The organism is Diplocloster hominis, from assembly GCF_032380655.1.
In the GTDB taxonomy this organism is placed as follows: Bacteria; Bacillota; Clostridia; order Lachnospirales; family Lachnospiraceae; genus Diplocloster; species Diplocloster hominis.
On sequence record NZ_JAWDIY010000006.1, the window covers coordinates 57672 to 115342 of the forward strand.

General features: G+C 48.6%; 44 protein-coding genes, 2 tRNA genes and 1 pseudogene (2 of these 47 cut by a window edge). 32 read left to right on the forward strand and 15 right to left on the reverse strand.

Annotation, left to right across the window (positions count from 1 at the left end; all coding sequences use genetic code 11):
* The 3 genes from ABC831_RS07390 to ABC831_RS07400 form a co-directional block, all read right to left on the reverse strand.
* Positions 1-704: the 5' portion of a sugar ABC transporter substrate-binding protein gene (locus ABC831_RS07390; RefSeq protein WP_343247581.1), read on the reverse strand. The gene continues 385 nt to the left of window position 1, outside the view; 704 of the gene's 1089 nt are visible here — the first part of the coding sequence; its start codon is at positions 702-704; its stop codon lies off the left edge, out of view.
* A gap of 80 nt (positions 705-784) precedes the next feature.
* Positions 785-1744, reverse strand: a complete 960-nt coding sequence (locus ABC831_RS07395; protein WP_158351289.1) for an ABC transporter permease — start codon at positions 1742-1744, stop codon at positions 785-787.
* A gap of 4 nt (positions 1745-1748) precedes the next feature.
* Positions 1749-3278 carry a sugar ABC transporter ATP-binding protein gene (locus ABC831_RS07400; RefSeq protein WP_343247582.1) on the reverse strand — a complete coding sequence of 510 codons (1530 nt, stop codon included), beginning with the start codon at positions 3276-3278 and terminating at the stop codon, positions 1749-1751.
* A gap of 255 nt (positions 3279-3533) precedes the next feature.
* On the opposite strand from ABC831_RS07400, the gene ABC831_RS07405 reads away from it, so the two are divergent.
* The 4 genes from ABC831_RS07405 to ABC831_RS07420 all read left to right on the forward strand — a co-directional run bounded on the left by ABC831_RS07405 (position 3534) and on the right by ABC831_RS07420 (position 7523).
* Positions 3534-4250 (forward strand): ATP-binding cassette domain-containing protein, encoded by a 717-nt coding sequence (locus tag ABC831_RS07405; RefSeq protein WP_158351287.1) that lies wholly within the window; start codon positions 3534-3536, stop codon positions 4248-4250.
* A 15-nt stretch (positions 4251-4265) separates the two neighbouring features.
* Positions 4266-5849 (forward strand): response regulator transcription factor, encoded by a 1584-nt coding sequence (locus ABC831_RS07410; protein ID WP_343247583.1) that lies wholly within the window; start codon positions 4266-4268, stop codon positions 5847-5849.
* A gap of 4 nt (positions 5850-5853) precedes the next feature.
* Positions 5854-6942, forward strand: coding sequence for a sensor histidine kinase (locus ABC831_RS07415; protein ID WP_343247584.1), 1089 nt, complete (start codon positions 5854-5856; stop codon positions 6940-6942).
* A gap of 146 nt (positions 6943-7088) precedes the next feature.
* Positions 7089-7523 (forward strand): MarR family winged helix-turn-helix transcriptional regulator, encoded by a 435-nt coding sequence (locus ABC831_RS07420; protein WP_425524574.1) that lies wholly within the window; start codon positions 7089-7091, stop codon positions 7521-7523.
* On the opposite strand, the gene ABC831_RS07425 is transcribed toward ABC831_RS07420, so the two are convergent.
* Positions 7497-9266 carry a DUF885 domain-containing protein gene (locus ABC831_RS07425; protein WP_343247586.1) on the reverse strand — a complete coding sequence of 590 codons (1770 nt, stop codon included), beginning with the start codon at positions 9264-9266 and terminating at the stop codon, positions 7497-7499. The two genes, ABC831_RS07420 and ABC831_RS07425, sit on opposite strands and share 27 nt — an antisense overlap.
* Positions 9267-10401: 1135 nt before the next feature.
* On the opposite strand from ABC831_RS07425, the gene metG reads away from it, so the two are divergent.
* The 4 genes from metG to rsmA all read left to right on the forward strand — a co-directional run bounded on the left by metG (position 10402) and on the right by rsmA (position 14765).
* Positions 10402-12366 (forward strand): methionine--tRNA ligase, encoded by a 1965-nt coding sequence (metG, locus tag ABC831_RS07430; protein ID WP_343247587.1) that lies wholly within the window; start codon positions 10402-10404, stop codon positions 12364-12366.
* A gap of 46 nt (positions 12367-12412) precedes the next feature.
* Entirely contained in the window at positions 12413-12970 is a 558-nt protein-coding gene (gene hxlB, locus ABC831_RS07435; RefSeq protein WP_343247588.1) for a 6-phospho-3-hexuloisomerase, read from the forward strand.
* Between the two features lie 9 nt (positions 12971-12979).
* Positions 12980-13753 carry a TatD family hydrolase gene (locus ABC831_RS07440; RefSeq protein WP_343247589.1) on the forward strand — a complete coding sequence of 258 codons (774 nt, stop codon included), beginning with the start codon at positions 12980-12982 and terminating at the stop codon, positions 13751-13753.
* A 139-nt stretch (positions 13754-13892) separates the two neighbouring features.
* Positions 13893-14765, forward strand: coding sequence for a 16S rRNA (adenine(1518)-N(6)/adenine(1519)-N(6))-dimethyltransferase RsmA (rsmA, locus tag ABC831_RS07445; protein WP_343247590.1), 873 nt, complete (start codon positions 13893-13895; stop codon positions 14763-14765).
* Here rsmA and ABC831_RS07450 read toward each other — a convergent pair.
* Together ABC831_RS07450 and ABC831_RS07455 are read right to left on the reverse strand one after the other, a co-directional pair.
* Entirely contained in the window at positions 14762-16174 is a 1413-nt protein-coding gene (locus ABC831_RS07450) for an FtsW/RodA/SpoVE family cell cycle protein (RefSeq protein ID WP_343247591.1), read from the reverse strand. The genes rsmA and ABC831_RS07450 overlap by 4 nt on opposite strands.
* Positions 16161-16502: a PadR family transcriptional regulator gene (locus tag ABC831_RS07455; protein ID WP_158347355.1), complete on the reverse strand. Its 342-nt coding sequence runs from the start codon at positions 16500-16502 to the stop codon at positions 16161-16163. The genes ABC831_RS07450 and ABC831_RS07455 overlap by 14 nt, the downstream gene beginning before the upstream one ends.
* A gap of 224 nt (positions 16503-16726) precedes the next feature.
* Here ABC831_RS07455 and ABC831_RS07460 point away from each other — a divergent pair, with 224 nt between their 5' ends.
* Positions 16727-18772 (forward strand): DUF6128 domain-containing protein, encoded by a 2046-nt coding sequence (locus tag ABC831_RS07460; RefSeq protein WP_343247592.1) that lies wholly within the window; start codon positions 16727-16729, stop codon positions 18770-18772.
* On the opposite strand, the gene ABC831_RS07465 is transcribed toward ABC831_RS07460, so the two are convergent.
* Positions 18769-19464: an anaerobic ribonucleoside-triphosphate reductase activating protein gene (locus tag ABC831_RS07465; RefSeq protein WP_343247593.1), complete on the reverse strand. Its 696-nt coding sequence runs from the start codon at positions 19462-19464 to the stop codon at positions 18769-18771. The two genes, ABC831_RS07460 and ABC831_RS07465, sit on opposite strands and share 4 nt — an antisense overlap.
* Before the next feature lie 120 nt (positions 19465-19584).
* Between ABC831_RS07465 and tadA the strand changes: the two genes are divergently transcribed.
* Both tadA and ABC831_RS07475 read left to right on the forward strand, forming a co-directional pair.
* Positions 19585-20100 (forward strand): tRNA adenosine(34) deaminase TadA, encoded by a 516-nt coding sequence (gene tadA / locus ABC831_RS07470; protein ID WP_343247594.1) that lies wholly within the window; start codon positions 19585-19587, stop codon positions 20098-20100.
* Positions 20101-20450: 350 nt separating this feature from the next.
* Positions 20451-22046, forward strand: coding sequence for an exosporium protein (locus tag ABC831_RS07475; RefSeq protein ID WP_343247595.1), 1596 nt, complete (start codon positions 20451-20453; stop codon positions 22044-22046).
* Positions 22047-22479: 433 nt separating this feature from the next.
* Here ABC831_RS07475 and ABC831_RS26500 read toward each other — a convergent pair.
* Positions 22480-23300: pseudogene (locus tag ABC831_RS26500) on the reverse strand (transposase); the annotation flags it as partial.
* 382 nt (positions 23301-23682) lie between these two features.
* Between ABC831_RS26500 and ABC831_RS07485 the strand changes: the two are divergent.
* Together ABC831_RS07485 and ABC831_RS07490 are read left to right on the forward strand one after the other, a co-directional pair.
* Entirely contained in the window at positions 23683-23853 is a 171-nt protein-coding gene (locus tag ABC831_RS07485; RefSeq protein WP_238726760.1) for a type II toxin-antitoxin system HicA family toxin, read from the forward strand.
* Between the two features lie 37 nt (positions 23854-23890).
* Positions 23891-24277, forward strand: a complete 387-nt coding sequence (locus tag ABC831_RS07490) for a type II toxin-antitoxin system HicB family antitoxin (RefSeq protein WP_343247597.1) — start codon at positions 23891-23893, stop codon at positions 24275-24277.
* Between the two features lie 639 nt (positions 24278-24916).
* Here ABC831_RS07490 and ABC831_RS07495 read toward each other — a convergent pair.
* The 3 genes from ABC831_RS07495 to ABC831_RS07505 form a co-directional block, all read right to left on the reverse strand.
* Positions 24917-24990, reverse strand: a tRNA-Pro gene (locus ABC831_RS07495).
* A 36-nt stretch (positions 24991-25026) separates the two neighbouring features.
* Positions 25027-25100: transfer RNA gene (locus ABC831_RS07500), tRNA-Pro, on the reverse strand.
* Positions 25101-25266: 166 nt separating this feature from the next.
* On the reverse strand, positions 25267-26109 hold the full coding sequence (locus ABC831_RS07505) for a helix-turn-helix domain-containing protein (protein WP_343247598.1): 843 nt from the start codon (positions 26107-26109) through the stop codon (positions 25267-25269).
* A gap of 388 nt (positions 26110-26497) precedes the next feature.
* Here ABC831_RS07505 and ABC831_RS07510 point away from each other — a divergent pair, with 388 nt between their 5' ends.
* The 5 genes from ABC831_RS07510 to gnpA all read left to right on the forward strand — a co-directional run bounded on the left by ABC831_RS07510 (position 26498) and on the right by gnpA (position 32283).
* Complete coding sequence (locus ABC831_RS07510; protein ID WP_343247599.1) at positions 26498-27901, forward strand: carbohydrate ABC transporter substrate-binding protein; 1404 nt, start codon at positions 26498-26500, stop codon at positions 27899-27901.
* A gap of 182 nt (positions 27902-28083) precedes the next feature.
* Positions 28084-28983, forward strand: a complete 900-nt coding sequence (locus tag ABC831_RS07515; RefSeq protein ID WP_343247600.1) for a carbohydrate ABC transporter permease — start codon at positions 28084-28086, stop codon at positions 28981-28983.
* Positions 28984-28998: 15 nt separating this feature from the next.
* The gene (locus tag ABC831_RS07520) at positions 28999-29892 is read left to right on the forward strand and encodes a carbohydrate ABC transporter permease (RefSeq protein ID WP_343247601.1); all 894 of its coding nucleotides are present in this window, start codon (positions 28999-29001) and stop codon (positions 29890-29892) included.
* A gap of 13 nt (positions 29893-29905) precedes the next feature.
* Positions 29906-30085, forward strand: coding sequence for a DUF6903 family protein (locus ABC831_RS07525; protein WP_158351269.1), 180 nt, complete (start codon positions 29906-29908; stop codon positions 30083-30085).
* A 41-nt stretch (positions 30086-30126) separates the two neighbouring features.
* On the forward strand, positions 30127-32283 hold the full coding sequence (gene gnpA, locus ABC831_RS07530; RefSeq protein WP_343247602.1) for a 1,3-beta-galactosyl-N-acetylhexosamine phosphorylase: 2157 nt from the start codon (positions 30127-30129) through the stop codon (positions 32281-32283).
* 382 nt (positions 32284-32665) lie between these two features.
* Here gnpA and ABC831_RS07535 read toward each other — a convergent pair whose 3' ends face one another.
* The gene (locus tag ABC831_RS07535; RefSeq protein ID WP_343247603.1) at positions 32666-33727 is read right to left on the reverse strand and encodes an AI-2E family transporter; all 1062 of its coding nucleotides are present in this window, start codon (positions 33725-33727) and stop codon (positions 32666-32668) included.
* Positions 33728-33994: 267 nt separating this feature from the next.
* Between ABC831_RS07535 and arfA the strand changes: the two genes are divergently transcribed.
* Positions 33995-35506, forward strand: a complete 1512-nt coding sequence (arfA, locus tag ABC831_RS07540; RefSeq protein ID WP_343247604.1) for an arabinosylfuranosidase ArfA — start codon at positions 33995-33997, stop codon at positions 35504-35506.
* Here arfA and ABC831_RS07545 read toward each other — a convergent pair.
* Positions 35503-36291: a helix-turn-helix domain-containing protein gene (locus ABC831_RS07545; protein ID WP_343247605.1), complete on the reverse strand. Its 789-nt coding sequence runs from the start codon at positions 36289-36291 to the stop codon at positions 35503-35505. The genes arfA and ABC831_RS07545 overlap by 4 nt on opposite strands.
* 73 nt (positions 36292-36364) lie before the next feature.
* Positions 36365-37081: an RluA family pseudouridine synthase gene (locus ABC831_RS07550; protein ID WP_343247606.1), complete on the reverse strand. Its 717-nt coding sequence runs from the start codon at positions 37079-37081 to the stop codon at positions 36365-36367.
* 924 nt (positions 37082-38005) lie between these two features.
* Here ABC831_RS07550 and ABC831_RS07555 point away from each other — a divergent pair.
* The 10 genes from ABC831_RS07555 (at position 38006) to ABC831_RS07600 (ending at position 51580) form a co-directional block, all read left to right on the forward strand.
* Positions 38006-38965 (forward strand): calcium/sodium antiporter, encoded by a 960-nt coding sequence (locus tag ABC831_RS07555; RefSeq protein ID WP_343247607.1) that lies wholly within the window; start codon positions 38006-38008, stop codon positions 38963-38965.
* 207 nt (positions 38966-39172) lie between these two features.
* Complete coding sequence (locus ABC831_RS07560) at positions 39173-40330, forward strand: DUF1002 domain-containing protein (protein WP_343247608.1); 1158 nt, start codon at positions 39173-39175, stop codon at positions 40328-40330.
* 387 nt (positions 40331-40717) lie between these two features.
* Entirely contained in the window at positions 40718-41917 is a 1200-nt protein-coding gene (locus ABC831_RS07565; protein ID WP_343247609.1) for a starch-binding protein, read from the forward strand.
* 35 nt (positions 41918-41952) lie between these two features.
* Positions 41953-43176 (forward strand): extracellular solute-binding protein, encoded by a 1224-nt coding sequence (locus ABC831_RS07570; protein ID WP_343247610.1) that lies wholly within the window; start codon positions 41953-41955, stop codon positions 43174-43176.
* Between the two features lie 25 nt (positions 43177-43201).
* Positions 43202-44101, forward strand: coding sequence for a carbohydrate ABC transporter permease (locus ABC831_RS07575; RefSeq protein WP_343247611.1), 900 nt, complete (start codon positions 43202-43204; stop codon positions 44099-44101).
* Complete coding sequence (locus tag ABC831_RS07580; protein ID WP_343247612.1) at positions 44102-44956, forward strand: sugar ABC transporter permease; 855 nt, start codon at positions 44102-44104, stop codon at positions 44954-44956.
* A 6-nt stretch (positions 44957-44962) separates the two neighbouring features.
* Positions 44963-46687 carry a glycoside hydrolase family 13 protein gene (locus ABC831_RS07585; RefSeq protein WP_343247613.1) on the forward strand — a complete coding sequence of 575 codons (1725 nt, stop codon included), beginning with the start codon at positions 44963-44965 and terminating at the stop codon, positions 46685-46687.
* A gap of 10 nt (positions 46688-46697) precedes the next feature.
* Positions 46698-47714 carry a LacI family DNA-binding transcriptional regulator gene (locus ABC831_RS07590; protein WP_343247614.1) on the forward strand — a complete coding sequence of 339 codons (1017 nt, stop codon included), beginning with the start codon at positions 46698-46700 and terminating at the stop codon, positions 47712-47714.
* Positions 47715-48181: 467 nt separating this feature from the next.
* The gene (locus ABC831_RS07595; protein WP_343247615.1) at positions 48182-48877 is read left to right on the forward strand and encodes a response regulator transcription factor; all 696 of its coding nucleotides are present in this window, start codon (positions 48182-48184) and stop codon (positions 48875-48877) included.
* A gap of 135 nt (positions 48878-49012) precedes the next feature.
* Entirely contained in the window at positions 49013-51580 is a 2568-nt protein-coding gene (locus tag ABC831_RS07600) for a sensor histidine kinase (RefSeq protein ID WP_343247616.1), read from the forward strand.
* A gap of 1780 nt (positions 51581-53360) precedes the next feature.
* Here the strand turns inward: ABC831_RS07600 and ABC831_RS07605 are convergent.
* Positions 53361-54056, reverse strand: coding sequence for a YesL family protein (locus tag ABC831_RS07605; RefSeq protein WP_343247617.1), 696 nt, complete (start codon positions 54054-54056; stop codon positions 53361-53363).
* A 351-nt stretch (positions 54057-54407) separates the two neighbouring features.
* On the opposite strand from ABC831_RS07605, the gene ABC831_RS07610 reads away from it, so the two are divergent.
* The 3 genes from ABC831_RS07610 to ABC831_RS07620 form a co-directional block, all read left to right on the forward strand.
* Positions 54408-55520, forward strand: coding sequence for an ABC transporter ATP-binding protein (locus ABC831_RS07610; RefSeq protein ID WP_343247618.1), 1113 nt, complete (start codon positions 54408-54410; stop codon positions 55518-55520).
* A gap of 552 nt (positions 55521-56072) precedes the next feature.
* Positions 56073-57161: a PucR family transcriptional regulator gene (locus ABC831_RS07615; RefSeq protein WP_343247619.1), complete on the forward strand. Its 1089-nt coding sequence runs from the start codon at positions 56073-56075 to the stop codon at positions 57159-57161.
* A 370-nt stretch (positions 57162-57531) separates the two neighbouring features.
* On the forward strand, positions 57532-57671 hold the 5' portion of the coding sequence (locus ABC831_RS07620) for a VOC family protein (RefSeq protein WP_343247620.1). The gene runs 748 nt beyond the window's last position; 140 of the gene's 888 nt are visible here — the first part of the coding sequence; its start codon is at positions 57532-57534; its stop codon lies off the right edge, out of view.

Sequence of the window (57671 nt, forward strand, 5' to 3'; positions counted from 1 at the left end):
ATCATGTTCACCGCGCTGAAATCGGTGGGGAACTGCTCGTCAACAATCTCAATGCCTGGATACTCTGCTATGACTTCCTTGAAGCCCTCGGCACGGTCTATCATGCTGGTCGTCGTCTTGGAGGACAGGATCGCGATGGTTCCCTTGGCCTCCCCGTATTTTTCCGTCAGGTATGCCACCGCATTTTCCCCGGAGGTTCTGCCGATCTGTTTATTGTCGGAGGCGATCCAATAGTCCACCCCTTCTTTGGTTCGGATGTCACAGCTGACAATGATGATCCCCTTCTCCTTTAGTTCCTGGAAGGTTTTTACCATACTGGTATCGTCTGTTTCCTCCGTAATCAGGATCTTACAGCCCATGGCGATCAGATCCTCCACCTGTTCCACCATGACGGAGGCGTCCCCGCCGTGATAAAGTTCATGGAATTCACAGCCTGCCTCATCTGCCGTCTTATGCGCGGCAGCTCCCATATCCATAAAATAAGAAATAGTGGAATAATTGGCAAAGCCAATGATCGGGTTGTCGTCAGCTGCAGCCGCAGCCGGCGCTGGTGTCGCCTCCGGTTCTTCCGGTTCGACAGAGGCCTGCGCAGGTTCTGCCCCGGCAGGTTCCGCCTGCGGCGTCTTTTCCTTTGAGCCGCAGCCGGCCAGCATGGTGAGCACCAGGATCAGCGCCAACAGGGAACATAAGGTTTTCTTCTTCATAATACAGATTCCTCCTTTCATGGTTGCGAGCATGCTCTCATTGCTGTGAACATTAGCTTCTGTTTTTCGCGAGCATAGGCTCATACTTTTTTCTTTGTATAGATCAGAGCTGCGACGATCAGCGCCACCGCTTTGACTACTAACTGCCAGAATGAACTGACTCCGTTCAGATTCAGGGCGTTGCCAAGTACGGTTATGAACATGGCTCCGATCACCGCTCCCAGGATACTCCCCTGCCCTCCGTAGAGATTGATTCCGCCCAGGATAACCGAAGCGATGGCGTCCATCTCCAGCCCCTCGCCCATGGCCGGGTCTCCCATATTCATCCGGGCCGCGTAGATCACCCCCGCAAGGGCGGCGAACATACTGCAGAGGGCATAGGCCGTTATCTTGGTTTTCAGCACACCGATGCCGGCCAGACGGGCAACCTCCTCGTTTCCGCCGATGGCATACAGATATTTCCCCAGAACCGTCTTGTTCATCAGCAAAACTATAATGATAACGAGAACGATCATGAGAATGGCAGGAATGGGGATGGGACCCAGATACCCCCGTCCAATGTCTGTAAAGCTGTCGGGAAGTCCGATGATCTGTGCCCCGTCGTTGTACAGATAGGCGGCTCCTCTGGCCGCATTCATGGTAGCCAGGGTCACGATCATGGCGGAGATATTAAACTTCGCGATGATAATCCCGTTCAGCAGCCCGAATACGATTCCGAAAAGGACGGCCAGCAGCACCGCGGCAAAGGTGGGCAGGTTCCAAAAGGAAACGCCTCCGGCCGCCACCATGCCGGACAGGGCCACCAGAGCGCCCACGGACAAATCGATTCCCGCGGTAATGATCACGATGCCTTCTCCCAGAGCCAGAATAATGACAGGACTTACCTGACGAAGAACATTCAGGGCATTCTGGGTCGTCAGAAACTGTTTGCTCATCGCGGACGCTGCGGCGATCAGCAGGACCAGCAGATATAAAACACCGAATTTCAATAAATGATTGCTTATGGAAAAATGCCTTTTCATTCCGGTTCCATTTCTCATACTCTCACACTCCTAACGTCGCCAGTTTCATAACCGCTTCCTCTGAGACGGTCTCTCCCACCTGCCTTACGATTTCCCCGGTAATGCTGCCGTTTCGCATGACCAGAATCCGGTCCGCCAGGGAAAAGAGCTCCGGCATCTCCGAGGATATGGCCAGGACCGCCATGCCTTCATCCCTCAGTTCCCGGATCAACCGATGGATCTCCGACTTCGATCCCACATCAATGCCCCGGGTGGGCTCATCCAGAATCAGCAGCTGCGGCCCCAGAGCGAGCCACTTAGCCAACACTACCTTTTGCTGATTTCCGCCCGATAGTGTCTCGGCCCATGCATTTTCACCGGAAGTCTTGATCGCCAGATGCTCCATATACCGCGCTACCGTCTCGTTCAGCTGTTTTCCGTTTATGACTCCCAGTCTGCTTACCTGCCCGTATATAGGCATTCCGATATTGTTTTTCACCGACATGGACAGACAGACCCCCTCATGCCTCCGGTCCTCCGTCACCCAGGCGACTCCCTCTAAGATCATGCGTTTGGGCGTCAGCTTTCCCATCCGCTTTCCGCCCACCAGTACTGTTCCCTGCTGCATGGCGCGCAGGCCGTGAAGAGTACGGATCATCTCTGTGCGTCCGGAGCCTATGAGTCCAAAGATACCTACGATCTCTCCGGCATAGACCTTCAGATTCAGGCCTTTGAGCTCCACCTCACCGTACTGCCTGCTGCAAAGGTCCCGGACTTCCAGTACCAGCCTCCTGTCTCCCTCAAACTGCGGGCTGCTGTATTCGTCATGAATATCGCGGCCGACCATGAACTGAACCATATGTTCAATGGTCACGTCCTCAGTCTGTTCCCGGCGGACCAGCTGGCCGTCCCGCAGAACCGCAATGCTGTCGCAAAGCTCCTTGATCTCATCCAGTTTATGGGAAATGAAAATAATCCCGGCGCCCTGTTCCCGCAGCATGGGAAGAATCCGTTTGAGACAGAGCATCTCCCGCTCCGTGAGGGATGAGGTGGGCTCATCCAGTATCAGCACTTCGATGGTTCCCGCCAGGCTTTTGCAGATCTCCACCAGCTGCTTTTGCGCGGAGGAGAGCTCCGCCACTTTTTGGTTCACGTCAATATCAATCTCAAACTGCGTGAGAATCTTCCGGGCTTCTTCCCGGCACTCCTGCTTTCGGATAATCCCCGGCCCTTTCCGCAGCTCCTTTCCGAGAAAAATATTTTCCGCCACCGTCATTTCCGGTAAAAGAGACAGCTCCTGATGTACGATCTGGACGCCGTACTGGGATGCCTGGGCCGGCGTCAGATGGGAATAGGCTTTTCCGTTTAAAAGGATAGTACCCGTATCGGGTTTGAGCGCTCCGGACATAATGTTCATCAGAGTGGATTTCCCGGCGCCGTTTTCACCGATCAGGCCCAGAATCTCCCCTTTTTTCAACGTCAGACTCACCTGATGGAGCGCTGCGGTCCCGCCGAAGCGTTTGCTGATATCCTGCAGCTCGACCACGATCTGCCCTCTGTTTGTTTGTTTCACCTTCACACCACCTTCCCTTTTTCGTTTACTTAGGTGTTACTTAAATTTTATCGGTTTCCACCCATGCAAACAACTGCGCCAATTCTCAATTATGTGTGAAAATTCAAAGACTTTCTGACATTTACTTTTGTTTGTCTGAAATTGTCGAAAAATTATGCTATTTTTCTGATATCAGGACCGTTTGCTAAAAAATTGACACACTTTTGCATCTATGTTACGATGCATTTAGAAAGGGAGGAATGAGGGGGAGTTAGTGTGAACGAGATACTTCGTCTGGACCACGTCCAGTTCAGCGACGCTTATGGCAATCTGCTAAGTAATTTCAATTTCAGCGTACAGGAGGGCGAGATTCACGGCATCATCGGTGATTACGGTGTCACTCATTCCACACTGTGCAGTCTGTGTACTGGAACTCTGCAGCCGGAGCGGGGTCAGATCTACTACTGTGATCAGCCCGTGGGTCGGCTGTCCTTTGCGGAATCCAGGCAAAAAGGGCTGTATGCCATCGCCAGCGGAAAGAATCTGCAGGGGAATATGAACGTGCTGGAGAACATCTATCTCATCGCCCGCCGGCAGTTTGGATGGCAGTTCCGGCGCCGGCAGATTGCCAGGCAGGCGCTGCAGTACCTGGAATTTTTTGATATTCCCATACCTCTGCAGGAGTGTGCGGACAATCTCACGGATCTGCAAAGCTGCATGGTCTCCATGACAGGCGCCATCATCGCCGGGGCTAAGCTGTTCATTCTGGATGAGATTACCTCATCCTTAAATGAACAGGACGCCATTGCTTTCCAGAAGGTCTTATCCTGCCTGAAATACAAGGGCCTTTCCGTCGTCTGTATGGTGCACCGCATCGAAGAACTGGTACGCTACACGGACAGGGCCACGCTGGTCAAAAATGGGACCACGGTCCGATGTATGGAGAAAAATGATTATTCCTATGACAAGATGCTTGCCATGCTTTTGATCTGACAGGAGGTGCATACGATGTATAAGATACTGATTGCAGACGATGAATTCTGGGTAACTGCCCTGGTACGCAACAGCATCGACTGGACCGGTATGAACCTGGAGCTGGCGGGAGAGGCGGAAGACGGCGGCGAAGCCTATGAGAAGATTCTGCGCCTGCGGCCGGATATCGTCATCACCGACATCCGGATGCCGGGGCTTAGCGGAATCGAGCTGATGGAGAAGGTCCGGCTGACCGATCTGAAGGTGGAATTCATTATCTTGAGCGGATATGACAGTTTTGCCTACGCCCAGGCCGCTATGAAGTACAATGCTGTCAGCTTCGTACTGAAGCCTCTTGAGGAAGAAGAACTCCGCCAGGCGCTGCAAAGCGCAGTGGAGCGGCTCAGCAGCCAGCAGATCATCCGGCAGACGGCGTCACAGGCACGGAGCCGGCAGGAAGAACTGCGCATGGAATTCCTTCTCAGGACGGTCCGGTCCGGGGACGAGGATAATTATGCGCTCTCGCTGGAGGGAATCAATCAAAAATATGACTGCCATTTCCGGGACGGCCACTTTTTCGTCATGATTACCCATATGGAGCGGATTCCAGAACCAGTTCTTCTGCAGCAGATCACTGACGCTTCCCTCCGCCTGCTGAGGGACTGTGCTTATGACAGCTATGCCTTGCGGGACGGCCGACGCCTGATTCTGATGATCAATACTGCGTTCACACCTTCTGAGGACTATACCCGTCTGGCAAAGGAGCTCTTCCGGTGCCAGGATAGTCTGTGCAGACCTGCCGGCATCCAGCTCACGGCTGCCCTGGGACCTGTCTCCAATAGCTGGCCCCTGCTTCACCAATCCTATGAGGCTGCTTTTTGCCTGTTGCGCAATCGTTTGAATGACGGATGGGGCCGCCTATATCTCTGGAGCAAACCGAAATCCGGCCGCGACAACCCGCACAACCGTCTTTCTGTCCGCAGGGAGCTGCAGCTTACGACACTTATGGAAACTTTTGAAACTGAGGAACTGGAACAGAATCTGAACGATATCACAGACCAGATGCTGCAGATCTCCGGGAAGAGCAGTGATCTTTTTTCCATGCTGGAACAAATCAGCAAGCTGTACTGCCAGACGGCAGCCCAGATGTGTATTGGCTCCCAGATCGGACTGCTGACGGTCCGGGAATATCTGGAGCGCATGGAGGAGTGTGACACGATCCAGCAGATGAAACGCGCGATGCGGGAACTGTTTGTTCTTCCTCTTCGCGCTTATTACCAGGAGCATGCCCGTGATGAGACGAATATTTCAGCTCAAATGAAGCGGTATGTGTCCCGGCATTATCAGGAAAATATTCGTCTGATAGACGTGGCAAACCAGCTTTACCGGACGCCCTCCTATATTGGTTACATATTCAAGCGGGACACGGGTACCAGTTTTTCAGAGTACCTGGCCGCCTATCGGATCAACATTGCCAAGACCTACCTGACGGATACCCAGCAGACCATTGCGGGTGTGGCTGAGGCTGTGGGATTTGGCGATATGCGCCATTTCAGTAAGACCTTTCAGAAGCTGGTGGGCATGACTCCCTCTGCCTACCGTAAGAAATCCGGCAGGTGATTCTATGAAAAAGAAAACCAGAGCACAGACCTATTCCGGACAAAGACCTGTTCGCCTTCATATCAACAGTGTCCTGTTGCTGGCCCTCATGCTTTTTCTGGTGGGGGGAAGTGCGGCTGTTGTGCTGTACGCTGTATTTTGGCCGGATTCCCTGTCCGTACTGCCCCTGAAGCTGCTTGCGGCATTGTTCTGCGGACTCTGCTTGCTGGTGCTGGGGTTTTATATTTTTGCCGTCTATCTGCCCACACGCCGCCTGAATGCGGCCCTCCATCAGATCGCGGACGGAGATTTTGATCATCTTCTATCGGAAGAAGGGATCACGGAGCTAAGCGGCATGGCGGGTGAATTTAATTCCGTTCTCTTATCCGTCCGGCAGATCATCAACAACGAGTACAACAGTAAGCTTCTGAAGAAGAGGGCGGAACTCAATGCGCTGCAGAGCCAGATTAACCCGCATTTTCTCTATAATACCATTGACTCCATCCGCGGGCAGGCTCTCGTGGACGGTTCCAAACCCATTGCCGACATTGCGAAAGCTCTGGCCTCCATCTTCCGCTACTGTATAGACGCGCCTGATAATCTGGTTACGGTGCAGGAAGAGCTGCAGCATGTGGTCAACTATTTTTCTATCCAGCAGTTCCGGTTCCACAACCGGTTCCGCTTGGCTACGGATTTTGAAGAGCAGAATTCAGATCTGCGCTCCTGCTATCTCCCCAGGCTTACCCTGCAGCCTCTGGTGGAGAATGCCATCGCTCACGGGCTGGAGCCGAAAACCGGTCCTGGACTGGTACGGATAAAACTCCGCGCCTCCCGAAGCCGCCTGATCATTACTGTAGAAGACGATGGAATAGGGATAGAAGCTGCCCAGCTGGAACGGATTAACAACGCTTTGCTCGTCTCGGATAAAAAACTGCTGGATGGCTCCCCAAAGAAAACGTCAGGAAACCGGTGTGCCCTCCTGAATGTGAATGAGCGTATCCGTATCACATTCGGAGAAGCATACGGCGTCCGGCTGTACAGTACTTACGGTGTGGGGACCCAATGCGAAATCGTAATTCCGATGATCAGTGTAAACCCGGAATATAATTTATAAAATGGATATGTCCCAGGTTGGAATGGACATGTCCCAAACTGGAATTGACATGTCCCAAACCGAAATGGACATGTCCCAAACCGATCTGGACATGTCCCAAATTACGATGTATAATGTGGATAAGTTCCGGGAAGGGAGACCGCGCTGTGGATACGTACCAGACACTGAACGATGTCCTTGTGAATCTGTTTCGAGATATAATGGATCTGGAGCAGAAAGCGATCATAACGGATGAGTTCAAAAATATCAGCAATAATGACATGCACATTATCGATGCCATCGGGGAAGATGGCTGTAAAAGCATGTCCACAGTGGCCAAATCACTGTCTGTTACGGTGGGCACGCTGACCATCGCGATCAACAGCCTCGTGAAGAAGGGATACGTGAGCCGGGTGCGCAGCGAAGAGGACCGCAGGGTCGTGCTGCTCTCACTTTCTGAAAAAGGAAAGAGAGCCTTCCTCCACCATAAGAGATTCCATGATGCCATGATACAAAAGGTATTGGAAGGCCTCAATGAACAAGAGACGGAAGTGCTGGTAAGGGCGCTTCAGAATTTAAGAGGATTTTTTTACGGACTCTAGCCAGGGGATCATATATTTCTCCACGATATCAAACGGCGCGGGTCCGCATTTTAACAAAAATTCATGAAAATCTTTCAGCTTAAACTGATCTCCCAGATAATCCTGGGCCTGTTTCCTCAGATCCATAAATTCCAGACATCCCACATAATATTTCAAATAGTTGCCGGGAGCCTCCACGATGGCGTGATAAATCTCACTTACCACATCGGGGTTTGAGATGCCGTAGTCATTCAGATAGGCCGCTGCGTCATCCGGTGTCCAGCCGTCATAGTGGATGCCGATATCCAGATGTGCGTAGAGATTCAGGGTCACCGACTGATTCGACTGCAGCAGCTTCGCCAGCGCCCGGTCGATGTCCGCGAACCCATAGGAAATCATTTCCACATAAGTGGCCCAGCCTTCCACATATCCGGGGAAATTCAGCAGGCTGCGGACACAGTCCGGCGAGATGGAATTCGAATAAACTGTCTGATATAAATGTCCCGGATAACCCTCGTGGGCCAAAGTCGTATACAGATCCAGTTTATCCGGCTTGCTGCCCTGGTTGATATAGATCACATTGGAGCTCATATCATCAATGGCCGGTGTCAGATAAAACGCCGGGCTTAAATGTTTCTCCAGAGAGGGATGCACATATTTCACCGTACAGGATACCGATGGCGGCGTCGGGAAAAACGGCGTCATTTTATTCTGAAGATCCACCAGGATTTCGTTGGGGTCCGTCTGAATCCCGTCATAACTGTCCAGCTGATCCAGAATATCCGGATGCTGTCCGATCACAGCCGCCATAGATTGAAAATCGGCTTTCATCTGTTCATCCAGCATTTCCTGGATCTGCGGAATCGTCCGGGCCGAGCCGGTATCCGAGCGGACGATATATTCATAATATTTCTTGCCATTTTTAAAATAGCAGAGTCCGTATTCGTTTTTACATTTTTTCTCCAGCGTTTCCAGTCCCCCGATAATGGCCTGATAAGCGGGGATCACATCCTGTTCTACGATGGCGGCGTTCTGTTCTATGTAAGACTGCTTCATGTCATTATCCAGATCCGGAACAGTCTCCAGTTTTTCCGGGAATATAGTCAGTAAGAAATTGCCATCTTCCCCGGAAATATATTCCCTGCACTGGGAAATCACATCTTCTGCAGCATAAGAGGGCATAAAAAGCCCCGCCTTAGCCTTTTCTTTTTCAAAATCCATCAGGCTTGCGTAATACTCATCCAGCTGGGAAAGCAGCATCAGATAGTTATCCACATCCTGCCTGTTCCGGAACTCATACTCTGCAAACAACACAGGCAGCTGGGCCTGGGTGCCTATCGTAGGGCTTAAAGGCTCCCCATACAGATACAGATCCGCGCAGGAAAGCTCCGTAGTAAAGTAGCTGTCCAGTATATCGTACGTCAACTGGTCCTCCAAAGACAGATCCTCATACGGAAAACTATGCAGTACAGCCTGATAATTCTCCATACTCATGACTGCGGCCTGCATAGATTCCTTACTAAAATCGCCAAGTGTAATTTTTGGGTCCGTAATCCCATACGCAGCCGGATCAGCCAGCGTATAGTGCAGATTCAGCGTATTACTGGAAATCTCATTTACAAACACATCATGCGTATATTCCTGAAAAGACGTATAATTATTTTTAAGGGTATTTTTCGGAGAGGTAGAATTGCAGCCGCCGGCTGGAAGCAGAAGTGCTGCAGTTAGTAGGAGGGCCAGAACCCGTGTTAGATATTTTTTCATACTGTCTGCCGTTCACATATGATTTCATAATATTCTATGAAAAAAATAGGAAAGTATGCCGGTTACCGGGGATTGCTATGGGCCGGGAAGAACCCAGGGAGGCGGGAGGCGGACACCTGAGTTGAGCTGCGGAGCGGGCACCAGTCCTTTGGCGGGCTGCGGGCTGGAAGCTGGCTGCTGCTAAGTGAAATCCAGGCCGCAGATTCAGGAACCGGGCCCATTCACCAGAAACACATGATGTGTTTCCGGTTCAGAGGCCCTTGCCCGTCGGACGTGAAGTCCGCCGTGCATCCTGAATCTGCGGCCTGGATTTCACTAAGCAGCAGCACAGCCGCCCGATGCCCGCCAAAGGACTGGTGCCCGCCCCGCAGCTCAACTCAGGTGTCCGCCTCCCGCCTCCCTGGGTTCTTCCCTTTTTTGGTGAACGGTAAGCAGTTAAGACATATTAACGATTACTGGATCTCAGTCTATCAGACCATGGAAAACGGCTTATTTTAAAGCCGGGGTGAGCGGGCAGCGGCCCTTATCCAATTCCCCTATTTACCATAAAGTCTGCAAATAGCATTCGAAGAAAATGCAGAAGGAAGGAGGATTGACTCCTTGACAACCTGGTAGCGGTGTGCTAGGCTGGACTATATTGAACATGTACGGAAACGCAGAGAGGAAGAGAGTAAGCCTGTGCGCCTGAATTACAGAGAATTCCCATGAGCTGAGAGGGATGTTCGGGACCTGGTCGAAGATGGCTTCTGAGCAGCGCACCGAGCAGGATAATCTGTAAGGCTGCGACAGGTCCGCCTGTTATAGCGGGAAGTATAGGAATGGATACATTTTTATACTCACAGAGGCCTTGTTTCGTGAGAAGCAGGTGAATGGAAGTGGTAACACGGGCAGAATGCCTGTCTTCTTGAAAGAGAAGGCAGGTTTTTTTATTTCATAGGACAGTGCTCCTATGAAATAAAAAACGCTCCGTAGGGATCGCACTACGGCGGAAAGGAAAATGCCGCTTGCGCGGCCCGCCGAAGGCGGAAAGTTTCACAGGCGAAACTCTTTGTGATTCATAGGATAGAGTTTTCTATGCCGCGTTTTCTTAGAAGGAAAGCAAAAAAGATAGCAAAAACGATAGGAGGAAGTTACATTGGGTAATTCAAGAGAGAAATATTATATTACCACAGCAATCACGTACACATCAGGGAAGCCGCATATCGGTAATACGTACGAGATTATTCTGGCGGACAGCATCGCCCGCTTCAAAAGACAGCAGGGATACGATGTGTTTTTCCAGACAGGGACCGATGAGCACGGTCAGAAGATAGAGCTGAAAGCAGAGGAGGCGGGCATAACGCCGAAGGAATTCGTGGACGGCGTGGCCGGGGAAATCCGTCAGATCTGGGACCTGATGGATACTTCTTATGATAAATTTATCCGTACCACGGATGCGGAGCACGAAAAACAGGTGCAGAAGATTTTTAAAAAATTATATGATCAGGGAGACATTTATAAGGGCCATTATGAAGGACTTTACTGCACTCCCTGCGAGGCATTTTTCACCGAGTCCCAGCTGGTAGACGGCAAATGCCCCGACTGCGGCAGGCCTGTACAGCCGGCCAAAGAAGAGGCCTATTTCTTCCGTATGAGCAAATACGCTGACCGGCTGATCCAGCACATTAATGAGCATCCCGAATTCATCCAGCCGGTATCCAGAAAAAATGAAATGATGAATAACTTCCTGCTCCCCGGACTGCAGGACCTGTGCGTATCACGGACTTCCTTTAAATGGGGAATCCCCGTGGATTTTGATCCGAAGCATGTGATCTATGTATGGCTGGACGCGCTGACCAACTATATCACCGGAATCGGCTATGACTGCGACGGCAGCTGCACGGAGCAGTTCAAAAAGGACTGGCCCGCAGACCTGCATCTGATCGGCAAAGACATTATCCGTTTCCACACCATCTACTGGCCCATTTTCCTGATGGCGCTGGATCTGCCGCTGCCGAAGCAGATATTCGGTCATCCCTGGCTGCTGCAGGGCGACGGCAAGATGAGCAAATCCAAAGGAAACGTCCTGTACGCGGACGACCTGTCGGATTTCTTTGGAGTAGACGCAGTCCGCTACTTCGTCCTCCACGAGATGCCTTTTGAAAATGACGGTGTTATCTCCTGGGAACTGATGGTAGAGCGGCTGAATTCCGATCTGGCCAATACGCTGGGCAATCTGGTCAACCGGACGATTTCCATGTCCAATAAATATTTCGAAGGAATCGTAACCAATACCGGAGCTTCTGAGCCGGTCGATGAAGAATTAAAAGCCGTCATTCTGGAAGCTCCCAAAAAAGTGGCTGGGAAAATGGATGGTCTGCGTGTGGCAGACGCCATTACCGAGATCTTCTCCATATTTAAACGCTGCAATAAATACATCGATGAAACCGAGCCCTGGATACTGGCAAAAGAGGAAGCCAAAAAAGACCGGCTTGCCACCGTGCTGTATAATCTGGTGGAAGGTATCTGCATCGGGGCAGCCCTGTTAGAACCCTTCATGCCCGCCACCTCAGGCAAGATCCTGACCCAGCTGAATGCGCCGGCCAGAGGCTTCGACGCGCTGGACACATTCGGAACCTATCCTTCCGGAACCAAAGTCATCGAAAAACCGGAGATCCTCTTTGCCCGCCTGGATCTAAAAGAGGTTTTGGAAAAAGTAGAGGCCATGCAGGCGGCTAACGCGGCTCCTCAGGAAGAAAAGCCCGAAGAACCCGGGATCGACATAGAACCGAAAGCGGAGATCACCTATGACGATTTCATGAAAATGCAGTTCCAGGTAGGGGAGATTATAGCCTGCGAGGAAGTGCCTAAGTCCAAAAAATTACTATGTTCCCAGGTGCGAATCGGCAGCCAGGTTAAACAGATCGTATCCGGAATTAAAGCTCACTATAAACCGGAGGAAATGATAGGCAAAAAGGTCATGGTTCTCGTAAACCTTAAGCCGGCCAAGCTGGCAGGAGTACTCTCAGAAGGAATGATCCTGTGTGCGGAAGATGCAGACGGGAACCTGGCTTTGATAAGCCCTGAGAAATCCATGCCCTCCGGTGCACAGATCTGCTGATCTCATACGTGAATCACTAATTTTAAAAGCAGAAAGGATTGGATTCATGATAAGACCGAAGTTTGAACGCATATTAGAAGAACTGAAGATGACACTGAGTGAAGTCAGCGAGGAACAGGTTGCCAGGATGGTAGAGTGCATTGTGAAGGCACCCCATATTTATTTTGCCGGGGTTGGACGTTCCGGCAATCTGATCCGTACCTTTGCCATGAGGATGATGCATGCAGGGCTGAATGCCTACGTGGTAGGCGATACCGCAACGCCGGGGGCCCAGCCGGGAGATCTTCTGATCGTCGGCAGCGGTTCCGGTGAGACGGAGAGTCTGATGGCCTATGTGGCCAAAGCGAAACGGCTGGGGCTTCATGTCATTACGATTACCAGCTTTGCGGACTCCAGTCTGGCCCGGGCGGCAGACCATGTGCTGCAGATACCGGCTCCCACACCGAAGTCGGATAAAGCCAGTAAATTTACATCCTTCCAACCCATGGCTAACCTGTATGAACAGTCATTTTTGATTTGCCTGGACGCTGTCAGCATGGAGGTAATGGAAGCACTGGGGCTTGACTCGGACACCATGTTTAAACGGCATGCCAATTTGGAGTGACACATGAATATGACGAAGATATTTGAGAGCCACGCTCATTATGATGACGAGGCGTTTGACCAAGACCGGGAGGAACTGCTGGGGAAAATGCAGCAGCAGGGAATCGAATACATTATCAATATTGGGGCGAACATAGATTCTTCCAAAACAACGGTGGATCTGACGGAAAAATACCCGTTTCTGTACGGCGCAGTCGGAGTTCATCCCAGTGATACTGCGGAACTGGACGAACAGAAGATCGGCTGGCTGAAACTGCAGTGTGAAAGGCCGAAAATCGTAGCCGTAGGAGAGATCGGCCTGGACTACTACTGGGACGAGCCTGAGCGCCCGGTGCAGCGGAAGTGGTTCTGCCGCCAGCTGGAACTGGCCCGGGAGGTGAAGCTTCCTGTAGTCATTCACAGCAGGGATGCGGCAAAGGACACGCTGACGATCATGAAGGAAATGCATGCGGAAGAGATCGGCGGGGTGATTCACTGCTTTTCCTACTCCAAAGAGATGGCGGAAGAATACCTGAAGTTGGGATTCTATATCGGGGTTGGCGGAGTGGTTACGTTTAACAATGCGAAAAAATTAAAAGAAGCTGTGGAGTTCCTGCCGATGGACAAGATCCTGCTGGAGACTGACAGTCCGTACCTTTCTCCGGTCCCCAACCGGGGAAAGAGGAACTCCTCCCTGAATCTGCCGTACATAGCCCGGCAGATCGCGGAGCTGAAAGGCATCTCTTACGAACAGGTAGTGGAGATCACAAACCGGAATGCCCGAAAATTATTCTTCCGGAACTAAAAGTACAAAAGGGGACATGTCCAAATCGGTTTGGGACATGTCCAAGTTGAAATGGACATGTCCCAAACTGAAATGGACATGTCCCAAACCGATTTGGACATGTCCCCTTTTTACTTTTTATAGAAGTGAAGGAGGCTTTATGGCCACATTAGGAAATCCCAGGAATACCATTGAGATTCTGAATAAGTATAAGTTTGTGTTCCAAAAGAAATTCGGTCAGAACTTTCTGATCGATACCCATGTACTGGAGAAGATCATCCGGGCTGCGGATATCACGAAGGAGGATTATGTGCTGGAGATCGGTCCGGGTATCGGAACCATGACCCAGTATCTGGCGGAGAACGCCCGGGAGGTTATGGCTGTGGAGATCGACCGGAATCTGATTCCGATTCTGGAGGATACGCTGGCCGGTTATGATAATGTGACGGTGGTTAATGAAGACGTCCTGAAACTGGATCTGCCGGAGGTGGTTCAAAAGAAGAATGCGGGGAAGCCCATCAAGGTGGTGGCGAATCTGCCTTATTATATTACGACCCCAATTATCATGGGTATCTTCGAGAGCCACGTTCCGCTGTACAGCCTGACGATTATGGTACAAAAAGAGGTGGCAGACCGGATGCAGGCGGGGCCGGGATCAAAGGACTACGGGGCCCTGTCATTGGCCGTACAGTATTATGCGAAGCCCTATATCGCGGCCAATGTTCCTCCGAACTGCTTTATGCCCAGACCCAATGTGGGGTCCGCGGTGATCCGGCTGACGAAGCATGAGAAGGCTCCGGTGGAAGCGAAGGATGAGAGGTTATTGTTCCGCATGATCCGGGCCTCGTTTAATCAGAGACGAAAAACTCTGGCGAATGGGTTGAAGAATTCCCAGGAGCTCAGTTACTCTAAGGAGCAGATCGAATCGGCAATCGAAAAAGCGGGCTTCCCGCCCGCGGTACGGGGAGAAGCCCTGACGCTGCAGCAATTCGCGCAGTTATCGAATATTCTGGCAGAAATGACCATCGGTTAAAATCGATGGTCATTTTTTTCTTCATGCGTGTGTTTTTCCGCATATAAAGTTATGGGTAAACATCTTATGTTCAACCGTCCGTTTTCAAAGGTAAAGAACCGATGGCTTATGGAGGTCTGGTGCAGCCGGCCTGCGGGCAGTATCGTGCGGGTCCGGTGAACCGACAGCAGCAGCCCTACGATACACAGGTTTAATACCATCCATCGTCCGCCATAGGAGAAAAACGGCAGCGCAAGCGGGGCCATATGGAAAATGCCCAGGTTCACGATCAGATACAGCAGGATTTCAAGGGTTAAAGTACAGCTGCAGGCCATTGACACCAGATAGCCCAATGCATTCGTCTGACGTGCGCTTAAACGGAACAGATGGATCAGGAAAGCAGCCAGCAAGGCGATGAGTACCGCTGCAGGGATCCACCCAAAGTGTATGATGACATAGGAAAGCAGATAGTCGGTACTGATTTCCGGGAGGTTTTTCACGATTTCGCTGTTGCTCAGGCCGCCGATCATGCTTGCCTGGCCGATCAGACCGCGGAGCTTCATAATCATGTAGCCCTCATTGTCGGCGTATGCCGACGGGTGAAGCAATACCTGAAGACGTCGGAACCGATAGCCTCCGTTGTTATACAGCAGCAGAATCAAAGGAATCACGCAGATGCTCCAACTACACAGAAGGGCCCAGCCACGCTTTACGCGAAACCAGTTTTTACAGATAGCGATGCTCATAAGTATCAGGCAGCCGCCAATGACCAGCGCAGAAGCAGAGGCACTTGGTATGATGAGGCAGAGGATACCTGGCAGCAGTAAAAACAGTAAATTCTTCAGCAGACCTCCATAACCGCTGCCCCTGGTACTGTACACAAGTCCTGCGAACAAAGGGATGAACAGCAGCATATATGGCAAAAGTGTGATAGTTCGGCCGTTATACTTAGGCGCAAAATCCGAATAGATAAATAAGCCTATCCAATATGCGGTCCAGATAATATAGGGGTGTTTGGACAGCAGTGTAAAATCCAGGCGGCAGATCAGTGTCATGGCCGCTATACCGATCAGTATTCCGGTGAGATGGCGGTATAGGGGGGTAAACTGTGAGCCGGTGCCATCTGAGCGGATGAGGAACTGGATCAGGAAACCGACCAGGCAGAGCGCGACCACGCCAAAATATAAAAACCAGTCCATACGCGGGCGGTGGATACGGTCTAATTTTACTCCGATGTCTACCGGATCTCCCATCTCTTTGATGGCTGTATCCGTGGCTTCCGGATCAGTAATGCCTGCTTCCAGCAGAAAACTGCGCTCTTCCTCCAGATGAACCCGGATTTCTTCGGTCACATAGGAACGGATCTTGCGGCAGCGGATCTGATCCTGGACCGTGGCTACATACGCATCGATTTTATTAAAGGATTCCATAGCTGACACCTCCCAGGACCTGATTAACCGCCGAAGTATATAGTTTCCACTCCGCTTTCTTGTCTGAAAGATAGCGGAGCCCTTTCTTGGTAATCGTATAATATTTCCGTTTTTTGGGAGCCTGGGTATTTTCGTAGGAGGACAGCAGACATTTGTCTTCCAGGGAATGTAACAATGGATAAAGAGTTCCAGCCTTGAAGTCAAACGTATGGTCCGAGCGCCTGCGTAGTTCCTCAATCATTTCATAGCCGTACATGTCTTTTTCTTCCAGAAGTTTCAGAATCAGCATGCCGGTACTGCCAGCCAGCAAAGATTTGTCGATGTTCATCAGAGGCACCTCCAATTTAAGTATTATAGATGAATTATGTATCGATGATCTATATAAAATATATATCGATGATCTACATATGTCAAGTAAATTTATCCATCGATTCCAAAATTTTGCATATTACGTTTGCATTTTATGAGCTGCAAAAGGAATTTATTGTCATGGATTTCCACATTCCTGAATAGAATAGTTATAGAAACTAAGTACAAAAAGGAGAGACCGATTTGTCTGATTATAAGCGGCTGGTTGCATACATATATGCCTATGAGAAAGAGCAGAAGGGAAATAATGTGGGTTTTGCCAAGATAGAGGCCCGGAACGGAGAATGCAGAATCGGAATACATCTGAGAGGAATCTATACCGGTACACAATCGCCGTTAAAAGCCTTTGCGTTTGTCAGAAGAAGCAGCGGAATCTACGGAATTTTATTAGGAGAATTCAGAATTGTAAACGGTGTCGGAGACTTTAAGTCAGTGACGGATGCAGAAAATCTGATGGATACCGGGATCAGCCTGGATGATATCGGAGGTCTGTACATTTGGTCGGACGGCGCGAAAAATTACGCCACAGAGTGGGATGATCAGGCGGTCCAGCCGGCGCAGTTCTATTTATACAGTGAGTTGAAAAGCAGGGAAGCGACAAATCAGAGGGAAGATTCCAATATCTTGTTAAAGGCCGCTCAGGCGGACCTGCCCCCGGATAATGAGATGGACATATTGGCAACGGCGGAGTTTGAGCACAACGGCGAATTATTCTCTGAGGAAGCCCTGCTGATGGAAGAACAAATCCAGGGCCTGGCTGGTGCTGAGCATTCTCCGGAAGCAATACAAAGCGATGCAAAAACAGATTACCCGGACGCTTATGAGATGGAAGAATATGAAGAAAACATCTATGCGGAAGAGGAGCAAAAATATGAAACAGATCTGGCGGGGAATTTGGCAGAGTACGGCGTGGATTTTGATCTAAGTTCCGCCGCCGGCCAGGAAGCCGCTTCTGCCAATATAGAAATAGATGTAGCGGGACAATGGTATCCGCCCTCGGATGACCGTGATGAAGAGATGGGCCCGACAGTGCCCTGGGATCAGGAGGATGAACAGCAACCGTGGAAAGCCCCGGATCACCGCGTAAATGGGGGCCAGATGCGGAACAATCCGATCCCTACACTGCCTATAGAGATTATACCGGAGGAACCGATGGTAAATAGGGCAATGCCCGAAGAGCCAATGTCTGAAGGACCAATGCCGGGAGGGCTAATGCCGGAAGAGCCAATGCCTGAAAGGCTAATGCCGGAAGAGCCAATGCCTGAAAGGCTTATGCCAGAAGAGCCAATGCCTGACCATGCAGAACAGAATGAAATAATACCGGACCATACTCGGAACAATGTCCCTATGCCCGGGACGGACATACCGAACTGGATCACAGATGATACGATCTCAGGCAGGGAAGAACCCTATATTCCGGTGGAACAAAGGGAAGCGCACAGGGAATTGCCAAATGAGGCGGCTGCCACATATCCTACTGGAGGCCCAACTGCAACGATCGACGAGAGCATGCCTGAAGTAAATATGGGCGCACCCCAATTTAATATAGAGAGGCCAAGTCCTGGAGCAGGTATGCCAAGTCCCGGAGCAGGTATGCCAAGTCCCGGAGCAGGTATGCCAAGTCCTGGAGCGGGTATGCCAAGTCCCGGAGCAGGTATGCCAAGTCTCGGAGCAGATATGCCAAGTCCCGGAGCAGACAATCCAAAGGCCGATCCGAATATGCCCGCAGCGCCCCTGCCCGCATCTCCATCAGCTTCCAAGTCCTCCGCATTCAGAGCAGCCTCCCCATCGGCCAACGCAACACCCTCTGCTGAAACAGAAACTTCCGCCCCCGGCTGTGACATATCCGGCCGTTATGTTCCGCCCTCACAGAAATGGGAGAATATGAAAAATACCTTCCCTGGCATTGTACCTTTTGAAGACAAAGAAACAATAGAGTGCATTCGAATAGAACCAAAAGATCTCGTACAGCTTCCCAAAGAGGAGTGGATTCTGGGCAACAACAGTTTTCTGCTGCATGGATATTATTATTACCGCTACCTTCTCCTGGGTAAAATGAAGAAAGGCGGGGAAACTTTCTATGTGCTGGGAATTCCGGGAATCTATGATAATAGAGAGAAGATGATGGCGGTAATGTTCGGCTTCCCGAACTTCAAGCCTGCTAAAAAAATAGAATCCAAAATAGGGCAATTTGGATTCTGGTACAAACGGGTGAGGCTGACTGATTAGTCCAGCCCCCGGATTTGAACAGTACCGATCTTTTCCGCGCAGATATCACGCCATCTTTCCAGTGTTTCCCGGGAGGGTGCGTGAAATCCTTCCTGAATCACATATTCAGAGTCTTTATACGGCTGCAGATAATAAGCGCGGGAACCATTTAACCAGTCGCGGATAGAATAAAAATCCTGGTCGGTATGCAGTTCATCCGCCACCGTGGTTCGAAATTCATAAGAAATCGGAGAGTCTTTCAATAACTGAATAGATTCTTCGATTTTTTTTATGTCGAGCCCGGATATCCCGGCAACCAGTGCGTAATTTTCCGGGGATGACTTAATATCCATAGCGACACAATCCAGCAGATGTTCATCCAGCAGATTTCGCAGGACCTCCGGCCTTGAACCGTTTGTATCCAGCTTAATCTTATAGCCCAGATCCCTGATGGTATGTATCAGATCCGGAAGCTCTTCCTGGAGAGTCGGCTCCCCGCCAGAGATACAGACCCCGTCCAGAATACCCCGCCGTTTCTTAAGAAAACCAAAGACGTCGATCAGCGGAATAACCGGTTCTGAAGCCGGATCCAGTACCAGACCGGCATTATGGCAGAAGGGGCATCTGAAATTACAGCTTCCCAGGAAAAGAGTAGCGGCCACGTGGCCGGGATAATCCAGTAAAGTAGTCTTATTGAGTCCATGTATTTGCATATCAGCACCTGCCTGTGTTAAAATTAATAGATATCATATCTATTATACAATGAAATATTGAGATAAAACTTTTCACTATCATAACACAGAACAAAGAAAATAGGAAATGGGAACCAGAAGATGTTAACGACGGATGAAAAATATATGAAAGAGGCTCTCCGCCAGGCAAAAAAAGCATATGCTCTGGGGGAAGTCCCCATTGGCTGCGTGATCGTCTGTGACGGGAAAATAATCGGGAGGGGCTATAACCGGAGAAATACCGATAAAAATACGCTGAATCATGCGGAAATAACCGCGATCCGCAAGGCCAGCAAAAAAACAGGAGACTGGCGGCTGGAGGGGTGTACCATATACATTACCCTGGAACCATGTCAGATGTGTTCCGGAGCTATCGTGCAATCCCGGATGGACCGGGCGGTAATCGGGTGTATGAATCCCAAAGCCGGATGCGCGGGATCCATCTTGAATATTTTACAGATGAAAGAATTTAATCATCAGGTAGAAATCACCTACGGTGTACTGGAAGAAGAGTGCAGCGAGCTGTTAAAGCATTTTTTCAAGGAATTGAGGAAGCGGGTGAAGTTGGAAAAGAAGCAGAGAAAAGAGATAATCGAAAAGGAGCAGGACGAGCAGTAAATAGATGAATGGCTAATATTACAGAAAAATATCAATTCAGCACTTATACGCCTGAGTATTATAAATATTGAAAACAAATTATTAGGCTGAGAAATTAGAAACTACTAACTATGGAACATAAAGTTAGTAGTTATTTTTTATAAGCAATTCTTATTTTATACAAGAAAAACAGACAGTTAATTGGAACAAAGGAAATAAAATAGAAATAAACAACTTTTAGTACAGCAGAACGACACTAAATGTGTCTTTTTGATGGATATCCCAAACATAGGACTATCAATATTAGAACATATGTTCTATAATTAATACAGAACATATGTTCTAATATTAATTAAAAGGAGGACACATATATGTCTGATCAAAGTACTTATACACTGTTTATTCCCGAGATCGGAACAAACGGGAACTGGTATATCAATGGCATTGATACCGGTAAACCATCCAGAGGTGAGAATGGTGTAACACCCCATATTGGAGAGGATGGATTTTGGTATATCGGAGATGAAAAAACAACCGTATACGCAAAAGGGAAATCTGCGTATGAGATTGCAGTGGATTATGGATTCCAAGGGTCTATGGTTGACTGGATGAATAACTTGAAAGGTGAAAAAGGAGATCCTGGAGACCGGGGACCTATCGGACCGACTGGCGAGACAGGTAGTGCCGGTCCAACAGGGCCGAAGGGAGACACTGGAGAGCAGGGTTTAAAGGGAGAGAAGGGAGATCCTGGCGAGCAGGGGCCTATTGGACCGATGGGCCCTCAGGGGTTAAAAGGTGATCCGGGAGAGACAGGAGAAGCCGGTCCACAGGGCCTGAAAGGTGAAAAAGGAGATACTGGGGCAGCTGGCCCGCAGGGCCTGAAAGGTGAAAAAGGAGATACCGGAGAAGCCGGTCCGCAGGGATTGAAAGGTGACAAGGGCGAAACAGGGGCAGCTGGCCCGCAGGGCCCGAAAGGTGATAAGGGCGATACTGGGGCGGCTGGCCCGCAGGGCCTCAAAGGTGATAAAGGAGACACAGGGGCAGCTGGCCCGCAGGGTCTAAAAGGCGATAAAGGGGATACCGGGACAGCTGGCCCGCAAGGTCCAAAAGGTGATAAGGGCGATACTGGGGAAGCTGGCCCGCAGGGCCCGAAAGGAGATAAAGGAGATACCGGAGAAGCTGGTCCGAAGGGACTTAAGGGAGATACAGGATGCGTTGGTCCACAGGGAATTCAAGGACTGAAAGGCGAAACCGGAGCGCAGGGGCCTCAGGGCGAAACCGGAGCGCAGGGCCCCAGAGGTTTGACTGGTCCGGAAGGGCCTCAGGGCGCAACAGGTCCGAGAGGACTGACTGGCCCGGAGGGCCCGCAGGGACCTACTGGCGCGATCGGCCCGAAAGGAGATGTAGGCCCGAAAGGAGATACAGGCCCCCAGGGACCAAAAGGAGATGCTGGTGACGTTGGCCCTGCAGGACCAAAAGGTGATAAGGGGGAGACCGGTGCTCAGGGGACTGCTGGCCCGCAGGGCCCGAAAGGCGATAAAGGTGATCCTGGTCCAACAGGCCCGATGGGGCCGCAGGGATTAAAAGGAGAGCAGGGACTAAAAGGAGAACAGGGAGAAAAAGGAGAACAGGGTCCGAAAGGGGATCAGGGAACGACAGGCCCCCAGGGACCAAATGCAGCAAACCTAATCTATCGAACTGATGGTAAAACGACTGTGGAAGCGTCTTTGAGTTCTATTAATAATAATTTAGCGACTAAAATGCCGAAATCAGGTGGTACATTTACAGGTCCGATAACGGCCATTGGGAATATCGCAGCCCAAAACGGTCGGCTGATTGACAAAAACGGTTATGTCGTATCATCCGGCGGCGGCAGCAACACTGTAGCACTTGTCTGGTCATCTGCCATGCGGTTTGATGTGTACGTAGACGGGACATTCGTAGGTACACTTACCCCAATCAAGTGATCACTTTTACAGGTATCCAACATTGCATAACACCATTGGTTTACTCCCTCAGACGTGGCGTTGGCAAGGTATACGCTGGTAGGTTTGACTGCGGTACTACCGAGGAGATGGCCCGAAACTGCCGGAGCGTTAGAAGCCCCAGTTACACTGATCAAAAAATGCGCATAAGTCGCCAGAATAATACTCCAGGGCGATTGTGGTCTGACCGCCGGTATTAATATTTGCCTGGTATAGTTTTGTACGCAGCTTAATAACGGACGCTAAATTATTATTTCGAAAAGAAAAATGGGGCTGTAAAAAAGTCCCTATTCAAGAATCGCCAGTTCCGGCAAATGTCGGTTCTGGCGATTCTGAGTTTTCGTATCTTATATTTTGGCCATTTACTGCTTTTCTCTGCAAAAAAGTGTACGCTTAATAAGCTATGTGTATAGCACTTGGTCATCAATGGAACAAAGCGCTCCATATCGGAGGCATATAGTTTTACATCCACTACTGCAATGTATTCATCACAGACAGCCATCTGTAGATTATATGCAGGAAGTAGTTGATCATTTCCCATATAATCTCGTTTTAAACGCATAAAAGTGGCATCGTGATCTGTTTTGGAATAACTGTTTCTTTCCTCTCCACAGATTTATATATGGTGTGCATATCTCTTCAATCGTTCATGATATCCCCGTAATTCCTGATACTGTTTTTGCTGAAGGCTTTTTCTATGACCGCAACCAGACACAAAAGTGGATTCCTCCAGATTTGTTGCTTTCTTGTATAGTTCCATCAATTCCAAAACATAATCGATGGCATACTCACCCGCCTCTCAAATTTCACGCCGGAATACCCGAGCAGTTCTTGGTTCATTGCATCAATTAGCCTGGATATTTTCCCGCGATTCTTTGTACAGGATTTTTTCCATACCCAGGTATAGCGGTTTGCATTGGCCTCTATTTTAGTACCATCTATATAGGTATGCTCCAGATCGACATGGTCCTTTTCGAAAAGATATGTATTCACATCCTGAAAAATCTGCTCTATAGAATCAGTAAGTTCTTTCCGTATGATGTTTCCAAAAGTGGCAAATGAAGGTGCTTTCACGCCATCAAGAAGATGCATATAGCGGATATCATTTCTGCAAAGTTTCTCTATCTCACGCAGGGAACAGATTCCGTGTTCCATGAAAGCAAAGAGTATCACTTTAAGGAGTTTGTGTTCATCACATCTTGGGCGGCCTGTTTTGTATCCTTTCTCTATAAAATACTATTTAAGGACATGTATGTCTTGATTTCGATATAATTGTCCGAAAATCCGGACTTTTCCTATAAAAACCGATATTTTTTACTTAGAAATGATATAATTCATTCCAGTTGATCGAGACGAGGCATTACTTGCCCACTTTCAATTTCGTGTAAAGTTGAACGAGGGATACCAGTTAATTGTTCCATTTTACGCATTGACAATTGTCGATCGTATCTGATCTTCCATATGAGCACATTCATTAAGTATTTATCCTCTATACCGTTTATATTAGTACAAATGTGCGACCATTGCAAAAAATATAACGATACGTATAAATGCGCATAAAAGCATTGACAAAATGCGCATAAATGCGTATAATATAAAGCGTAAGGAGGACATACTAATGAAGAGGAGAGAACTTGTAAAAAAGTTTGAAGCAGGCGGTTGGGAGCTTGTAAGACATGGTGGAAGACATGATATTTATACAGATGGAGAACATCTTGAAGAAATCCCCCGCCATCCTGACATCAATGAAGTCCTTGCAAAAAAATTAATAAGGAAATGGGGACTGTAAAGTCCCTATTTCCACTACGGAAAAGGAGGTAAATATTTTGAGAAAAGCATATCCAACAATTATGACACCGACAGATGGAATTTACATTATAAGAGTCCCAGACCTGGATATTGATACGCAGGGGAATGATATTACAGAGGCTATAGAAATGGCTAGGGATGCGATTGGATTAAAGGGTATTACGCTGGAAGATATGGGGAAAAATCTACCTGAACCTTCGGATCTATCAGAAATTGTACACGGTGACAGGGATATTGTAACATTAGTAGATGTAGATTTTATATCGTATAGAACAGAGCTAGATAATAAAATGGTAAGAAAAAATTTGACGATACCGAGTTGGCTAAATAAAAAAGCAGAAAGAGCAGGGGTGAATTTTTCAAAAATATTGCAGGAGGCACTAATAAAAACACTTGATGCTTAAAAAAACCGCTCCTGCTGCAACAGGAGCGGAATAATAGAGAAAATAGACCTGTACGTAGCCTGATTTCCTCGAGCTAAGTATATCATATGGCCTTGGCATAATCAAATTTTGGTTATGAATTAAGGAGTGCAATATTATGAGTATACAACCGAAAACGTATAAAAATGGAAAGGAGATAACAAAATATTACCCTTGTGTATGGGACCCGATTAATAAAAAACCGGTATATGGAGACACAGGGTATTCTACTAAATAAAGGCGCTTGTAGCAGAAGAGAAGCTCAAAGAAAAAGTAAAAAATGGAAAAATTCCAAAGATAAAATCAAGATATAAAGATGTTGCATCTAAATAGTTTGAATCAAGGCTCATACTTGTTAATAACAAGGAATTATCAAATGGTACGTATCGGACTTGCAATGAAGAAGCAAGATAAAATATATTGTTTAAATAAGGGAAGAATACCATTACGTTCATCCAAATAAAACAATGTAAAAGGATACATTAAGTGGATACGCTGATAAGCTCTTTAGAAAGCAAGTATCCTCTAGTAACAGAGGTTCTTAGAAAAAAACTTAGAAAAAAATAAATACGGGTCACGCTATAAAATAACGAACCCGCATCTACTCAAACTTTTCAATAATCGAAGCGACAGGATTTGAACCTGCGACCTCTGCGTCCCGAACGCAGCGCTCTACCAAGCTGAGCCACGCTTCGATATTAAATTTATATGAAAGGGGATGACCCCTTAAGTCGAAGCGACAGGATTTGAACCTGCGACCTCTACGTCCCTAACGTAGCGCTCTACCAAGCTGAGCCACGCTTCGATACTGAACCCCATTGGGTCAGCATAAGTTATTATACAGATAACCCCCAGATTTGTCAACAAGTTTTTAGAAAATTTTCAATCAAAATCAACCCAAAAATCAACCCGGAGTTAAACCAAAAACCACCGTTCCATTCAACCAAATAAACCAGCCGCCCGCGGTCCCCCTACCCAGCCGCCTCCTGTCCTCTCTTCATCATTTTGCGATAAGCACCGGCCGTGACGCCGCATGCTTTTTTAAAACTTTGGGCAAAATAACTCTGCGAAGAAAACCCGGACAGCTGCGCGATCTCAGCGATACTGTGATCGGTAGACTGTAGCAGTTCTTTACTGCACCGGATGCGTACGTCATTCAGATAATTAATGGGAGACAGGCCATAGCAGCTGGTAAATGCGTGGACAAAATAAAACTTGTTCAAGTGGGCGATTTCAGCCAGAGTATCCAAAGTAATATCTTCCATATAATTCGAATCAATATATCTCTTCGCACGCCCGCACTCCCTGGTGGTTTTCTGGGCAGGGACGACTTCAAAGGTAAAACCTGCATGTCGGACCACATTTACCAGAAGGACTTCCAGCAGATCCTGGCAAACCAGCTCATAATTTTTTTCCTTTTGTTCCATTTCCGCCACCATGGCGTTGAAGTAGAACATGAGATTCTCCCTGCGGTTACGATAATTGAACACAGTATAGTCCGCATTTTCATTGAAGGAGAAACAAAGCCCCTCCACACCCAGCACCACGTATTCCAGCGGAATGGTACCCAGCGAGACTTCCGTGTGCTCCACATTCGGGTTTATGATCACCAGATCGTCCTGAGTTACGGAAAATGTCTTATCCTCCACAATGAATTTTCCGCTGCCGCCCCTTACGTAGAATAACTCCGTGAAGTAGTGGGTATGCTGAATACTGGGCCAGTCACCTTCGTATACAGAAGAACTGACGAACAGCAGTTTGGCAGCTATTTTATCCTGATTTGTATCGGTTAGCTGATATCTGGTATTACCCATAAGATCCCTCCGTTTACAGAATGTTCATAATTAAGTCAAAAATTATTATGATTCTTGCGTTTTGCGGAATATCAATGAATTATGTTTTTATTATAGCAAATAAACTAAAATAAAACAATAAAACCAGATAAAATGGAAGAATTAACAATATTATATACAAAATTCCAATTGTTCATTCTGCGTGTAACGTAGTTTAATATGTGAGACTGTATAAATGTAATCAATTTGGTTTTGGCTTAAAACAGCAAGATATATAAAATTATGCGCAATATTTGTGTTGAATTCACAGTTAATTAAGGCTATCCTTTAAGTACAAACCTGTGAAACACAGGAACGAGGATCTCAAAGCTGATGAACAGCCATTGAGAAAGATTAAGGAGGATATACTATGAAAGCGAAGAAAGTCCTAAGCCTGGTTCTGGCAGCAGTAATGACACTGAGCCTTGCAGCCTGCGGCAGCACCCCGAAAGAAGAGGAAAAAGCTGATGGCGCTGCACCGGCAGAAAGCTCCGCACCCGCAGACAACGGATCTGACGAAGCAAAAGAGCCCGCAGCAGGAGAACAGACGCTGAAAGTAGCAGCAGTTGAGACCGCTTATGGCGCCCAGATGTGGCAGGATGTAGCCGCCGCATTTGAGAAAGCAAACCCCGGCGTGAAAGTGGAACTGACCATTGATAAAAAGCTGGAAGATATCATTACCCCCGCCATGAAAGCCGGAGATTACCCGGATGTGATCATGCGTGCGGTAGGTGCGGAATCCGCCCTGACCGAAACCTTCATCAAAGATAACAACATCGTGGACATGACAGACGTATTGGCCATGAAAGTTCCCGGTGAAGAGGTTACAGTAGGCGAAAAGATCCTGCCCGGTTTCGTTGACAACTCCATCACAAACCCCTATGGCGATGGAAAAACCTATCTGATGCCCATGTTCTACGGCCCCTGCGGACTGTTCTATGATGCCGGCCTCTTTGAAGCCAAAGGCTGGACTGTACCGACGACCTGGGATGAGATGTGGGAATTAGGCGACAAAGCCAAAGCAGAAGGAATTGCATTATTTACCTATCCGACAGCCGGATACTTCGACGCATTCTTCTATGCCCTGCTCCGTGAGACAGCAGGAAACGACAAATTCCAGGAAGCGCTCCGCTACGGAGAAGGCATCTGGGATACCCCGGAAGCACAGCAGACCTTCGATATTATCGCGAAATTAGCTTCCTATACGGAGAAAACTACTCCGGCTAATGCAAATGACAATGATTTCCGTAAGAACCAGCAGTTAATCCTGGACGACAAAGCCCTGTTCATGCCGAACGGCAACTGGGTAATCGGCGAGATGGCAGACGCTCCCCGTGCAGATGGCTTCAAGTGGGGATTCACCGCGCTTCCGGCAGTAACCGAAGGCGGAGAGCGGGCTTCCTATACCTTCTTCGAGCAGATCTGGATGCCGAAGGGCGCTGTAAACCAGGATCTTGGAAAACAGTTTATCGCTTATCTGTACAGCGATGAAGCAGCCGAAATCTTCGCATCCGGAGAGACCCCTGCAGTACAGCCGATCAAAGGCATGGCAGATAAACTGGAAGGTGACAATAAGATCTACTACTCCATCTATGATACCGGCGCTATCGCGGTTATGGACGCGTTCGCAACCACAGATCCGGTAGAAGGAGTAACCGTCCGTACTACCTTCTTCGACCCGATCAACTCTCTGGTCAGCGGTGATAAGACCGAAGAACAGTGGGTGGAACAGGTGAAAAAAGACAGCGATGCACTCCGTGCAGCCCTGAAATAATACCCCTGTAAACCATAGTGGGGCTGCCGTACTAAGAATATTTAGCCTGCCGGATCAGGAGGCAGAAATCTTAGTGCGGCGGCCCTTATTTATTCGACAGGAAAGCGCTTGCCAGCGAAATACTTTTTATTCGACAGGAAATACTTTCTTGTCCGCAGATCCCAAAGATTGGAGATGAAGCAATGAATAAACAAAAAGGGAGAGGCAGATTTATTTTTTTCTGTCTTGCTCCGGCCGTCATCCTGTTTTTTATCTTTATGATAATTCCCACGATAGACGTTTTCCGCATGTCCATGTTCAAATGGGGCGGGTATACGGATGATAAAACCTTTGTAGGATTACAGAACTTTCAGAAGCTTTTCCAAAGTGATAAATTTTATCAGGCATTCCAGAATTCCATACTGCTCATCGTGATCGTGACCATCGTTACCTTCGGGCTGGCACTACTCTTCGCGGCTATGCTGACCCGTGAGAAAATCAAAGGCCAGAATTTTTACCGGGTTATTTTTTATATCCCCAATATTCTGTCCGTAGTCGTCATCAGCGCGATCTTTTCCGCGATCTACGACCCGAACCAGGGCCTTCTCAATTCATTTTTGAACCTGTTCCGGGGACAGAACGGCATCGATAACCCGATCCTGTGGCTGGGCAGCCAGAAGATCGTAATCTACAGCATCGTCATCGCTATGATATGGCAGGCCATCGGTTACTATATGGTCATGTATATGGCCAGCATGGCGAATATACCGGAAAGCCTCTATGAAGCGGCCAGCATGGAAGGAGCCGGAAGAATCAAACAGTTCTTTACCATTACGATTCCGCTGATCTGGACCAATATACGGACCACGCTGACGTTCTTTATCATCAGTACGATCAACATGAGCTTCCTGTTCGTAAAAGCCATGACCAACGGCGGACCGGACGGGGCTTCCAGTGTGTTCTTAAGCTACATGTACCAGGAGGCCTATACGAACTCCTCATATGGATACGGTATGGCCATCGGCGTTATGGTGTTCCTGTTCTCATTTGCGCTGGCCGGCGTCCTGAATGCCGTAACCAAGCGTGAAGAGCTTGAATTCTAAGGGAGGTGAATCGGAATGAAAGAAAATAAAAATGCTTTAAAGACGGGCAGCCCAAAAGCTTATAAAGCGGGAATCTATATCGTATTAAGCCTGCTGGCCGTCATGATTATCGTACCGGTCGCCTGGGTTTTCATTGCTTCCATCAAGGAAAACTCCGAGTTCTACGGAAATCCATGGGCGCTGCCCCAGGGGATTCACCTGGCGAATTTCGCGGACGCCTGGCAGAAAGCCAACATGGGTTCTTACATGTTAAATTCTGTGATCGTCGTAGCTATCGGTATTGCGCTTTTGATCGTGATCGCGCTGCCGGCCGCCTATGTACTGGCCCGTTTTAAGTTCAAAAGCAGCGGCCTGTGGAATGTGCTGTTTATGGCCGGACTGTTCATCAACGTAAACTACATCGTGGTACCCATTTTCCTGATGTTAAATAACGGGGATAAAGTGCTGCGTCAGTGGACGGGCCACCCATTTTTCCTGAACAATCTGTTCATACTGGCGCTGGTGTACGCGTCGACAGCCCTGCCGTTTACCATCTATCTGCTGTCCGGCTATTTCAAATCGCTGGCCAAGGATTACGAGGAGGCGGCGTATGTGGACGGCGCCGGATACGCCAGAACAATGATACAGGTTATCATGCCCATGGCCAAACCCAGCGTGGTAACCGTCATTCTGTTCAACTTCCTGGCATTCTGGAATGAGTATATCATTTCCATGACATTGCTGACGAAACCGGAACTGAAAACCCTTCCGGTGGGCCTGATGAATCTGATGGCGGCGCAGAAGTCTGCGGTGCAGTACGGGCAGCTGTATGCCGGCCTGGTGATCGTTATGGTACCCACCCTGATACTCTACATCTGTGTTCAGAAGAAGCTGACCCAGGGTATGACCCTCGGCGGTTTGAAAGGATAAGGGGGTTGACATTATGAGTGAAACTGCAAAGAAAATCGTAACCGCACTGGTGGTTCTGGTCGTATTTATCATCAGCCTTTCCCTGGTGGTCATCGGACAGAAGAACGTGGGCGCAGCCGGACTGGGAGTCATGCTTCTGGGACTGGCCGGCCTGGTAGTGCTGCTGTGGTTCTATAACCGCAAATATAAATAACCCGGAGTTAAGAATCCGGAATTATCAGGAGGACTTTTCATATGGAACATACGAAAGGCCGTGTCACCATACCGACCGACATTGACGTCATACCGGAAACTCTGACGTTGATGGAGCGCTGGGGGGCAGATGCAGTCAGAGACTGTGATGGTACTGACTTTCCCAAAGAGCTTCGGGAAGTGGACGCTAAAATATATTCGACTTATTACACTACACGTAAAGATAACGCATGGGCGATGGCCAATCCGGATGAAATACAGCAGATGTATATAATGACACCTTTTTACACAGCGACGGGCAGAAGTCTAAAGGTCCATCTGATGAAAGGACTTTATCCCGATATGCTGACCCCCAACAGCAGGGATGATATCAACCGCTGGTGGGAAGTGATCGACCGGACCACCGGGAAAGTGGTTCCCGCAGATAAATGGAGCTATGACGAAAAGGGCGGGGACGTGACGGTTCAGACCGAGCCGTTCCACGACTACACCGTGAGCTTTCTGGCCTATATCATGTGGGACCCGGTTCATATGTACAACGCAGTTACCAACAGTTGGGAAAATGTGGAGCATCAGATTACCTTCGATGTCCGTCAGCCAAAGACCCACGCCTATACCATGAAGCGGCTCAGAAAATTTATTGAGGATCATCCTTATGTAAATGTACTGCGGTTTACCACGTTTTTCCACCAGTTCACACTGATCTTTGACGAGCTGGCGCGGGAGAAATACGTGGACTGGTATGGATATTCCGCATCGGTGAGCCCGTACATTCTGGAGCAGTTCGAAAAAGAGGCGGGTTATCCCTTCCGGCCGGAATACATCATCGACCAGGGCTATTATAATAATAACTACCGGATTCCCACGAAGGAGTTCCGGGACTTCCAGGCGTTCCAGCGCCGGGAGGTGGCGAAGATCGTGCGGGAGATGGTGGACATTACCCATGAGTGCGGCCGGGAAGCCATGATGTTCCTGGGAGACCACTGGATCGGCACCGAGCCGTTTATGGAAGAGTTCAAAACACTGGGGCTGGACGCTGTGGTGGGAAGTGTCGGAAACGGCGCGACACTGCGTCTGATCAGCGATATCCAGGGCGTAAACTATACAGAAGGCCGCCTTTTACCCTATTTCTTCCCGGACACCTTCTACGAGGGAGGCAATCCGGTCAAACTGGCCAAGGAAGGGTGGGTCACAGCCCGGCGGGCGATCCTGCGGAAACCCGTGGACCGGATCGGCTACGGCGGATACCTCAAATTAGCGACCCAATTTCCCGACTTCGTGGATTACGTAGAATCCGTATGTGACGAGTTCCGGGAACTCTATAAAAACATCAAGGGCACAACGCCTTACTGCATCAAAACCGTTGCGGTCTTAAACTGCTGGGGCAAGATGAGAGCCTGGGGCAACCACATGGTTCATCACGCCATTTACCACAAACAGAACTATTCCTACGCCGGAGTCATCGAGGCTCTGTCAGGAGCTCCCTTCGATGTCCGCTTCATCAGCTTCGAGGATATCAAAAAAGATCCGTCCATCTTGCAGGACATCGATGTGTTGTTAAACGTAGGGGACGCGGACACCGCTTACACCGGCGGTGAATGGTGGTGTGATCCGGTGATCGTCTCCTCCGTAAAAGAATTTGTCCATCAGGGCGGAGGACTGATCGGTGTCGGAGAACCTACGGGCCATCAGGCCAACGGCCGATTCATCCAGCTGGCTAACGTATTCGGCGTGGAGGAAGAACGGGACTTTACGCTGGGCTATGACAAATACAACTGGGAAGAGCACAGCCACTTCATTTTGGAGGACTGTACAGGCCCGGTAGATTTTGGAGAGGGCAAGAAAAACATCTTCGCCCTGGAGGATACCACCGTCCTGGTACAGCGTAACCAGGAGGTCCAGATGGCTGTTCATGATTTCGGGCAGGGAAGAGCCGTGTACTTAAGCGGGCTGCCCTACAGCTTTGAGAATAACCGCCTGCTCTACCGCTCTATTCTGTGGAGCACCCACGATGAGGAGAATCTTCATAAATGGTTCAGCAGTAACTTTAATGTGGAGGTTCATGCTTACGTGGACAGCGGAAAATACTGCGTCGTCAACAATACCTATGAACCTCAGGCTACGACGATATACACTGGTGACCAGAATAGTTTCCGGCTGGAGCTGGAGGCGAATGAGATACGGTGGTATGAGATTTAGATAGGGATCTTAGGGGCCGGAGCAGAGACGCCGGAACCGGATGAAACTTTTAACAGAATGAAGCTGTTCTGGCAGAATGAAGCTGTTCTGGCAGAATGAAGCTGTGCTTGACCTTTCATTTTTATTATTATTAAATGGTACAGATTGGCGTTACAGGCGTACCTGTAAGAGCCGGGCGAATGGGTTGAATAACTAATTGGTGATGATGTTTCCGCGTACGGTTTCATCGATAAGGCAGTTAGCAATTCTCCTGTTTTGTTCGGCTCTTATTTGTTTTTGGTTGTTTTTACTTCAATGGCGACCACGATCAGAAAGGAGAACGTGTCATGCTTCATATCAGAAAATAGATACCGAAGCCGGCCGGGCCAGTCGGCCAAATGGCTTATTTTTTTAAACTTAAACTATAGTGGATGAAGATCTCCCGGACAATTTCTCCGATCAGAAGCAGCGAGATGGGGCCCAGGAAAACGCCGGGGATACCGAAGAGATTCAGGCCGATATAAATGGTTATGATGATGACGACCGGCGGAAAGCCAAGCTTATCTCCGATTAATTTTGGTTCCAGGAATTCACGGGTGCAGCTGCATATGATGTAGAGGCTGAACAGGATAGCGGCCTGGAAAAAGTTCCCCCGCAGAAGTTCTATTATGACCCAGGGAATCAGTACGGAACCGGTACCAAAGACCGGAAGGGCATCCAGAAGGCCGATGCCTATGCCGACCAGAAGCGCATAGGGATTTTTCAGGAGCAGGAGGCCCAGGATGCAGATGACGGCGATGATGGTCATAATCAGTAGCTGCGCTTTCATATAGGAACCGCCTGCAGCCATCAGGTGGTGTCCCAGGTTCTGGATGTAACGGTAATAGAAATATTTGCTGTTACACGCTTTCAGCTTATCGAAGTCCTTGGCGATCAATATGGTGGAAATGACCGTAATCAGGACTACGCCCAGTATTTCTACAAATATCCGGATGTAATTCACGGATTCGTTCATAATGGTGGGAATCAGATTTACCTGGAGATTTTCAATAAAGACCGTGATGTTTTCCAGTATTACGTTCTGCAGCTGTTCCGCCGGTATCTTGAACCAGTCCTCCAGACAGCAGCAGCAGCCGTAGAGGATATTCCGCAGACGGCTTTCGTACACACTCAGATGATTCAGCAGGTACACGATCTGGGAGATCAGTTTTTCCGTCAGAAGAAACAGAAGAAAGAATAGGATGCTGCCGGCGATCAACAGAAAGATTCCCGCCAGGAGGCCGCTGTTGATTTTAACTTTCTTTCGGATTTTCCGGATAAGGGGCTGCATGAAACGTGCCAGGAATAGAGCGATTAAAAATGGAATAACCAGTGGAAGCAGGTATTTCATACCCAGATAGACCGCGATGGTTACCCCGATAATGACAAGGGTTGCTTTTTTTCTTTTCGTCAGTTTCCAATCCATATGTTCACCCAGTTCCTCCGCGGCAGATTTGTTATCTTAACATTCCTGATTAGTATATCTGTATTCGTCTTTTTTATAACCGGTATTTTCAATGCTTCTCTTTGATAGAAAACGATAAAAACCGGAAGAAAAGTCAATACTTAAAGATAAAAAACAGTTCAATTTTTATGCTAAATGGGATAATTTAATAATAGTAATGGAATACCTTTAGTAAAAGATATGGAAACTACGCAAAGCCTGATCAACAACGGGAGGTAAGGGATCATAATGAAAAAATCAGTATTACATATCGATCGGTATATGAGAGTGGGGGAAGTAGATGAGAGAATATACGGTTCTTTTATCGAACATCTGGGACGCGCGGTCTACGAAGGGATCTATCAGCCGGATAGCCCGCTTTCCGATAAAAACGGGTTCCGGCGGGACGTCATGGAACTGGTCCGGGAACTACAAGTGCCTGTGGTCCGTTATCCGGGAGGAAACTTCGTCTCCGGTTACCACTGGGAAGATGGGATCGGGCCAAAAGAGCTGCGGCCGCAAAAGATCGAACCGGCCTGGAATGTGATCGAGACCAATCAGTTCGGTCTGAATGAGTTCATGGACTGGACCTCGCTTACGGGTACCGCGCCTATGATGGCTGTCAATCTGGGAACCCGTGGTCCCGAAGAAGCCAAAAATATTCTGGAATACTGTAACTTAAAAGGCGGCAGCTATTACAGCGACCTTAGAATCGCCCATGGATATAAAAATCCCCACAACATAAAGCTGTGGTGTCTTGGGAATGAGATGGACGGCCCCTGGCAGATGGGGCATAAGACTGCATCTGAGTACGGCAGAATCGCTGCGGAGACCGGCCGCATCATGAAAATGGTGGACCCGGACGTAGAGTTGGTAGCCTGCGGAAGTTCTTCGCTTTACATGGATACTTTTGGAGACTGGGAGGACACCGTTCTGTCCGAATGTTATGACCAGGTAGAATATCTTTCGCTGCATCAATACTATGATAACTTCGCAGACGATACCCCCGGATTTCTGGCAAATACGCTGGCCATGGACCAGTTTATCTGTTCTGTAATCTCTATCTGCGACGCGGTAAAAGCGAAAAAGCGCAAGAAAAAGTCGATCCATCTCTCATTTGACGAATGGAATGTCTGGTATCACTCCAAGGAGCAGGACAAAAAACTGGAACCCTGGTGCAAAGCACCTCACCAGTTAGAGGACATATATAACTTTGAAGACGCTTTGCTTACAGCCGGTATGATGATCACCATGCTGCGTCATGCCGACCGTGTCCGGATCGCGTGCCTGGCACAGCTGGTAAATGTCATAGCCCCGATCATGACCTCCGGCACGGGAGCATGGAAACAGACCATCTATTATCCTTTTGCCCTGATCAGCAGATACGGGCGGGGCACCGTACTGCACACCGTGGCAGACACACCGGTGTACGAATGCCGGTACGGCGATGCCCCCTACCTGGACAGCGTTTGTATTTTAAATGAAACCGAATGCGGGGAAGCCGCCGCATTGACTATATTTGCGATAAATAAAGATTTGGAAGAATCCATGGAGTTAAGCTGCGATCTTCGCCAGTTCGATGGTTATCAGGTAATAGAACATATCGTCCTGACCCACCCTGACCTGAAAGCCGTCAACACCCAGACAGACCCTGACTGCGTAAAACCCTCATCCGGCGGTAATGCTAAGGTTGAAAGCGGAATTCTGCATGCCGTTCTCTGTGACAAAAGCTTCCATGTAATAAGATTAGAAAAGAGTTAATACCGGCATTGCAGGCGGTCCCGATACGTACCCGGCGTACACCCGCAATGCAGCTTAAACTGCCGGTTGAAATGACAGATATTCTGGAATCCTGAATCGAACGCTGCCTGCTGTATCGTCACGTTGCTATTGGTCATCAGATACCGGGCCTTCTGAAGCCTGGCCTGGATCAGGTCTTCCTTGGGAGAGCTGTGAAAGAAACGCCGGTAATAAAGATAGAGCTGGCTCTTGCCGATGTTCAGAATATCACAGAGCTGCTCCACGGACCAGGGCTGCTCACAGAAACTGAGCATCTGCTCTCTTAAGGCCAACAGCTCAGGGTAGATGCCGGATCTCTGCTCGGCAGGAATATTTTCTTTGCGCTGATCACGCTGCAGCAGGATCAGAAGCTGGCGCAGATACAGATCGGCCATTTCTTCCGAATCGGCCGTGGGGTTCAGATATTCATGATATAGCTGTTTGATCAGCCAGTTGAGCCTGTCCGCGCTGTCCGGATAAAACAGCTCGTTGAAGCGCAGGGTTTTTTCTGAAACCATGCTATCGCTGCAAAAAAAGTGGACATAACTGTTGAAGAATTCCTTTTCTGCATGATAATGCTGATAAATACCCGGAGAGTATAAAATACAGGCACCCGGCCGGGCGGACCGGCAGGTTCCGTCAGGATAATGAAAGGACATGGGGGAGAGCACCAGCAAAAACAGATAGCTGAGTGTTCCGGCAGGACGGTAAATCAAATCCTGATCCGGATTGTGTGTGTGATAACCACAGTATTCGATCGTAAGCATATTTTTCACCTTATACGGTTTAACGGTCCGGGGGCAGGGCCGGACGGTTGGTGTTCTGGCATTGAGGTAAGTATCAGAGATTATCGGTACATGTGCTGCATATGTTCGGCAAATATTCGGCAAATGTCCGGAAAATCTCATTTTCCGGCATGATTTGAAATGCCATATCTTTACCGGCAGCAGGGTGGCGGAATTCCAACCGATAGGCGCACAGTGCGATTTGCAGCCATTCATCAGCGGATGAGGCCTGGGGATTATACTTTGTATCACCCCAAAGGGGATAGCCTGCATGGGACAACTGCACACGGATCTGGTGATGACGGCCGGTCTTCAGCTGTATTTCCAGCAGAGCGAGGGATTCCTGCACAGCCAGAACCTGGTAGGACAGTACCGATTTTTTCGCGCCTTTTACGGTGGGGTCTGCCACAGCGGAGAGATTCTTTCTGCCGTCTTTCAGAAGATAATCTGTCAGTGTACCCTGGGCATGTGCAGGTACGCTAGTGGTTATGGCCAGGTAATATTTGCGCATGGTACCGTCTGTCAGCTGTGAGCTTAGGGAGGCCGCGGCAGCCGGCGTTCTGGCAAAACACAGGATTCCTTCCACCGGCTGGTCCAGGCGGTGGATGAGGCCAAGATAGGGAGGTTGTCCGGAATTTCCTTTCAGAGCCAGGTAATTCTTCAGAGAACTCTCCATATCCATCACGCCGATCTGTCGGCTCTGAACCGGAACACCGGCTGGCTTACAGCAGACCAGAAGCTGATTATCTTCATACAAAATATTCGGGTTCATGGGGAACCTCCTGCAAAATGTTTTCATTTATTGTATCACAATATAATGGAAAAGAAAGATAAAATCTATGCGGGCCAGGGATTATGCGAACAAGAAATTATAAGAACCAGGAATTTAAGAACCAGAAAATAATAAGAACAAGAAAATAATAAGAACCAGGAATTCCGGCCTGTACGGTAAAATATAGCGCCGGCCTGGTTCTGAGAAGTTAGAAAGCAGTATAGGAACTGAATTATTGTAAGAGCCGATATGATAAGAGCCGATATGATAAGGGCCAGTATGATAATGATCCGAATGGTCAGGGCCAATCAGAAAGGCTGATCCGGACAACTCGGGGGCTTTAACTGTATGCTATCGGGATTTTTTCCAACTGTTTCGAAGAACGGGATAAGCCTCCGCTGCTAACAACGAGAATACTAAAATATATGCAACAAGGAACATATGATACACCTCTCTTTCCTTTGATAATATTATTATATCAAAACGCAAAAAATTGGCTATTCGCAGATTAAACGATAATAGAATGAAACTTACACAGTTATTTGTTGATATATACAAAAACTTTTAGGGCACCTAAAAAATATTTAGGAAAATAGAACATTTTAAACTCCCCATATTTTTGATATCGTGTGCTCCTTCTATTTTTGTCATCGGCGCTTGACAAGGCCCTTTTGAATTGTTTATACTTAGCAAAGATAAAGGGGAGTAGCTGGCATTAGCAATAATGTTATGCGGATCCGTCATCACGATTATGGGAATAATCCGGGCCGCGTACTTCTTATGGTTGTAGCGAGACTTTTATTGCAGCTTTGTGTTGCAATAAACAGTCTTTTTTTTTGTTGGTAAAAGCGAAGCGGGAAAAAGGAAGCGTTTGTTCAGGCACAAAAGCGCACATACTATTAGAAAAAGCTGGAGGAATGGTAAATGTTAAAGTATCTGTTATTGGCGGTTGGCTTTATTTTTCTGGTAAAGGGCGCCGACTATTTTGTAGAAGGAAGTTCCAATATAGCTAAGCTGCTGAAAGTCCCCAGCATCATTATCGGGCTTACGATCGTAGCGATGGGAACCAGCCTGCCGGAAGCTTCTGTCAGTATCAATGCGGCGATAACCGGCGCAAATGAGCTGGCAGTCAGCAATGTTATTGGGTCAAATATTTTCAACCTGCTGGTAGTGGCGGGCCTCAGTGCGGTTATGACGCCGATTGCTGTGAAGCGGTCGGTGATCCGCAGAGAATTCCCTTATTCTATCCTGATTACCATAGTTCTTCTGGTGATGTGCCTGGACAAAGTGCTGTTCGGGCAGGCCACCGCTTACGTGTCCAGATATGACGGAATGGTTCTGCTGGTTCTGTTCGCCGTATTCCTGGCTTATACGCTAAAGGATGCGCTGAAGGCCAGAAAAGAGTTTCAGGATTTTCCGGAAGATCACAAACCACTGAAGTCTCCCGGGGTCAGCATAATTTACATTGTAGCCGGTATGCTGGGGATCGTCATCGGCGGTAATCTGGTAGTCAGCGCCGCGACACAGATCGCCACAGCGTTCGGTCTGAGTCAGACGCTGATCGGATTGACGATCGTAGCGATCGGCACCTCTCTTCCTGAGCTGGCGACCTCGGTGGTAGCGGCCAGGAAGGGCGAGAGCGACATTGCCATGGGTAATGTGGTGGGTTCGAACATATTTAACATTCTGCTGGTATTGGGGGCCTCCTCAGCCATCCATCCGGTAATGGTAAACCAGGAATCCCTGTATGATATGGTGTTCCTGATCGTAGTCAGTATCATGTCCTATTTCTTCATTGCGTCAAACCGGAAAGTGAACCGGATGGAGGGGATAATCATGGCAGCCTGTTATGTGGGTTATATGATCTATATTATTTTGCGTTGATAAGGAAAGGTTCAGGAAAAAATGATTACCCATACCTGTCTGTGCCGGAAAACACCCGTATTAAGAAAGTATATGGTAAATATATTTAATATAATTTTCAGATATTATTAAAACATATTTGGGAAGAGTGTGCTATAATGGTCAGGTATTTAACAGCGGCGGGTAGCCGCAGCAATTATTCTGAACCTGATTATAGGAGGAGAGAACATGAAAAAGAAAAGGATGCTGGCCATATTTTTAGCAGTGGTCACACTTATGATGTCAACCATGACAGCTTTTGCAACCGAACAGCCGGCTGACGGCGTACAGCAAGGGGCGGAGGCTGCGTCGGCTGAAGGCGGGGCTGAGGCGACGCCGGCTCCGACCCCGGAAGCTACGCCCACACCCACACCTGAGGCGACCCCGGCCGCGACGCCCACACCCACTCCGGCTCCGACGCCTACGCCTGCGGACGGAGCTTCCAATGAGATCAATAATCCGACGCCGACCCCTGAGGTGGCCCCGTCAGAGACGCCTGCCCCGACGGAAACGCCTACCCAGGCGGAACCGCCCACATCCAAACCGTATCTGGCATTGGGAGCGGATCTTGATGACAGCCAAAAGGCTACGGTTTTAAGGCTTCTGGGCCTGGAAGGCCGTGACCTGAGTGAATTTGATGTGGTACAGGTTACGAATGCGGAAGAGCACGCGTATCTGGATGAATTTGTAGATTCCAAGCTGATCGGCTCCAAGTCCTGGTCTTCCGTTCTGATTAATAAACTGGACAAAGGGTCGGGAATCAATGTCAGCTGCTTTAACATTAATTATTGTACAGAAAATATGTATCGAAACGCTCTGGTTACCGCGGGTATCGAAGATGCCAATGTAGTGGTGGCGGGCCCCAAACCCATTGCCGGAACTGCGGCGCTGGTAGGAGTCGCGAAAGCCTATGAGCAGATGACCGGTAAAGAGCTTCCGAAGGACTCCCTGGCCGTGGCCAATAACGAGCTGGCCCTGACCGGTGAACTGGCGAAGACCATCGGTGATCCCCAGAAAGTGGAAGAGCTGATCGCCCTCATCAAGCAGTACGTGGCTGAGAATGGCCTGGACAGTGACGAGGATATTATGGAAGTGATCGACAAAGCCTCCGATAAACTGGAAATTACCCTTTCAGACAATGATAAACAGCAGCTGTTGGCTCTGATGAAGAAGTTCAGTGAACTGGATATCGATGTGGATACCCTGCTGAATCAGGCCAAAGATATCTATGACAAATTAAGCGGACTGGATCTGGATCTGAATTTTGATAACTCCGGTATCGGCGCTTTCTTCTCAAATATATGGAATGCGATTAAGAACTTTTTCGCAAACCTTTTCGGTAACTAATACAAAAGGGGACATGTCCAATTCAAAAAGGGACATGTCCAAATCGATTTGGGACATGTCCAGACTGAAACTGAAATGGACATGTCCCTTTTTGATTTGGACATGTCCCCTTTTACGGAAAGCGATGGCAAGGAAACAGTTTCGTTAAAAATCCACAAACTTTCAGAAGCTTTATAAAAATCCAAAAAAAAATTGGTGCTATTATATAAAATTGAATCAAATAGCTGTCTTTTATGCATGAAAAACAGAGTAAACGGTTACCTAAATACTGATTGCCGCTACCAGGAAAGGATGTTAAAATCGGGACATAATCAACCGGTTTTTCATATAAGAGGAAATTGGAAAAAGAAGTAAAGAACTAAGAAAAAGAAGTAAGGAGGATGGGTTATGCTGAAAAGATGGAAGAATTGGGGACTGTTCCTGGCAGCGGTGCTTCTGACCGTATTTGCGGTACCGCTCACCGCGTTTGCGGAAAAAGGAGAGGAAAAGGTCGTGGTATACGCCCAGGTGCCTCAGGACTGGGAGAACCCCTGTATCTGGGCCTGGGATGAGGAAGGCAATAACGCGTTTGCCGCATGGCCGGGCGGCGATATGGACGCGGACAGCGCAAATGAAGGCTGGTACTATGCCTGGCTCCCTGCCTGGGCAGATCATGTGATCATCAATGCCAATGACGGAAGCGTGCAGACCGGCGAGCTGGTACTGGAAGGCAAGAATACCTGGATCACCATTCAGGATGCGGAAAACGCGAAGCTGTCCACCCAGCAGCAGACAAAGGGAGAGATCCCGGAATACGTAGAGAAGTTCCTGGTCCGCGCGAAGGTGGATGACAGCTGGAAGAATCCGTGCCTGTGGGCCTGGTCCGCCCCGGACGGCAAGAATGTGTTTGCCGCGTGGCCCGGAGAAGAGATGAAGCTTAGCGATAGCGGATGGTACGAGATGAAGCTGCCGGTCTGGGTGAACTCTGTGATCGTAAATGCTAATGAGGGCGGGGTACAGACGGAAGATATCTCCATCGATCCTGCAGATCTCTGGGTGACTGTAAATAAAGACGGCAGCTATGATTTCAGTTATGAGGATCCGGATGCGGAGGATATCCCCGATATAACCGTACGGGTGAAGGCGCCCGCTGACTGGAAGGCCCCCTGCCTGTGGGCCTGGTCCGCTCCGGACGGAACCAATGCGTTTGCCGCCTGGCCCGGTGAGCCGCTGGAAGAGGACGGAACCGGGTGGCTGAAGAAAACGGTGCCGGGATGGGTGAATTCCATTATAGTAAATGGGTCGGAGGGCAGCATACAGACCGGGGACCTTTCCATCGAGCCCGGAAAGGATATCTGGGTAGTGGTGAACAGCCCGGAGGATGCGGCGGTATATTATGAGGAACCGGAGGACGCGGCTGCGGCCGGGCAGCCTGCCGGCCAGGCTCCGGACCAGACAGCGGCGCCGGAGCAAACCGCCCCGCCTGATCAGGAAAGCTCGCCCGGGCAGGGAAGCATTGTCCCCGTACTGGCCGTGATACTGGTAATCGCGGCGGCTGCGGCGGTAATTGCGGCAGTTATAATCGTCAGAAAGAAAAAGAAATCATAGATGTATGCCCGTATAAAAAGGGCGGAAAGGTGAGTATGAAGAAAAAAATAATAAGCGCCGCACTTGCCTTTATGATAGCCGCGGCCTCCCTGGGGGGCTTAAGCGGCTGCGGCAGCGGCGGTAAAGGCACGACGGATGCGTCGGTTATCACCATCTGGCATGACAAAGAGGACGCGGTAGCCCAGGTATTACAAAATCAGCTGGATCAGCTGGCGCCGGAGATTACCGTAAAGCTGGAGCGTAAAAGCGATTTGACGGAGGCTCTGAAAATGGTAGGGAATGATCCTAAGGCCGCTCCGGATATGTATTTTTTCGCCCATGACAAAATCGGTGTTTACGCGGAAATGGGAATCCTGTCACCAATCACTGATTTTATCCCCCGGGAGGATCTGGATGACTACATGGACATGACGATCCGGGCAGCTTCCTATCAGGATGTCATATATCAGCTGCCGGTCTATTATGAGACTCTGCTATTCATGTATAACAAACGGTATATGAAGGAGGATGAGGTACCCCGCACCACGGAGGAGCTGTACGCCTATATGCAGGAAAACACAAAGGGCGGTCATTACGGTTACGTGGAGCAGCACAGTACGCCCTATTACTGCGCCGGATGGATTCACGGGTTCGGCGGGTATCTCTTGAATGACCGGGGAGAGCCCGGCCTGGATCTGCCCGAGACAGAACAGGCCTTGGAATATCATAAGAAGTTCGTGGACCTCATGCCCGGGGAAAGCGAATACGCTACGGTTAACACGCTGTTCAACGAAGGAAAAGCACATTCCACCATATCGGGTCCCTGGATGGTCCCCACCCTCCGTCAGGCGGGTATGGATCTGGGAATCGCCTCTATGCCGGTAGTGGAGGACACAGGAAAGGCATTGGCGCCCTACAGCGGCGTACAGGGAATCCAGGTGCTGAAGATAGCCGGGGAAACGAAAAAAGAATCAGTGGAAAAGGTTCTGCGCATGCTGATGGATCAGCAGCTGCAGGTAGATCTGGCAAAAGCCAGCGGCTGCGCTCCCGCAAGCGAGGCCTGTTATGAAATGGATGAGATCACCTCCGACGACGTCGTTATGGCCATGAAGCAGACTGCCGAAAACGCGGTTCCCATGCCCAACCGGCCTGAGATGGATGTGATGTGGACCGTGGCCGGCAATCTGCTGGCCGACATCAATATGAGCGGCAAGGATGTGACCGAGAGCTGTACCAACGCCCAAAAGGAAGCACTCCGGCTGATCGGACAGATGAAGTGATCCGGCCGGAAGGGAGGAAAAACGGATGGATCGGACGAAGAAAAAAAGTGAGATCATAACAGCATATATATGGTCGGCGCCATCGCTGATACTGATTTTGCTGATCGTCATCTTTCCTATTGTATATACGGGTTATATTTCGTTTACCAATATGAATGTATACCACTGGTTCGATTATGAGATCATCGGGCTGGAAAATTACAGGGACGCGCTGCTGGTTTTTGACAGTGGATTTCTGCAGGCACTGGGGGTAACGGTACTGTGGACTGTGGTAAATATGGTTCTGCAGATGGTGATCGCTTACGCGCTGGCCAGCCTTCTGAATCTGCCGGGCCTGCGGCTGCGCAGCCTGTACAAGACCCTGTTGATTTTCCCCTGGGCCATGCCGGGATATGTTTCCATTCTCCTCTGGAAAACGGGAATGTTTAATTCCCAGTTCGGGCTTTTGAACCAGTGGCTTGGGAAATTGGGACTGGAGCCGGTGGCCTGGCTGTCAGGGGATGTGTCGGCTTTCCTTTGCTGTACTGTGGTAAATCTGTGGCTGGCGCTGCCCTTTATGATAACCATAATCGACGGCGCGCTGCAGAGCTTAGACAAAAGCTACTATGAGAGCGCTTTGCTGGAAGGAGCGGGCTGGCTTAACAGAACGCGGTATATCACGATCCCCATGATCAAGCCCATCATCGCCCCTTCCGTTATCATTACCATATTCACTACGTTCAAGCAGTTTGACGTGATTTATCTGCTGACACAGCAGGCCGGAGGAAAGACAGGGGCGCATATTCATACGATCCTGACCTACGCCTATGAAAACGCGTTTATCACCAATAATTACGGATACAGCTCGGCAATATCGATACTTATATTTCTCATGCTGATCCTGTTTTCCAGCTTTGCCGGCAGAAAAAGGAAGGGGGAGATGTAAATGTATGGCAGATCAGGGAAAAAAGCCCGTAAGGCGGCTCTTTTACTGGCGGTAAATCTCTTTTTCATCCTGTTATGCTTCTGCGTGCTGGTGCCGGTATTGTATGCGTTTTCCGTATCCTTAAACGCCGGCAACAGCCTGCTGGGCTCTGATTTTTCTTTCTTTCCCAGGCAGATGACACTGGCGAACTACCGGTCGGTATTTGTGGAAGAGCCTATTCTCAGGTGGTTTTCCAACAGTATGATGATGGCTGTGGCGGCCCTGGCTGTCTCTCTGGGGACGGGGATTCCCGCGGCTTATGTGTTTTCCCGAAAGCGGTTTCCGGGCCGCAGGGCGGTACTGCGTCTGCTGATTCTGCTGTACGCCTTTCCCGCCCTGCTTTCCATGACCGCCCTATATAAGCTGTTAAGCCCTATGGGCCTCATTAACAGCAGGCTGGGGCTGATTATCGTATACACAGGGACTATGGCGGTCTTTGCGCTGTGGAATATGAAAGGATATTTTGACACGATACCGGTGGAGATCGAGGAAGCGGCCATGATCGACGGCGCCAGGCCGGTACAGATCGTGACGAAAATAGTGCTGCCGCTGGCCAGGCCCACCATTGTGGTGACCGGTATGATGGTGCTGATCTATGTATGGAATGAATATATATTTGCCATTAATTTTATGACCGGGGAGGATACCTATACGCTGGCGGCAGGATTGTACTCCCTGCAGGCTACGGAAATGAGCGGCAGCTGGCCGGTGTTCGCGGCGGCTTCCATCGTGGTCTCCATTCCCATCCTGATTATATTCTTCCTGGCGCAGAAAAATATGACAACCGGCCTGACCTCAGGCGGTGTGAAAGGCTGATTCGGTATGAACAAAAAAGCGGTTTTACACATTCCCATGTCGCAGTATGCCTTTGCCCTGGACGGGGAACGCATGGTGTTCCGGCTTCGGGCGGCCCGTGGGGATCTGGACGGCTGCCGTCTGTATTACGGGGACCGCTCCTGCCGGCGGACGCCGGTACAGTTCTTCGGTATCCCCATGGAAACGGCGGCCCGGGACGAGCTGTTTGATTACTACGAAGTTGAGTTTGTGAGTCCTTTCCGGCGGATATGCTATTATTTCGAACTGACGGCAGGGGAAGAGCGTATTTTATACTATGGAGATTTCTTTTCCGACCATTTAGTGGACGACCGTTCGGAATATTATCAGTTTCCATATATGCACAGGGCCGATCTGATCTGCCCGCCAGACTGGATGCAGGACGCAGTGATTTACAATATATTCCCGGACAGCTTCGCTTCGGGGAAAAGCTATATCAGCGGCCGGGAAAGCCAAAAGGAATTCAGGGGAAAGGCGGTTAGAGGGAAACGGGGCGGTACCCTGCGGGGAATTACGGAAAATATCGGTTATCTGAAAGATCTTGGAATCAATACCCTGTATATCAATCCCATATTTGCAGCCGGCGAATACCATAAATACGATCTGATCGATTATTTCCACGTGGACCCCTGCTTTGGATCGGATGAGGATTTTAGGGAACTGGTGGATACATGCCATGAGACCGGATTGCGTGTAATTATAGACGGGGTATTCAACCACAGCGGCTGGCAATGGGACAAATTCGAGGATGTGGTGGAAAAAGGGGAAGCCTCCCGATACCGGGACTGGTTCTACCGGCTGAAACTTCCGGTACGCCGGCCGGAGGACCCGCAGGCTTATCCGGACTATGAATGCTTTGGTTATGAGCGGATGATGCCCAAGCTGGCGACCGACCGGGAAGAGGTGGCGGATTACTTCTGCCGGGTCTGCCGGTATTGGCTGGAGGAATTCCATATAGACGGCTGGCGGCTGGACGTGGCCAGTGAAGTGAATGACGATTTTTGGCGCAGGTTTTACAGGACGGCGAAGAGCGTGAACCCCGAAGCGGTCCTGATCGGCGAAGTCTGGGAGAGCGCGGGACACTGGCTGGACGGGAAAATATTTGATTCCACCATGAATTACGATTTCCGCAAGCACTGCCGCCGGTTCTTTGCCTCCGGGTCCATTGACGCGGCAGCGTTTGACGGGAGGGTTACCCATATGCGGATGCGTTACTGCAGACAAAGCGTGTCTGCCCAGATGAATCTGCTGGACAGCCATGATGTGAGCCGGTTCTTGTCTCTGTGCGGCGGGGACCGGGCGGCCTTTGAACTGGCTGTGCTTTTTCTGATGACTTTTCCGGGCATGCCCTCCGTCTTTTACGGGGACGAGCTGGGCGTGGAGGGCGTAAATGAGGATGAGTACCGGCAGGCCATGCCCTGGGGCAGGGAGGACGCGCTGCTGCCGTTTTACCGTCGGGCGGTCCGCCTGCGGAATGAGGAAGAGGCCCTGCGCCGGGGAAGCTTCCATACGGTGAGTGCGGAAAAAGGAAGCCGGCTGTATGTCTACGAGAGGAGACTCCCGGGAGAATCGGTGCTGGCGGCGCTGAATATGGATGAGGCCATGGCGGCGCTTTTGCCCGAATGGCTGGACGGGCGCCTGCTGTGGCAGAGGGACCTGCAGGGATGGGAACTGGGCCCTAGGGGATTCGCGGTAATCAAAAAAGAATGGTAAGGAGAAGCATATGTCAGTAACAATCAGAGATGTGGCAAGGGCTGCAGGGACGTCCGCGGCGACAGTCTCCAAGGTAATGAATGGCTCCGGCTCCATCTCCCGGACAACAATTGAGCGGGTGGAGCAGGCTATGCGGGATTTGGGATACCATCCCAATGCCCGGGCCCGTAATTTTGCGAGGCAGTCAACGAAGATGGTACTGTTTTTGACCACACTGGGTAAAAATGCAGGCTTCCATAACCCTCATATGTTTGAAATTATGTCCGGAATGGAAGAGGCGCTGGCCAAAAGGGGGTACCTGCTTTGCGTAAAAAGCATTCCGGCCGGGGAAGCCTGCGCTTTTGTGGAGAAAATTATGGACTCCAAGGAAGCGGACGGCGTGGTGCTGCATGCCTCGGTGATTTCGCCTGCTATGGACCAGCTGGTCAGCGCCCGGGAAATACCCCATATCGTGATAGGAAATCCTGATTTTCCCAGTCATTTCAGCTGGATCGATATAGATAACCGTCTGGGAGGGGAACTGGCGGCCCGCCATCTGCTGCAGTGCGGTTACTGTTCGTTAGCCTTTTTAGGCGGGAGGCAGGAGGACCGGATCAGCGGACACCGTCTGGAGGGCGTTCTGTCCGTACTAAATGAGCATGACCTGCTGATTCCCGGCGGACATCTGCGCAGCGGGACCTCAGACTGCGACAGCGGGTATGCCATGACGCAGGAGCTGCTTTCCCAGAAGGAGCGGCCGGATGCCATTATATGCGCGAACAATTATATCGCCTATGGCTGTATTATGGCGTTGAAGGAGCACAAAACGGCCATACCGGAGGAGATTGGGGTAATCACGTTTGACGAGTATCCCTTATCACGCATTTTAAAACCGGTGCTGACCGTGGTGGATATCGATGTGTTCGATATGGGTTATCAGACCGGTAAGTGTATTCTGTCAAAGATAAGAAAGCCCAACCTGGCGGTGCGCTATTACAGCACGCTGCCTTCTGTACTGGAAAGGGAATCCACCAGGAAAAAGCAATAACAGATCGGAAACTACTGCCGGAAGCATGAGCGCTGCTTCCGGCAGTAGTTGCGTGTGGGAGAGGCCTGGCACCTTTCGGCGGTACCGTCAGGCCTGTCCGCAACTGCGTGGAGAAAGGCCGCTTCCGTACTTTATTATATTAAGAAATTCTTCATAAATATTTTGAACAGAACTTAATATTCAAATGTTATAACTTAAAATATAAGAAAATAGGAAAAGATAATAGAAATGCTTCCCCCATGGGGATGCCAAAGCTGCAAAAGCAGGCGGCAGCAAACAAAAGCAGGAAAACAGATGACCAATGAAAGGCGGTGAGGTATAATAGAGGTCGGGGTGATAAAGATTGATCACAATTTTCACCCATACCTAATTTTGCAGTTTTGCTGCAAACCTGCCCGAAGGGCATGCATTAAGGGATGCTGTAAAGTATACCTATATGTGCGGAAAACGCACACATGGAGGAGAATATGCAGAATATATTAGTGTGTGATGATGATAAAGAAATAGTAGAAGCCATTGACATTTACCTGACACAGGAGGGCTATCACATATTAAAAGCGTATGACGGCCAGCAGGCCGTGGATATGTTAAAAGAGAACGAGATCCATCTGCTGGTGATCGATGTCATGATGCCAAAGCTGGACGGTATCCGCGCGACCTTAAAGATCCGGGAGAATAACAGCCTTCCGATCATCATCTTATCAGCCAAATCCGAGGACGCGGATAAGATCCTGGGCCTGAACATCGGAGCGGACGATTATGTGACGAAGCCGTTTAACCCCCTGGAACTCATAGCCAGGGTAAAATCGCAGTTAAGGCGGTACACCCAATTGGGAAATATACAGGAATCCGGCAGCCAGGTATTTCAGACCGGAGGACTGAAAGTAAATGATGAATTGAAGGAAGTTACGGTGGACGGAGAACAGGTAAAGCTGACCCCGATCGAGTATAAGATATTGTTACTGTTGGTTAAAAATCAGGGAAAAGTATTTTCGATCGATCAGATCTATGAAAATATCTGGAATGAGGAGGCGATCGCTGCAGATAATACGGTGGCGGTCCATATCCGGCATATCCGTGAGAAGATCGAGATTAATCCGAAGGAACCCCGCTATCTGAAGGTGGTGTGGGGGATCGGATACAAGGTCGAAAAGCTGTCCTGAAACCTTGTAAAAGAAGGGGTAAGAAAGTATACCCATAAGTTATGTGCGGGAAAACGCACGCATGGAGGAAAGGTGGAGGCCAAAAAGGTTCCGCTATACCTTTCTGTGCAATAAAACGCACACAAGGAGGAAACGATGAAAAAATTTGTATATTCCCCGGCGGGGAAAGCGGTCCTGCTGGTTCTGCAGCAGGTGCTGGTGGGTATCATGGTGCTCTCCGTCTGCTTTGGCACACTTATGCTGATGAAGGGCGGAGACAGCCTGTTCAGCGGACAGGGCAAATATGAGCAGTCAATCCAATTTGAAGATGCATTCATGAGCGGTGTCTATGACACAATCTGGCTGACAGATTATAAATATAATTTTGAAACAGACGGCGTCTATAATCCGAAGAAAATCGTGGATATCGAAGATTATGCGCTGAATGGCCGTATTACAGGAGAAGTGACACGCAGCATCGGCTATTACCTGGAAGATCTGGTAAAGTGGGGCAGGCAGGGGAAAGAAAATGAAAGCTATAATAATACGCAGGATGCCGCTGAAACTTCAGATGCTGGCGGGGTCAGCTATTCGAGCGTGACGGCTTCCAAAGCGGCAGATGATTCCGTGACTGTCCAGGGGGTGCAGGATTATTATAAATTTGATGAGAGCTATCCGCCGGTCGGCGATGTCAGCCTGGAGGAGTATCTGGAACAGCATCCGGAGGTAAATCCCTCCAAGATGTATGGCTATTTGTCCAACGCTATTGACAACGCGTATAACGGAGTCGAGCAGTACAAATGGAATCTGGCAAAATATCAGGAGGATAAAAGCAATCTCCGCTATACCATAGTAAACCGGACCACCGGAAAAGCTTACAGTAACATAAGCGGTATTCATAACGCGGCCGAAGCGGATGAAGCCGTTCAAAGCATCCGCGAGCTGGGGGCTTATATCTACCTGGATTCCGCGTCCTTAAATTTTGAAAAAAGTCCCAAGTCCAATATAGATTCGTTCAATAAAGCGCTGGATCAGGCAGTAAACGGCTGGAGCTATAAGGATTCCAGAGTGACTATGGAAAATATTTACCGGAACCTGAATCAGCTGTCGGCGCTGGCAGGCGGAGACTATACGATTGCGGTAGGTGTGGATACCTCATATCCGGTACACGATGGATTCTACGAATCCAAAATAGAATATGAACAGACCAGACCCTGGTTCCAGGCCCTGATGTACGGAGGGCTGATCGCCCTTTTCCTTTACATTATCGTTTTGGTCGCGCTAACCGTCGTGTCCGGAAAACGGGCGGATGATGACGAGATCCATCTGTCTTCGGTAGACAACATACCGACAGAATTTGTCCTGGCCTGTATTGCCGCACTGGGTGTCTTTGTCGTCTTTGCTGCGGTAATGGTACTGAATACCATGTACAATGTAAGGTCACTGATCATCCTGTCCGCCATCACCGTATCCATTCTGGCAGACCTGCTGCTGATGGCCGGATATCTGTGTCTGGTCAGAAAAATCAAAGGGGGTATCTTCTGGAAGAAAAGTATCCTCGGCTGGTTTTTCGGTACCCTGTACGGCGGAGCGAGGGGAATCCGTTCCAATGTCAGGCTGCTGGTCAGCTATCTGGGCTTCCTGCTGATAGATTTTCTGCTGGCTTTATTTATGATCCAGGCCCGGTCCCGGTTAAGCCTGCTGTTATTCGGATTGCTGGCCCTTGGCTTCAACGCCTTTGTGGGGGCTCTGCTTCTGAGAGAAGAGGGACAGCGCAGTGTGATTATGGAAGGCATTCAAAAGATCAGGGATGGGGATCTGGATTATAAACTGGATACAGAGTCGTTAAAGGATGACAATCTTAAAATCGCTCAGGCGGTGAACAACATCGGGGAAGGTCTGCAGAACGCGGTGGCCGACAGTATGAAAAATGAGAGGCTGAAAACCGACTTGATCACGAATGTGTCCCACGATATCAAAACCCCTCTGACGTCCATAATCAACTATGTGGATCTGCTGAAAAGGGAACATATCCAGAACGAAAAGATCAGCGGCTACATCCGTATTCTGGATGAAAAATCCCAGAGATTAAAGCAGCTGACGGAAGATCTGGTGGAGGCTTCCAAGGTAAGCTCAGGGAACATTACATTAAATTTCGAACATTTGAATTTCGTAGAATTGATCAATCAGACGACTGCGGAATTTACCGAGAAATTCGAGGCCAAGGATTTGCAGCTGATCGAAAACCTGCCGAAGGAAGCTATGGTAGTACGGGCGGACGGCCGACGGCTGTACCGTGTGCTGGATAATCTGTTCAATAATGTGGCGAAATATGCGCTGTCCCATACCCGGGTCTATGTAGACCTGACGGAAGAAGACAGATATATCCGTTTCTCGATCAAAAATATATCCGAGTACCCGCTGAATATCCGGGCTGACGAGCTGACCGAACGGTTCATCCGCGGAGATGTGTCCAGGAGTACCGAAGGCAGCGGACTGGGCCTGTCCATTGCCAAAAACCTGACAGAGCTTCAGAACGGTAATTTTGAGATTTACCTGGATGGCGATCTTTTCCGTGTGACCATATCCTTTATCAAGGTGGAAGGGAAAAGAGAAGATCGGGAACGAGAGCAGAATCAAAAGGAAACGCAGGAGAAGAATCAAGCGGAGAAACAAGAGAATAAACAAGAGAAAAAGCAAGAGGAGAAGCATGAGGAAGAATAGGGCGATCATTCCGGCGCTGCTTATCATATGCGGAATGCTGCTTTTATTTATCACGGTAAGGATGATCGGCAGCAGCTGGTATTAGGCTGTCTGTATAATAAAATGCTGATGCTGCCCCAAATGATGTTACGGAATAAGTACGAAGTGTGAAAAGGGAAGGAATCGTAAGGTCGGGACACAGACTGAGCCATATGGCGAGCTGTGTCCCGGTTCTGAGAGAATCAATTTTTTCTGCCATATCAAGACTCGAACTCATATAAATTTACGTATATAGTAGATCGTTTTAAATATTTCCACTCCACATATGATGGGGATTAGCTTGACAATCGCAGAATAATGGGAATGGAATATAGGTATGGATGTAATATAAACGAAAAATGATAATAAAAATGTAATTATTAATTCTATAATAGTAAATCTTTTGCTGGCAGGAGTGATGCATAAAACCAAAAAACATAAGATTGCGCCTAACACCAGGCAAGATATTATTAATACTATAAAAGACAGATAAAAGGAACTGAAATTCACTTTTGCATAGTGATCAAGGCTTGCTTTTACGGTTGATAAACCCATCATTATTACATAGAATGTGAGTTGACAACAGATTATTTTTAAATAATATTTCATGATTTTACCTTAATTTAGAGAAGTGGTTTTCAGGTACAGTTGCCCGCGGCCCTGCATATTTTGCTTTTTCAACGGGATAGCTGGAGCATGACGCACAAACGATAAGAAAGAAATTTGAATGGGATTCCATGATGATGGAGGGGGCGGCCAGCAGCTCTTTGTTCCTGAATTATTAGAGGTATTATTGGAATTGTTAGAAACACTAGAAGATTGCCTATAATCCAGACTTGAACAAAGGTCGTGAAGCGTTAAATCTTTTCTTACCCCTCTTTCAATCTTGGTCATATCACAATAAAGCATTCTTTATTAAAACATTTCCATTGGTATCACCTAATTTCATTTTGTTTTATAAATGGCAACACGTTTTATAAATGCAATCAACGTATACTAGATTTAAAATACATGATTAATTTATGAAAAAGTGATAAGTTATTTTACAACTCAGTAAAATCTTAAGACCATTATTTAAGTCGTGGATTTTTAGTTCAGGAAAATTGAATAGGATGTATAATTTTTAGATTGCTTACAAGTAGTTGTATCTTAAAAGAAATAATATATTCAAAAAATTATATATCTAAATAGAATGAATAGAGCTCAAAGAAAACGTAATATTTGTGAATTGCTTACGTGTTATTTTGTAGTAATGAAAATAACTACATTTAGCTTAGAATGTTTAAAATGAATGTAAAGTAACTTCTCTATTAACCAAATTAAACAAAATTTAATCTAGTAAAATATTAGTAAATTTTGATCACATAAAAATTATATCACAGCGGATCTAAGATTGTCTAGGTTGCCCATTAACTTACTAGTTACCAGTTACTAGTAGTTACCGGTACTAGTATTTGTATATTAAGTTACAAGTTTTTGGCCATTAAGTGCCTGGTATTCGACTTTTAAACTACAGTAGTATTATTATACAATATGTGTAGATAACGTTGAATTTCAATACCAGAATGATCCAGGAACAGACGAGAAAATCAAAGACAATATAAAAATCAAAGACAATATAAAAATAAAAGACAGTATAAAAATCAAAGAAGGACCGGTGCACTGTCAAAGCCATATGGCGTGTTGTGCACTGGTCCTTCTTTTATAAGAGGGAGGTTCGTTCTCCTTCTGTATAATGTCTGCTTAGATAGGGGGGTACCGCTTATTCGCTATCTGGGTTAGAAGCTTCATCGGCGATCGGCACGTGGAATTCGGTCTCTTCCGTCTCGGTTTCTTCCGGCATGTAGTGCTTAAAAACCCGGACGAAAATGTAAGAGCTGATAAAAGCCTGTACGCCGAATCCGGCAATGATCCAGAACGGTAAAATAGCAAGGAAAATCTGTATCAGAAAGAAGAGGATAATCAGCGGAAGATACGTAATCAGCACAATCAATATGGTCCAGGGCAAATGCCGCAGACTCATCAGAAATGCGTTCTTTACCGTATTCTTCGTGGTATTATAGAATCTGGATAATACCGGGAATACATAAGCCAGGGTAAATGCGTACATCAGAGCCACGACGCCCAGCGCGTAGAAGAAAACCTTGCCCCAGGTGGCGGTTACGCCAGTCATGACCCAGAAATCCACGCCCAGGATAATACCTGCGACCAGGAAGATCACCCAGATGATCGTGGCCTGCTTGAAATTTTCCTTGAAAGATTTTAAGAAGCTGCGGATAATATAGGATTCCTCATTCTTTACCATCTTTAAGGCCACGTAATACATGGCGGTCCAGGCGGCCCCGATGGTGACGATGGGTATGCAGCAGACTACGAAGATGACGTTCAGAATGATCATGTCCGCGATACGCCCCAGCGCTGTGAAGAACTTATTGTCCATGTTAAAAAAGTTACTCATAGAATCGACCTTTCTCTCGTGATATTAATTAGGGAATCAGGAAGCGTCGGGATATGCCCATGATTCGACAATTTTTTGTTTGCATTTATAATAGATTATAGCGAATGAGCGGCCATAAATCAATCGAAAAGGAAGATTCGTCAACTTGTCTATGAAATCTTAAAATTCTTCGGCAGATTGACGGCGGCCGCATTTCCTTTAAAAAGCCTTTGTCGAATGTACCAAAGGATTTCGGGAATTTTTGGTGGATAGTGGCATGGTCGGAAATGGCAGATTACGTTATACTAAATGCAGTAATTGAGACGCCATCTCAGAATATAAAACAGAAAAGAGTCTAGGAGGAATAAACACATGGCAAGTTTATCATTGAAAGACATTTGTAAAGTGTATCCCAACGGTTTCGAGGCCGTTAAGAATTTCAATCTGGAAATCGAAGACAAAGAATTCATCATCTTCGTAGGTCCCTCCGGATGCGGTAAATCTACAACCCTTCGTATGATTGCAGGTCTGGAAGAGATCTCTTCCGGTGAATTAAGAATCGGTGACAGAGTAGTAAACGACGTGGAACCGAAAGACAGAGATATCGCTATGGTATTCCAGAACTACGCTCTGTATCCTCATATGACCGTATATGATAACATGGCATTCGGTCTCAAATTAAGAAAAGTCCCCAAAGATCAGATAGATAAAATGGTAAAAGAGGCCGCCAGAATCCTGGATCTGGAACCCCTGTTAGACCGTAAACCGAAGGCTCTGTCCGGTGGCCAGAGACAGCGTGTTGCTATGGGACGTGCTATTGTACGTGATCCCAAAGTATTCCTGATGGACGAACCTCTGTCCAACCTGGATGCCAAGTTAAGAGTCCAGATGCGTATTGAGATTTCCAAACTGCATCAGAGACTGGGAACCACCATCATCTATGTAACCCATGACCAGACAGAGGCTATGACACTGGGAACCAGAATCGTCGTTATGAAAGACGGTTTAATCCAGCAGGTAGATACTCCTCAGAACTTATATGCAGCTCCCTGCAATCTGTTTGTTGCCGGGTTCATCGGATCTCCTCAGATGAACTTCATGGATGCAGTGTGCAAGGTAAATGGAGATAAAGTAACCCTTCAGGTAGGACCTCATGCAATTCAGCTTCCTCCTGCAAAGGCGAAGAAATTAATCTCCGGCGGATATGACGGAAAGACCGTTGTACTCGGAATTCGTCCGGAAGATGTAAACGACAGCCAGATGTTCATCGAAGCTTCTCCGAACAGCGTTGTGGAATCCACGATCAAAGTATATGAGCTGCTGGGTGCGGAAGTTTACTTATATTTCGATGTAGAAGGCTTCCCGATGACCGCCAGAGTAGATCCTCGTACCACAGCAAGAACCGGTGATACCGTAAAATTTGCTCTGGATGTAGAGAGAATCCACGTATTCGACAAAGAAACCGAACTGACCATCACCAACTAAAATCAGATCATCACCCCGGCAGGACTTTCCTGCCGGGGTTTTTGATTGAATGGGGGAAGGGTATTAGGGTCCGGAGCGCTCGGGAGCAAGGGGGCCTCCGGGAAGGGGGACCAAAAGGAACGGGAGCCGAATCGCTTCGACCGTGCCTAAGAACGGGTAACTCCGAAGAATTCGAAACCCCCGATTAGCAGGACCCGGGGCAAACTCGCCAGAAAGCGGCTCAAACAGTGCCCCGGGTCCTGCGGGGTTTCGAACCCTTCTGCGTAACCCGTTCTAAGGCACGGCCTCAAGCGATTCGGCTCCCGTTCCTTTTGGTCCCCCTTCCCGGAGGCCCCCGCACCCGGTACCGCTCCCCGCGCCTGCCCTCTCCGGCCCTAAGTCCGAAAACCCATCTCATACAAATTTCAGGTAAAATCCGGGTCTTTTTCTGAGAGGGGACTTGCGTTTTTGGAAAAGAACATTTAGAATGGGGCTAGCAAAGCCGTTGCGAAATGCTCTCCCAAGGCGGCTTCTGGTGGGAGAGCCAGGCATTCGCAGAGAAAGGAGTTAACTATGATATCAAATCAGGTAGTACAATCGGCGATAGACGAATTGAAGGCAATAACAAGAGTTGATTTATGTGTGATGGATCTGGACGGCATGCCGGTGGCCACCACTTGTGAATTAGAGGATTTTCTGAAAGAGGCGGCGGAAAGCTTCGCGGAGTCACAGGCGGACAGCCAGGAGATTCAGGGATATCATTTCTTTAAAGTAATGGACGACAGACAGGCCAGCTATACACTGATCGCCAGAGGTGCCGGCGAGGATGTTTATATGATCGGAAAGATCGCAGTCAGTGAGATCCAGAATCTGATCGTGGCGTATAAAGAACGTTTTGATAAAAATAATTTTATCCAGAATCTGCTGCTGGATAATCTTTTGCTGGTGGATATCTATAACCGTGCCAAAAAGCTTCATATTGCCATAGAAGCACGCCGGGTGGTATTTATGATAGAGACCAAATATGAGAAGGATAACAACGCACTGGAAACAGTGAAGAACCTGTTCGCGGTAAATACAAAGGATTTTATAACGGCTGTGGACGAGAAGAATATTATTCTGGTCAAAGAGTTAAAAGAAAATGACGGCGCGGATGAATTGGACAATACAGCTAAAATTCTGGTAGATATGCTGAATACGGAGGCTATGACCCAGGTCCGGGTATCCTATGGTACCATCGTCAGCGATATCAAAGAATTGTCCAAGTCTTATAAAGAGGCAAAGATGGCGCTGGATGTAGGACGCATTTTCTATGCGGAACGCAGCATCGTCGCATACAGCACGCTGGGAATCGGCCGGTTGATCTACCAGCTGCCGCTGCCGCTGTGTGAGATGTTTATGAAAGAGGTGTTCGGTGATGAGCTGCCGGATACGTTTGATGATGAAACGTTATTCACCATTTATAAATTCTTTGAAAATAATCTGAATGTCTCTGAGACGGCGCGCCAGCTCTATGTTCACCGGAATACACTGGTCTACAGGCTGGAGAAGCTTCAGAAGAGCACCGGATTAGATATCAGGGTATTTGATGACGCGCTGACTTTCAAGATCGCGCTGATGGTGGTCAGTTATATGAATTATATGGACAGCCTGGACTATTAGCCGGGGCTGCCGAAATACAACGGTTCTCTGGGAAAACGATGTGAGGGAAGCGGCGGGGCCATGCAGGGATGGAACTATCATTCTTGCGGTCCCGCCGCTTCCCTGTTATACCGGCACTAAAACGGGCTGGGGTGTGATTGGCAGATCGGGGGCTGGAGAAATTTATTGGGACGGCTGTAGTGTCAGGATTTATGAAAAACAGATGAAATAGATAAAACTGCGGGAACTCAAGAATGTACATTATATTGACTATACCATTAAAAGAGTATATAATATGTAGTATGTTAACGTAAACACATTGGAAGATGATGATTTACATACGTAGATGTCATCCTAAAATGTAGCCGTATGCAGTGAAAGGAGAGGTGTTATGGGCTATGAAATAAAAGGAATTGCCCATGTGGGATGCCTGGTTAAGGACAGAGATGCGACCATTGAGTTCTTAGACAGGGTATTGGGGATACATCACCACAAAAGCCACTTTATTGACTACGAGGAAAATTCCAGAAT

Bases quoted from the DNA above. Each gene is read 5' to 3' on its own strand.
- ABC831_RS07560 (WP_343247608.1), top strand. From the start codon at position 39,173: ATGAAAAAGAAAAGGATGCTGGCCATATTTTTAGCAGTGGTCACACTT.
- ABC831_RS07485 (WP_238726760.1), top strand. From the start codon at position 23,683: ATGAAGAGGAGAGAACTTGTAAAAAAGTTTGAAGCAGGCGGTTGGGAG.
- ABC831_RS07610 (WP_343247618.1), top strand. From the start codon at position 54,408: ATGGCAAGTTTATCATTGAAAGACATTTGTAAAGTGTATCCCAACGGT.
- ABC831_RS07410 (WP_343247583.1), top strand. From the start codon at position 4,266: ATGTATAAGATACTGATTGCAGACGATGAATTCTGGGTAACTGCCCTG.
- ABC831_RS07555 (WP_343247607.1), top strand. From the start codon at position 38,006: ATGTTAAAGTATCTGTTATTGGCGGTTGGCTTTATTTTTCTGGTAAAG.
- ABC831_RS07550 (WP_343247606.1), bottom strand. From the start codon at position 37,081: ATGAACCCGAATATTTTGTATGAAGATAATCAGCTTCTGGTCTGCTGT.
- ABC831_RS07505 (WP_343247598.1), bottom strand. From the start codon at position 26,109: ATGGGTAATACCAGATATCAGCTAACCGATACAAATCAGGATAAAATA.
- ABC831_RS07415 (WP_343247584.1), top strand. From the start codon at position 5,854: ATGAAAAAGAAAACCAGAGCACAGACCTATTCCGGACAAAGACCTGTT.
- ABC831_RS07520 (WP_343247601.1), top strand. From the start codon at position 28,999: ATGAAAGAAAATAAAAATGCTTTAAAGACGGGCAGCCCAAAAGCTTAT.
- ABC831_RS07450 (WP_343247591.1), bottom strand. From the start codon at position 16,174: ATGGAATCCTTTAATAAAATCGATGCGTATGTAGCCACGGTCCAGGAT.
- hxlB (WP_343247588.1), top strand. From the start codon at position 12,413: ATGATAAGACCGAAGTTTGAACGCATATTAGAAGAACTGAAGATGACA.
- arfA (WP_343247604.1), top strand. From the start codon at position 33,995: ATGAAAAAATCAGTATTACATATCGATCGGTATATGAGAGTGGGGGAA.
- ABC831_RS07395 (WP_158351289.1), bottom strand. From the start codon at position 1,744: ATGAGAAATGGAACCGGAATGAAAAGGCATTTTTCCATAAGCAATCAT.
- ABC831_RS07580 (WP_343247612.1), top strand. From the start codon at position 44,102: ATGTATGGCAGATCAGGGAAAAAAGCCCGTAAGGCGGCTCTTTTACTG.
- ABC831_RS07465 (WP_343247593.1), bottom strand. From the start codon at position 19,464: ATGCAAATACATGGACTCAATAAGACTACTTTACTGGATTATCCCGGC.
- ABC831_RS07535 (WP_343247603.1), bottom strand. From the start codon at position 33,727: ATGGATTGGAAACTGACGAAAAGAAAAAAAGCAACCCTTGTCATTATC.
- ABC831_RS07615 (WP_343247619.1), top strand. From the start codon at position 56,073: ATGATATCAAATCAGGTAGTACAATCGGCGATAGACGAATTGAAGGCA.
- ABC831_RS07595 (WP_343247615.1), top strand. From the start codon at position 48,182: ATGCAGAATATATTAGTGTGTGATGATGATAAAGAAATAGTAGAAGCC.
- tadA (WP_343247594.1), top strand. From the start codon at position 19,585: ATGTTAACGACGGATGAAAAATATATGAAAGAGGCTCTCCGCCAGGCA.
- ABC831_RS07440 (WP_343247589.1), top strand. From the start codon at position 12,980: ATGACGAAGATATTTGAGAGCCACGCTCATTATGATGACGAGGCGTTT.
- ABC831_RS07455 (WP_158347355.1), bottom strand. From the start codon at position 16,502: ATGAACATCGACAAATCTTTGCTGGCTGGCAGTACCGGCATGCTGATT.
- ABC831_RS07475 (WP_343247595.1), top strand. From the start codon at position 20,451: ATGTCTGATCAAAGTACTTATACACTGTTTATTCCCGAGATCGGAACA.
- ABC831_RS07575 (WP_343247611.1), top strand. From the start codon at position 43,202: ATGGATCGGACGAAGAAAAAAAGTGAGATCATAACAGCATATATATGG.
- rsmA (WP_343247590.1), top strand. From the start codon at position 13,893: ATGGCCACATTAGGAAATCCCAGGAATACCATTGAGATTCTGAATAAG.
- ABC831_RS07590 (WP_343247614.1), top strand. From the start codon at position 46,698: ATGTCAGTAACAATCAGAGATGTGGCAAGGGCTGCAGGGACGTCCGCG.
- ABC831_RS07565 (WP_343247609.1), top strand. From the start codon at position 40,718: ATGCTGAAAAGATGGAAGAATTGGGGACTGTTCCTGGCAGCGGTGCTT.
- ABC831_RS07525 (WP_158351269.1), top strand. From the start codon at position 29,906: ATGAGTGAAACTGCAAAGAAAATCGTAACCGCACTGGTGGTTCTGGTC.
- ABC831_RS07600 (WP_343247616.1), top strand. From the start codon at position 49,013: ATGAAAAAATTTGTATATTCCCCGGCGGGGAAAGCGGTCCTGCTGGTT.
- ABC831_RS07515 (WP_343247600.1), top strand. From the start codon at position 28,084: ATGAATAAACAAAAAGGGAGAGGCAGATTTATTTTTTTCTGTCTTGCT.
- ABC831_RS07570 (WP_343247610.1), top strand. From the start codon at position 41,953: ATGAAGAAAAAAATAATAAGCGCCGCACTTGCCTTTATGATAGCCGCG.
- ABC831_RS07545 (WP_343247605.1), bottom strand. From the start codon at position 36,291: ATGCTTACGATCGAATACTGTGGTTATCACACACACAATCCGGATCAG.
- ABC831_RS07605 (WP_343247617.1), bottom strand. From the start codon at position 54,056: ATGAGTAACTTTTTTAACATGGACAATAAGTTCTTCACAGCGCTGGGG.
- ABC831_RS07510 (WP_343247599.1), top strand. From the start codon at position 26,498: ATGAAAGCGAAGAAAGTCCTAAGCCTGGTTCTGGCAGCAGTAATGACA.
- ABC831_RS07425 (WP_343247586.1), bottom strand. From the start codon at position 9,266: ATGAAAAAATATCTAACACGGGTTCTGGCCCTCCTACTAACTGCAGCA.
- gnpA (WP_343247602.1), top strand. From the start codon at position 30,127: ATGGAACATACGAAAGGCCGTGTCACCATACCGACCGACATTGACGTC.
- ABC831_RS07585 (WP_343247613.1), top strand. From the start codon at position 44,963: ATGAACAAAAAAGCGGTTTTACACATTCCCATGTCGCAGTATGCCTTT.